Source organism: Sphingobacterium chuzhouense (genome assembly GCF_014692525.1).
Taxonomy (GTDB): domain Bacteria; phylum Bacteroidota; class Bacteroidia; order Sphingobacteriales; family Sphingobacteriaceae; genus Sphingobacterium; species Sphingobacterium chuzhouense.
In genome coordinates this window covers 173,015-230,685 of sequence record NZ_JACNYL010000002.1, presented here as the reverse complement: position 1 = coordinate 230,685, position 57,671 = coordinate 173,015, and the positions used below count along the sequence as shown (strand labels likewise).

45 protein-coding genes and 3 tRNA genes (2 of these 48 running past the window's edge) are annotated in these 57,671 nt (G+C 42.3%); 33 read left to right on the top strand and 15 right to left on the bottom strand.

Annotation, left to right across the window (positions count from 1 at the left end; genetic code table 11):
• From H8B21_RS07350 to H8B21_RS07325, 6 genes are all read left to right on the top strand, one after another.
• A protein-coding gene (locus H8B21_RS07350; RefSeq protein WP_190313157.1) for a SusC/RagA family TonB-linked outer membrane protein crosses the window boundary here: on the top strand, positions 1 to 2,230 show its 3' portion. Its footprint begins 854 nt before the window's first position; the window shows 2,230 of its 3,084 coding nt (coding positions 855-3,084); the start codon falls outside the window, past its left edge; the stop codon is at positions 2,228 to 2,230.
• 9 nt (positions 2,231 to 2,239) lie between these two features.
• Positions 2,240 to 3,961, top strand: coding sequence for a RagB/SusD family nutrient uptake outer membrane protein (locus H8B21_RS07345; protein WP_223814902.1), 1,722 nt, complete (start codon positions 2,240 to 2,242; stop codon positions 3,959 to 3,961).
• 42 nt (positions 3,962 to 4,003) lie between these two features.
• Positions 4,004 to 5,113, top strand: a complete 1,110-nt coding sequence (locus H8B21_RS07340; protein WP_190313156.1) for a hypothetical protein — start codon at positions 4,004 to 4,006, stop codon at positions 5,111 to 5,113.
• 65 nt (positions 5,114 to 5,178) lie between these two features.
• A complete protein-coding gene (locus H8B21_RS07335; RefSeq protein WP_190313155.1) occupies positions 5,179 to 6,771 on the top strand; it encodes a glycoside hydrolase family 32 protein in 1,593 nt (530 codons plus the stop codon).
• A complete protein-coding gene (locus H8B21_RS07330; RefSeq protein WP_190313154.1) occupies positions 6,768 to 8,741 on the top strand; it encodes a glycoside hydrolase family 32 protein in 1,974 nt (657 codons plus the stop codon). Before H8B21_RS07335 ends, H8B21_RS07330 begins: the two co-directional genes overlap by 4 nt.
• A 22-nt stretch (positions 8,742 to 8,763) precedes the next feature.
• Positions 8,764 to 10,287 (top strand): glycoside hydrolase family 32 protein, encoded by a 1,524-nt coding sequence (locus H8B21_RS07325; RefSeq protein ID WP_190313153.1) that lies wholly within the window; start codon positions 8,764 to 8,766, stop codon positions 10,285 to 10,287.
• A 36-nt stretch (positions 10,288 to 10,323) separates the two neighbouring features.
• Here H8B21_RS07325 and H8B21_RS07320 read toward each other — a convergent pair whose 3' ends face one another.
• From H8B21_RS07320 to H8B21_RS07305, 4 genes are all read right to left on the bottom strand, one after another.
• Positions 10,324 to 11,016: a hypothetical protein gene (locus tag H8B21_RS07320; protein WP_190313152.1), complete on the bottom strand. Its 693-nt coding sequence runs from the start codon at positions 11,014 to 11,016 to the stop codon at positions 10,324 to 10,326.
• Positions 11,017 to 11,101: 85 nt separating this feature from the next.
• Positions 11,102 to 11,719 (bottom strand): hypothetical protein, encoded by a 618-nt coding sequence (locus H8B21_RS07315; protein WP_190313151.1) that lies wholly within the window; start codon positions 11,717 to 11,719, stop codon positions 11,102 to 11,104.
• Between the two features lie 197 nt (positions 11,720 to 11,916).
• Positions 11,917 to 12,108: a hypothetical protein gene (locus H8B21_RS07310; protein ID WP_190313150.1), complete on the bottom strand. Its 192-nt coding sequence runs from the start codon at positions 12,106 to 12,108 to the stop codon at positions 11,917 to 11,919.
• Between the two features lie 148 nt (positions 12,109 to 12,256).
• A complete protein-coding gene (locus H8B21_RS07305) occupies positions 12,257 to 13,231 on the bottom strand; it encodes a helix-turn-helix transcriptional regulator (RefSeq protein ID WP_190313149.1) in 975 nt (324 codons plus the stop codon).
• A gap of 167 nt (positions 13,232 to 13,398) precedes the next feature.
• Between H8B21_RS07305 and H8B21_RS07300 the strand changes: the two genes are divergently transcribed.
• On the top strand, positions 13,399 to 14,586 hold the full coding sequence (locus tag H8B21_RS07300) for an ankyrin repeat domain-containing protein (RefSeq protein WP_190313148.1): 1,188 nt from the start codon (positions 13,399 to 13,401) through the stop codon (positions 14,584 to 14,586).
• A gap of 10 nt (positions 14,587 to 14,596) precedes the next feature.
• The gene (locus H8B21_RS07295) at positions 14,597 to 15,943 is read left to right on the top strand and encodes an ankyrin repeat domain-containing protein (RefSeq protein WP_190313147.1); all 1,347 of its coding nucleotides are present in this window, start codon (positions 14,597 to 14,599) and stop codon (positions 15,941 to 15,943) included.
• Between the two features lie 53 nt (positions 15,944 to 15,996).
• On the opposite strand, the gene H8B21_RS07290 is transcribed toward H8B21_RS07295, so the two are convergent.
• The 4 genes from H8B21_RS07290 to H8B21_RS07275 form a co-directional block, all read right to left on the bottom strand.
• Positions 15,997 to 16,070: transfer RNA gene (locus tag H8B21_RS07290), tRNA-His, on the bottom strand.
• 132 nt (positions 16,071 to 16,202) lie between these two features.
• On the bottom strand, positions 16,203 to 16,610 hold the full coding sequence (locus H8B21_RS07285; RefSeq protein ID WP_190313146.1) for a hypothetical protein: 408 nt from the start codon (positions 16,608 to 16,610) through the stop codon (positions 16,203 to 16,205).
• A 51-nt stretch (positions 16,611 to 16,661) separates the two neighbouring features.
• Positions 16,662 to 17,981, bottom strand: a complete 1,320-nt coding sequence (locus H8B21_RS07280; RefSeq protein ID WP_190313145.1) for an ABC transporter permease — start codon at positions 17,979 to 17,981, stop codon at positions 16,662 to 16,664.
• On the bottom strand, positions 17,974 to 18,912 hold the full coding sequence (locus H8B21_RS07275) for an ABC transporter ATP-binding protein (protein ID WP_190313144.1): 939 nt from the start codon (positions 18,910 to 18,912) through the stop codon (positions 17,974 to 17,976). The genes H8B21_RS07280 and H8B21_RS07275 overlap by 8 nt, the downstream gene beginning before the upstream one ends.
• Positions 18,913 to 19,452: 540 nt before the next feature.
• Here H8B21_RS07275 and H8B21_RS07270 point away from each other — a divergent pair.
• Positions 19,453 to 22,314, top strand: coding sequence for a PAS domain S-box protein (locus tag H8B21_RS07270; protein ID WP_190313143.1), 2,862 nt, complete (start codon positions 19,453 to 19,455; stop codon positions 22,312 to 22,314).
• A 45-nt stretch (positions 22,315 to 22,359) separates the two neighbouring features.
• On the opposite strand, the gene H8B21_RS07265 is transcribed toward H8B21_RS07270, so the two are convergent.
• Positions 22,360 to 23,310, bottom strand: a complete 951-nt coding sequence (locus tag H8B21_RS07265; RefSeq protein ID WP_190313142.1) for a CvpA family protein — start codon at positions 23,308 to 23,310, stop codon at positions 22,360 to 22,362.
• A 76-nt stretch (positions 23,311 to 23,386) separates the two neighbouring features.
• Entirely contained in the window at positions 23,387 to 24,493 is a 1,107-nt protein-coding gene (locus H8B21_RS07260; RefSeq protein ID WP_190313141.1) for a TlpA disulfide reductase family protein, read from the bottom strand.
• Positions 24,494 to 24,694: 201 nt separating this feature from the next.
• Here H8B21_RS07260 and H8B21_RS07255 point away from each other — a divergent pair, with 201 nt between their 5' ends.
• Positions 24,695 to 25,510 carry an inorganic diphosphatase gene (locus H8B21_RS07255; protein WP_190313140.1) on the top strand — a complete coding sequence of 272 codons (816 nt, stop codon included), beginning with the start codon at positions 24,695 to 24,697 and terminating at the stop codon, positions 25,508 to 25,510.
• Positions 25,511 to 25,514: 4 nt separating this feature from the next.
• On the opposite strand, the gene H8B21_RS07250 is transcribed toward H8B21_RS07255, so the two are convergent.
• Complete coding sequence (locus tag H8B21_RS07250; protein ID WP_190313139.1) at positions 25,515 to 25,925, bottom strand: cupin domain-containing protein; 411 nt, start codon at positions 25,923 to 25,925, stop codon at positions 25,515 to 25,517.
• 156 nt (positions 25,926 to 26,081) lie between these two features.
• Between H8B21_RS07250 and yihA the strand changes: the two genes are divergently transcribed.
• The 11 genes from yihA (at position 26,082) to H8B21_RS07195 (ending at position 43,188) form a co-directional block, all read left to right on the top strand.
• Positions 26,082 to 26,702, top strand: a complete 621-nt coding sequence (gene yihA / locus H8B21_RS07245; protein ID WP_165292826.1) for a ribosome biogenesis GTP-binding protein YihA/YsxC — start codon at positions 26,082 to 26,084, stop codon at positions 26,700 to 26,702.
• A gap of 2 nt (positions 26,703 to 26,704) precedes the next feature.
• Positions 26,705 to 27,559, top strand: coding sequence for a 4-hydroxybenzoate octaprenyltransferase (locus tag H8B21_RS07240; RefSeq protein WP_190313138.1), 855 nt, complete (start codon positions 26,705 to 26,707; stop codon positions 27,557 to 27,559).
• A gap of 66 nt (positions 27,560 to 27,625) precedes the next feature.
• Positions 27,626 to 28,639: a LacI family DNA-binding transcriptional regulator gene (locus H8B21_RS07235; protein ID WP_190313137.1), complete on the top strand. Its 1,014-nt coding sequence runs from the start codon at positions 27,626 to 27,628 to the stop codon at positions 28,637 to 28,639.
• Between the two features lie 207 nt (positions 28,640 to 28,846).
• Complete coding sequence (locus H8B21_RS07230) at positions 28,847 to 31,429, top strand: alpha-amylase family glycosyl hydrolase (protein ID WP_190313136.1); 2,583 nt, start codon at positions 28,847 to 28,849, stop codon at positions 31,427 to 31,429.
• A 12-nt stretch (positions 31,430 to 31,441) separates the two neighbouring features.
• Positions 31,442 to 34,429: a SusC/RagA family TonB-linked outer membrane protein gene (locus H8B21_RS07225; RefSeq protein WP_190313135.1), complete on the top strand. Its 2,988-nt coding sequence runs from the start codon at positions 31,442 to 31,444 to the stop codon at positions 34,427 to 34,429.
• A 12-nt stretch (positions 34,430 to 34,441) separates the two neighbouring features.
• Positions 34,442 to 36,007: a RagB/SusD family nutrient uptake outer membrane protein gene (locus H8B21_RS07220; protein WP_190313134.1), complete on the top strand. Its 1,566-nt coding sequence runs from the start codon at positions 34,442 to 34,444 to the stop codon at positions 36,005 to 36,007.
• 13 nt (positions 36,008 to 36,020) lie between these two features.
• Positions 36,021 to 37,013, top strand: a complete 993-nt coding sequence (locus tag H8B21_RS07215) for a SusF/SusE family outer membrane protein (protein WP_190313133.1) — start codon at positions 36,021 to 36,023, stop codon at positions 37,011 to 37,013.
• Between the two features lie 7 nt (positions 37,014 to 37,020).
• On the top strand, positions 37,021 to 38,862 hold the full coding sequence (locus H8B21_RS07210; protein WP_223814901.1) for a glycoside hydrolase family 13 protein: 1,842 nt from the start codon (positions 37,021 to 37,023) through the stop codon (positions 38,860 to 38,862).
• Between the two features lie 3 nt (positions 38,863 to 38,865).
• The gene (pgmB, locus tag H8B21_RS07205) at positions 38,866 to 39,540 is read left to right on the top strand and encodes a beta-phosphoglucomutase (protein WP_190313132.1); all 675 of its coding nucleotides are present in this window, start codon (positions 38,866 to 38,868) and stop codon (positions 39,538 to 39,540) included.
• Positions 39,541 to 39,549: 9 nt separating this feature from the next.
• Positions 39,550 to 41,838: a family 65 glycosyl hydrolase domain-containing protein gene (locus tag H8B21_RS07200; RefSeq protein WP_190313131.1), complete on the top strand. Its 2,289-nt coding sequence runs from the start codon at positions 39,550 to 39,552 to the stop codon at positions 41,836 to 41,838.
• A gap of 9 nt (positions 41,839 to 41,847) precedes the next feature.
• Positions 41,848 to 43,188, top strand: coding sequence for an MFS transporter (locus H8B21_RS07195; RefSeq protein WP_190313130.1), 1,341 nt, complete (start codon positions 41,848 to 41,850; stop codon positions 43,186 to 43,188).
• 12 nt (positions 43,189 to 43,200) lie between these two features.
• Here the strand turns inward: H8B21_RS07195 and clpB are convergent, their stop codons facing one another.
• Positions 43,201 to 45,807 carry an ATP-dependent chaperone ClpB gene (gene clpB, locus H8B21_RS07190; protein WP_190313129.1) on the bottom strand — a complete coding sequence of 869 codons (2,607 nt, stop codon included), beginning with the start codon at positions 45,805 to 45,807 and terminating at the stop codon, positions 43,201 to 43,203.
• 277 nt (positions 45,808 to 46,084) lie between these two features.
• Here clpB and H8B21_RS07185 point away from each other — a divergent pair.
• The 4 genes from H8B21_RS07185 to obgE all read left to right on the top strand — a co-directional run bounded on the left by H8B21_RS07185 (position 46,085) and on the right by obgE (position 47,939).
• Positions 46,085 to 46,157: transfer RNA gene (locus H8B21_RS07185), tRNA-Thr, on the top strand.
• 49 nt (positions 46,158 to 46,206) lie between these two features.
• Positions 46,207 to 46,280: transfer RNA gene (locus tag H8B21_RS07180), tRNA-Arg, on the top strand.
• Between the two features lie 60 nt (positions 46,281 to 46,340).
• A complete protein-coding gene (locus H8B21_RS07175; RefSeq protein WP_190313128.1) occupies positions 46,341 to 46,910 on the top strand; it encodes an adenylate kinase in 570 nt (189 codons plus the stop codon).
• Positions 46,911 to 46,940: 30 nt separating this feature from the next.
• Entirely contained in the window at positions 46,941 to 47,939 is a 999-nt protein-coding gene (gene obgE / locus H8B21_RS07170; RefSeq protein ID WP_190313127.1) for a GTPase ObgE, read from the top strand.
• 5 nt (positions 47,940 to 47,944) lie between these two features.
• On the opposite strand, the gene H8B21_RS07165 is transcribed toward obgE, so the two are convergent.
• Together H8B21_RS07165 and panB are read right to left on the bottom strand one after the other, a co-directional pair.
• Positions 47,945 to 48,556, bottom strand: coding sequence for a hypothetical protein (locus H8B21_RS07165; RefSeq protein ID WP_190313126.1), 612 nt, complete (start codon positions 48,554 to 48,556; stop codon positions 47,945 to 47,947).
• 48 nt (positions 48,557 to 48,604) lie between these two features.
• Positions 48,605 to 49,420 carry a 3-methyl-2-oxobutanoate hydroxymethyltransferase gene (gene panB / locus H8B21_RS07160; RefSeq protein ID WP_190313125.1) on the bottom strand — a complete coding sequence of 272 codons (816 nt, stop codon included), beginning with the start codon at positions 49,418 to 49,420 and terminating at the stop codon, positions 48,605 to 48,607.
• Between the two features lie 81 nt (positions 49,421 to 49,501).
• Here panB and H8B21_RS07155 point away from each other — a divergent pair, with 81 nt between their 5' ends.
• Genes H8B21_RS07155 through H8B21_RS07135 form a run of 5 tightly spaced genes read left to right on the top strand, consistent with a single transcriptional unit; the run spans position 49,502 to position 53,102 of the window.
• A complete protein-coding gene (locus tag H8B21_RS07155; RefSeq protein WP_190313124.1) occupies positions 49,502 to 50,245 on the top strand; it encodes an RluA family pseudouridine synthase in 744 nt (247 codons plus the stop codon).
• 2 nt (positions 50,246 to 50,247) lie between these two features.
• On the top strand, positions 50,248 to 50,853 hold the full coding sequence (locus H8B21_RS07150) for a TlpA family protein disulfide reductase (RefSeq protein ID WP_190313123.1): 606 nt from the start codon (positions 50,248 to 50,250) through the stop codon (positions 50,851 to 50,853).
• A gap of 2 nt (positions 50,854 to 50,855) precedes the next feature.
• Positions 50,856 to 51,698: an orotidine-5'-phosphate decarboxylase gene (gene pyrF, locus H8B21_RS07145; RefSeq protein WP_190313122.1), complete on the top strand. Its 843-nt coding sequence runs from the start codon at positions 50,856 to 50,858 to the stop codon at positions 51,696 to 51,698.
• Between the two features lie 32 nt (positions 51,699 to 51,730).
• Complete coding sequence (locus tag H8B21_RS07140; RefSeq protein WP_190313121.1) at positions 51,731 to 52,492, top strand: hypothetical protein; 762 nt, start codon at positions 51,731 to 51,733, stop codon at positions 52,490 to 52,492.
• Positions 52,493 to 52,502: 10 nt separating this feature from the next.
• Positions 52,503 to 53,102, top strand: a complete 600-nt coding sequence (locus H8B21_RS07135; RefSeq protein ID WP_190313120.1) for a hypothetical protein — start codon at positions 52,503 to 52,505, stop codon at positions 53,100 to 53,102.
• Positions 53,103 to 53,518: 416 nt separating this feature from the next.
• Here the strand turns inward: H8B21_RS07135 and H8B21_RS07130 are convergent, their stop codons facing one another.
• Entirely contained in the window at positions 53,519 to 54,619 is a 1,101-nt protein-coding gene (locus tag H8B21_RS07130; RefSeq protein ID WP_190313119.1) for an acyloxyacyl hydrolase, read from the bottom strand.
• A 253-nt stretch (positions 54,620 to 54,872) separates the two neighbouring features.
• On the opposite strand from H8B21_RS07130, the gene H8B21_RS07125 reads away from it, so the two are divergent.
• The 3 genes in view from H8B21_RS07125 to H8B21_RS07115 are tightly spaced (at most 33 nt apart) and all read left to right on the top strand, a layout consistent with a single transcriptional unit that may run on beyond the window.
• Complete coding sequence (locus H8B21_RS07125) at positions 54,873 to 55,856, top strand: formylglycine-generating enzyme family protein (RefSeq protein ID WP_394366357.1); 984 nt, start codon at positions 54,873 to 54,875, stop codon at positions 55,854 to 55,856.
• A gap of 24 nt (positions 55,857 to 55,880) precedes the next feature.
• On the top strand, positions 55,881 to 57,194 hold the full coding sequence (locus H8B21_RS07120) for a Gfo/Idh/MocA family protein (RefSeq protein ID WP_190313118.1): 1,314 nt from the start codon (positions 55,881 to 55,883) through the stop codon (positions 57,192 to 57,194).
• Between the two features lie 33 nt (positions 57,195 to 57,227).
• Positions 57,228 to 57,671, top strand: partial view of an FAD:protein FMN transferase gene (locus H8B21_RS07115; protein ID WP_190313117.1) — the 5' end (the start) only. The gene runs 513 nt beyond the window's last position; the window shows 444 of its 957 coding nt (coding positions 1-444); it begins with the start codon at positions 57,228 to 57,230; its stop codon lies off the right edge, out of view.

The window sequence follows — 57,671 nt, the reverse complement described above, 5'->3', positions numbered from 1 at the left end:
TTGGAACATAGATCCAAACACCACGCAGCCGGTTCTTCATAAAATGTACGTTCCAAATTATCTGGATGCGGCGCAAACCATGAAATCCGCAAATACCGATTGGTTTGATGAGATTTCACAAACAGGTGTAGTGCAGAACTACGATGTACAGCTATCAAACGGAACAGAAAACGGAAGCTATTTATTTTCATTGGGATATTATGATAATAAGGGCGTGATTCGTACCAACGGTTTTGATCGCATTTCGGCGCGTCTGAACTCCGATTATAAGCTCTTTCAAGGGAAAGTGACCATCGGGCAAAACCTGAGCCTTACCAAAACGAGTGAGGTGAGCAATACGCCGATATACAATGCATTTGTAGGTTTACCCATTATTCCGGTCCGTACAGTGGACGGACGAGGATGGGGTGGTCCTGTTGCCGGCATGAACGATAGGCAGAACCCGGTTCGCGAACTTGAAGATAGCAAACAGAACGGTTATCATTTCTCACGCATATTCGGAAACTTTTTTGCTGACGTACAGCTGATGCCTAATTTGACGTTCCGTTCGAATTTTGGTATTGACTATGGTAATTATACGCGTCGTGCCTGGGACAAGCGCTATCAATCCGGTTATCTGGAAAGCGACATCAATAAAGTCATAAATGACCAAAGCCACAGTGTAAAAACGAACTGGTCGAATACATTGAATTATAATTTGGTAAAAGACGATCACCGCTTGGATGTGATGGTCGGTACAGAATATAATATCGACGATTTTAGTTCCTTTATGGCATCCCGGGAGGGCTATATATTAGAAGATGAAGATTACATGTACCTGTCTGCAGGAACGGGGATCAAAGACAATTCCGGATCTGGTTCCAGAAGTGTGTTGTTGTCGTATTTTGCCAAAGCGAATTATTCCTATTTAGATCGTTATCTGGCTTCCGTTACAATGCGTCGCGATGGATCATCCCGTTTTGGCCAAGAAAATAGATTCGGAACATTCCCTGCCTTTTCATTGGGTTGGCGTATCAGTGAAGAATCCTTCCTGAAAGAAAAGGTCACTGCTATGGACGATCTAAAACTACGTTTCGGATGGGGTAGAACAGGTAATCAAGAAATTGATAACCACGCCATTTACAATATCTATTTAAGTGCCTATAATATTACCGCGTATGATATCAATGGCAACAAGTCTGGCGTGCTTCCTTCCGGCTATTTCCTTTCGCAGAATGCAAATCCGAACTTACGTTGGGAAGAAACAGAGATGAGTAACCTCGGTTTGGATTTCACGTTTTTCGGGCAAAAATTGTACGGTAGTGTCGATGCCTATATGAAACGGACGAAAGACATCCTGCTCCTGCCGCCATATTTAGGGGTACTGGGTGAAGGTGGAAACATGTGGGTAAATGGCGCATCTATGGAAAACAAGGGGCTTGAATTTGTGATTGGATACAAAAGCCGCATAGGTGATGACTTGACATTCGATATTACCGGTAATATGGACTTTGTGCGCAATAAAGTTACACACCTACCGCCGGAAGTCGTTAATGAGTACGGTGGTGACGGTCGTGGACAAAATATTTTGGGCAGAGCTTTTGGTTCGCACTTTGGTTATGTTGCCGATGGTATTTTCCGTACGGAGGAAGAATTAGATAATGGTATACAGCAAAATGGGAAAGGTCTGGGACGTATTCGCTACCAGGACTTAAACGGCGACGGGGTGATCAATGATTATGACCGCACGTGGATCGGCGTGCCTATCCCACGTATCAATTACGGTTTGAATGTTGCCATGGACTACAAACAATTCGATTTATCATTCTTCTTGCAAGGAGTGGGCAAAATGGATGTGTATAACGACTTCAAGAAATTCACCCATTTCTGGTCTGTAGCCGAATCCGCTTCTAACAAAGGCGCTGCCTTATTAGGCGCTTGGACACCCGATAATCCCAATTCGGATATTCCAGCTGTTTCATTGACAGACGATAACTGGGAAGCTCGATCATCTACTTATTATATAGAAAATGGCGCATATTTGAAGCTACGCAACGCGCAGTTTGGTTATACTTTTAATCAAAAGATGCTGGAGCGCATAAAATTACAATCGTTGCGTGTATATATAGGTGGTGATAATCTAGGTATCCTCTACAAATCGAAATCGTTTACCGGCCTAGATCCAGAAACACCGGGTTTCGGTTATCCTAACCCAATGGTCTGGACAGCAGGCTTAAATCTTAAATTTTAAACCTTAGCAATGATGAATATTAATAAATTTAAATATAGTAGCAAATTATTTGCTCTCTTGGCATCCGCATTATTGATGGCATCCTGTAACGATATGTTGGAAATAGGACCGAGAGGAGTGCTCAATGAAGACCAGGTATCTTCCCCTGAAGAGGTAGATGGTTTTGTAATAGCCGCCTATTCCCAATTGGGAAATGATGAGATCAACCGGGCTTTCAGTATGTATCAGTACGGCAATGTACGTGCAGACGATGCCTATAAAGGTGGCGGAGGAATCAACGACGGAGACGTATTTCATTTTATGGAAACATTTGTGACATCGCGTCCCGATCAATGGAATTACGACGGTATCTGGTTCAATATTTATGTTGGGATTCGCCGCGCGAATGAAGGATTGCGTATCATGAACAATCTTACCGAACAGGAGTACCCGTTGCTGCTCACCCGTCAAGCGGAACTACGCTTTTTAAGAGGATATTGGTACTTGATGTTGGAGAATCTTTTCAAGAATATCCCTTATATTGACGAAAATGTACCGGCGAGTGATTACGGAACGATATCGAACCGGGAGTTCACACGCGATGAAATTTTGGAAAAGATCGCGGCAGATTTTTCTTTTGCAACCGAACATTTACCCGAAAGGCAGGAACAGATAGGACGTGCCGATAAATATGCCGCTTATGCTTTCTTGGCGAAAACACGACTGTATCAAGCGTATAAACAGGATGAGAACCATGCGGTAGTTTCTATTGATAGGCCCCTATTGGAAGAAGTATTGAAAGCGACGGAACCGGTTTTAAGTTCCCCATATGGACTGGAAGACGATTTTGCCAACAATTTCTTACCCGGCAGCTACGAAAATGGAAAAGAATCGATCATGGCCGTTCAGTTCTCAAGCAACGACGGAGCCGGACGTGGACGTGTAAATTTTGGTGATATGCTTACCGCTCCGCAAGGTTTGGGATGCTGTGATTTTCACAAACCATCGCAAACACTGGTGAATGCCTTCCATACGAATCAAGCTGGAGTACCTTTACTCGATAATTACAATAATGGCAATGTTGATTTTGCCGTGCATACGGTAGATCCACGATTGGATCATACCGTGTCGCGCCCAGGTGTGCCGTGGAAATATGAGCCGGCGCACATGGTAACGAATGAATGGAGTCGTGCTATTCCGATCTATGGTGCTTATAATTCGATGAAAGAAAATGTTTCCCCCGATTGTGATTGCTTTATCAATATCCCGCCCTTTTACAGTAATACAAAAACGAGGATTATGATCCGTTATGCCGACGTGCTGCTATTGCGTGCAGAAGCGTTGATTGAATTGGGGCGGCATACGGAAGCCTTGCCATTGATTAATCAGTTGCGCGAGCGTGCGGCAAGCAGTACCACCCGTTTAAAGATGGACGATGGTACACCGATATCCCGCTATTTGGTAAGACCTTACGTAGACGGTGAAAATATACAGTGGACTTTGGAAAATGCCCGCAAAGCGTTACGTTTCGAACGTCGTTTGGAATTGGCATTGGAAGGAAGCCGCTTCTTTGACTTAATACGCTGGGGTATTGCCGATCAGGAAATGAACAGCTTCTTTGAACATGAACGTAGTACAAGAACGATTTATCAATCCGCACGTTTCACCAAAGGCAGGGATGAGTTTCTTCCGATTCCACAGAATCAAATCTTTTGGAGTATGAATCTATACGAGCAAAATCCAAGGTATTAGTGTAAAGCAATAATGAATATGAAACGAAAAAAATTTCATGATATGAAAACGTTAAAAAACACCGCTGGATTAAGTTTTTTCCTATTGTTTGTGGGGCTACTTACGTCCTGTAAGCAAGATGCGACGGATTCGCTCGATATGAATGCGGATGTGCATCTCCTTTCCTTCCATGTTGACAATGTAGCCGGTACGGTGGATAATGAAAAAGGCACCATTACCGTGATGGTTCCTGCGGGTACAAATTTATCGGCTATTGCACCCACCATCGAATTACCTCCCAATGCCACAGTGAAACCAGCCGCGGGAGAACCTCGGGATTTTAGCTATTCCTCCACGTCTCCCGTTGTATATCGTGTATATAACGGAAATGTGTACACAGACTACCGCGTAACGATAAGGGAAATTAAAGCCGAAATAACCGCCTTCCGTATTGGGGACAGAACAGGTATTATCAACCAAGCTGAAAGCACAATTTTGGTCTATGTACCCGAGGGAACAGATGTGACGCAGCTTCGTCCGATGATAGACTATACAAGCGGAGCAGAAATATTGCCTGCGTTAGGTAGCCCCGTCGATTTCACCACACCAGTAACATATACTTTGTCTTATCTAGGGCAGACATTCAACTACACCGTAACGGTAGTATTGGGTGATGAACCTAAACAACCCCTACTTATCTTCAACGGTGAGAATGTATCTCCACGATGGGGAGATTTGGGAACTACGGTGCAAAATCAAACAAACAATCCAAAAACGGATGGCATCAATCCGTCTCCATTATGTGTTTCTATCTTACGGAACGCGACTACCGGAGAAGGTTGGCACGGAGGAGCCCTGTGGAACGACAATAAAGTAAATATTAATCCCGCAGCGTATAACCGTTTTTCCATTATGGTATTAAAAGATGTTGCAGGAGATGTACAGATCGAAATACAATCGGATGGAGAAGCGAATAAGGATTGGTTGAGAGCACGGTACGCAGAAGATCATCTTGGCGAGTGGCAGGAGTTGATTTTCGAAGTTCCGGCAGAACGCACCGCTATCATCAACAACATCTTGGTGATGCCGCACGAGCACCCTAACGGCCAGCCCGTTCCTTTCCAAACACAACGTATGTATTGGGACGAATTGAAGGCGCTTCCAAAAGAATAACAGGTTGAACAGTGTATGTGGCTGCGCAATATTTTACACAGCCACATACCATTTTATAGGAAATCATGAATACACATACATATATACTCTCGATTCTATTTGTTTTGAACACACTGACCGGGTGTAAGGGAGACGACAACATACCACCAACTGAACCACCGATAGAGGGTGTAGACAGATCAACGACGTGCACCAATGTACAGGACAATGGTATATATCGAACATTTTATCAACCTCTACAGGGCTACGTTGGCGATCCCATGCCTTATTATAATGCAGGCGACAATAAGTTTTACCTGTTTTATCTTTATGAAAATGCCAATCGTCACCCTATTTTCTTGACAAGAACCAATGACTATGGTACCTTCGAAGGTTTTACACAAATACTGCCTGCCGGACCGATAGGCAGCCAAGATGAATGGATAGGTACCGGAAGTTTTATTAAGAAGGAGAATATCTACTATAGTTTTTATACCGGGCATAATGGCAATTTAAGCCCTGCCGAAAAGATCATGATGGCGACATCTCCAGATCTGTTGAATTGGACGAAACAGCCGACAGCCACCTTTCAAGCTACCGCTGAATATGATCAGAACAATTTCCGAGATCCCCATGTTTATTGGGATGAAACCCATAACAATTACGTAATGCTTGTTACAACCCGCAAAGACAGTAAGGGTGCACTGGCACGTTACAAATCTTCTGATTTAAATAACTGGTCCATTATGGAACCTTTGGTTGCGACAACATCAAATAATCCGGGAAAACACGAGATCGAAACAGATTCGGAAATCCTCGAATGTCCAGATATTTTCAAAATGGGCGATAAATGGTATCTGACGTTTTCGAGAATCAACCGTGATGAACATCGCAAAACCTTCTACCGAGTTTCTGATTCACCGGATGGACCGTGGAAGATTTGTCGCGATGCAGCTGGACACCATGAAACATTTGACGGATTGTATTTGTATGCCGGGAAAACCGCCAGTGACGGCACAACACGTTATCTCTCGGGTTGGACTTCTACCGGACAGACCGTAAACGATAATAATGAACTGCATTGGTCGGGAAGCCTTGTTTCGCATAAATTGGTAAAACAGGCAAGCGGCAAACTGTATCCGGTTATTCCGGACGCGGTAGATCAGAAATTCAACGTGAATGTACTTTTTGCACAGATTGCTGCAGAAGGAACGGTTTCGGGAGACGGCAATGCCTACACGATTGCCGCACAAACTTCTGGGAGAAGCTACGCTTTGTTTAACCGAAATATCACACCTATAAAAATTTCGATGAAAATAGATGCGTCGCAATCTAATCATTTTGGTTTTTCTTTTGGCGCATGCGGAGATATGTCGGAAGTCTATAGTGTTTCTTTTGATTTGACATCTACAAATCGTTGGGGAATGCCTTCTTTATTTATGTATCAGGAAAATAAGCAGGGTAGCACAAAGAAAGAACTCAACTTTACGCCGCTTATCGTTCCGACCAATAAGGTGTTTGATGTCAAGATGGTCGTGGAAAACTCCATTTGTGTGGTATATGTAAATAATCAAGTTGCATTTACCAATCGTATATACAAAATGGATCAAAACCCGTGGACTATTTTCTCAGATCAGGGCACGATTAAAGTCTCCAGTATGAAAATAGAAAAATCATGATAAAATATATACCCTTTCTTCTACTGTTGGTTTATTTTTCCGCTTATGGGCAGAATAATGAAGAAACCGTTTATCAGGAAAAATACAGGCCTCAATTCCATTTCAGTCCGGCTAAGGGATGGATTGGTGACCCCGACGGGTTGGTTTATACAGATGGAAAGTTTCATCTATATTGGTGGGGACACGCTGTATCGGAGGACCTCGTGCATTGGCAGGAATTACCTTATCCTATGAAAGGTGGCGATGGTAAATTTTCTTATTTTAGTGGATCGGTGGTCGTTGACCGGAAAAATACCGGTGGTTTCGGTGAGGATAGCATGATTGCTTTCTATACGAAACATTTTCCGGGTGACTCCATACCCGAAACGCAGGCGATTTCCGTGAGCAACGATAACGGGTTAAGTTATCATTATTATGCCCAAAACCCTGTCTTAGATATCAACAAGATTTTTTTTAGGGATCCGCAGATATTTTGGCATGGGCTGGATCAAAAATGGAAAATGGTCGTTTCGCTACCGGATGTGCAGCAAATCCATATCTATGAATCTAACAATTTGAAGCAATGGAACTTTTGTAGCAGTTTTGGTGATCTGGGGGCTAAAAATTCTTTTTGGGAGTGTCCGGATCTTTTTGAACTTCCTGTATTCGGTCATGAGGGCGTACGTAAATGGGTCATGTTGATTGGTCGTGGACCGAATAGAGTACAATATTTTGTTGGCGATTTCGACGGAAAAACGTTTACACCTGATGAGAAAATCATGGATTATCTAAAAAATGGTATAGGCTTGAACGGCGTGGTGTATGACGATTTTGAAGGGGATGTATGGAACAATTGGCAAATAGAGGGTAAAGCTTTTAAAAATCAGGCGGCATCAACCAAAGCCGTAGACTATCTGGGAGAAAGTTACTTGGGTGACTTATCTCAAGGTAATGCCGTTGGTAAAGTGATATCCAAGCCATTCACGATCACGCATAATGCTATCAATTTTTTAGTTGCTGGCGGAAAACGCCCCGATTCACTTTGCATGCATCTGGTAGTGGATGGTGAAATACGACGAACAGTAACAGGCGACCAGAGCAATGTTTTCAAATGGAATGGTTGGGATGTAAGCGATTTGATGGGAAAGAAAGCGCATTTAGCGATAGTCGATGCTATTTCCGACAGTACGCATGGAGCCATAGCGATAGACCATATCTTATTCTCTAATGAGTTGATGAACCATCAATTGGAACATGCCTTGTGGCTAGATTACGGCAACGATTACTATGCTACACGCACGTGGCGGAATTATGATGAACCCCATACGTTTGGAAACACTGTTTTTGCTATCGGTTGGATGGGCAATTGGGATTATTCGCGTTGGGCACCTACTTCGTGGGGCAAAGGCTTTCAGTCCTTACCTCGTGTTATGGCATTGAAGCAACATCCTACAGGATACCGTATAGTTCAGCAACCGATACCCCAATTGAAGCAACTTCGGCGACCGCTCCACAGCATGAACGGAGTCACCATAGGAAAAGATACGAAGATTGAACCGTTTAAACCTACCAAAAACACCTATGAAATCGAAGTGGAATTTAAATCAGATGATGCAGCTGTTTTCGGTTTTAACATGTTGGTAGGCGAAGGAAGGAAATTAGCCTTGCGTTATGATCCGATGACTTCTATACTATGTCTGGATCGTACAAACTGCACTGATTTTGTTTCCGAAAGCCGATTTACCGATGCTTTTGCGAAAAAAATGTATGCACCATCAGTGCTAAATAATGGCACCTTAAAAATGCATATTTTCATAGACCAAGCTTCGGTTGAAATATTTGTCAACGATGGGAGTATTGTGTTCAGTGCTGTCACATTTCCGTCGGAAAATCAATTAGGCATAGAAATATTCTCTGAAAAAGGAACAACTGAAATTGTTTCATTGGAAGCGTGGGAAATAAAATCCATTTGGGAGCAAAACAATAAATAATAGAAAATAAATACTTCATAATATGAAAGAAATAGTAAAACAAGTTGGATTTGGTCTATTCGCACTAGCTGTTATTGCGTGTGGACCACAGCAATCTTCGACAGAACAAAACCAGCAGATCGATAGTTTGGAAGACTATCGCCCGGCTTATCACTTTTCTCCCAAAAATGGCTGGATGAACGACCCCAACGGTCTGGTTTATCTGGATGGAACCTACCATTTGTTTTTTCAACATAATCCAGATAGTAACGTATGGGGACCCATGCACTGGGGGCATGCCACGAGTACGGATTTAGTTCATTGGGAGGAGCAGGAGATTGCACTTTTTCCCGATAGCTTGGGAACAATCTTCTCCGGAAGTGCCGTTATCGACAAAGATAATACGGCAGGTTTTGGTGCAAACGCGTTAGTAGCTATATATACGAATCATAGCCACGAAATTGAAGATCAGAAAACCGGGTTGCACCAAACACAGAGTATAGCGTATAGTCTGGATCAAGGTAAAACATGGACGAAATATGAAGGTAATCCGGTATTGCCAAATCCCGGTATCTGGGATTTCCGCGATCCGAAGGTGATATGGCATAATGAGACACAGCAGTGGATCATGACGCTTGCTACAAAGCAGTCCATTACCTTTTACGCTTCTAAAAATCTGAAATCGTGGGAAAGATTAAGCGAGTTCGGTGAGGGGATAGGTGCACACGGCGGCGTATGGGAATGTCCCGATTTATTGCGCTTCTCTACAGCTGAAGGGGAGAAATGGGTATTGTTGGTTAGTATCAATCCCGGGGGACCGAACACCGGTTCTGCGACACAATATTTTGTTGGAGATTTCGACGGTAAAACTTTCGCAAGCGCGCACAACGATATCCGTTGGATGGATTACGGTCCCGATAACTACGCGGGTGTTACTTTTTCAAATACCGGCGACCGCAAGTTGCTGATTGGCTGGATGAGCAACTGGGAATATGCTAACGATGTTCCGGCATCCACTTGGCGAAGCGGAAATACGATTGTGCGGGAATTGGGTTTGTCGAAAGAGGGCGATAAATGGTTGTTAACTTCTACTCCTGCTTCGGAAATTGATAAAGTAAGCGAGGTGACAACTAAATCTAAGTCAGTGGAATTAACTAATGAAGCAGATTTAAGTGATGCTATCGCTTCATTTGGAAATACATTCGACGCGTCGTTTACGCTGAAGAAAGCTACGGGCTTTCATGTAACGTTGACTAATGAAGAAGGGGAGACATTAGTATTCGGCTATGATGCGGCAAAACAACAGTATTTCATTGATCGTTCGAAAGCGGGTGACGCGAATTTCAGCGATAAATTTATCCATCGTCCGGTTGCCCCACGTTTGGTTCAGGGAGATGATTTGGATATTCGTTTCTTGTTGGATCATAATTCCATTGAATTATTTGCTGATGGGGGAAAAAGCAATATGAGTACCTTATTCTTTACGAAGAAACCGTTTACGAAACTGCAAATAGCAGCAGACGAAGCGAACACGCTGGATGCCTTTCAAGTGAAGGCGATACGGTAGATTGCCCGAAGCTCTATAATAAAAAGTCGAGGTGTTTTATATAAAAGCATCTCGATTTTTCCCCCACACCACATCTAACACCTCCACATCTTTTGTCAATTGCGCTGTTTTTTGCAGGATATCGCTATAGGTGGTGTACAGTATGTTGTATTGTTGGATATAACTGTCCAGAAGTAGATAGACATCTGTCAATACAGCAAGAAATTGCTGGAGATCTTTATCGAGTGAAACGACATCTACGTGCATATCTTCGTGGTGCCTAAAGACCGAATCGAGTACTTCAAAATGTAGCGGATCAATCGGTTTCTCTCCTCTAAAGTAGGTGTCCGTGATGATGGTATATTCCCTGTCACGCGCACCGATAACATCATAAAACTGTACCAGTTTATGGTGTTGTCGGATAACACTGTTGTAAAAGTTTCGTAATTCGACCTGAAAGTTAGCCTCGAGTTCAGTATGCAGGTTTTTACCGGAGAAATCAACCTGTTCTTTATAGAAACCAAGCGTGTCGTTTAATTCCCATCTTTCCTCCTCCAATTTATGGAGGTTTATGAGGGCAAGCTGCGCTTCGCCTTTTTCTTTTTCGAAGAGGAGCTTCATGCGCCAGACTTGGTCGTGTGCTAGCCTATAATTATCCAAAGCGGACGCTTCGAGATTTTGTAGATAACGATCGTCGTGTGTTTGATAGCTGATGGTGCGGAGCGGATGGTCTATGGTAATATTCTTCATTTTTATATATTGGTCATTAAACATAATAAAAAAATACGGTAAACTAAATATCCGACCTGCTCACGTGCAGGTCGGATAAATAAGGTCATACCACTACACAGCGTACGGTGTCGCTGTAATTAGCTGTTGGATTGGTGCCGAGATAGGTTACCCGGAATTCATATTCCTGTAGGTAGTCTAAATTCGAAATGCCCAATTTGGATTTTGTGCTAAGTACCGTTGTCCATTCGTTGAGACTACCTGCCTTGCGGTATTCAAACTGATAGAACCTTGCCGGGCGCCATGGATTGACGCGCAACTGTACCGTGTTCGTTCCAGGATGGGTAACTACAGCACGCAGGTCGTTGGCCCTGGGTGATATTCCTGCGTTAGGAGCGTTGTTTTTTCCTGGTACGAACCCTGCTGCCAACACAATGTTGGCGTCGCCTTTAGCGACAGACTCTACATGTAATGACAGGTCATAGAGCAGTTGTCTGACCAAAACTGCCTGTTGGTTTTTGATGACCACCTGCCGCATGTCTCTAAACGCCGCTTCGGATAAAGAATCCGTGTAATCCGCTAACGCAGTTTCCAATAGTGTTACTTTCTCCGTGGCATCGGGAAACAGATCTGCATTCTCCTTTGATTTTTTTACCACGTTGGAGGCGTATTGAACCAACCTTGATTCCGTACGCGTTTTTGATGTTAGTACTGGCTTTGCCATAATGATTAAATTTAAATTGTTTATAAAAAATTAATTAACGCCTCAAATATAGGGAGAGGTGTTTCTTAAGAGGGGGGCTATTTGGGTCAACTTTTCCGCCAACACCGGATAGTTGTGACCCGATTAGCCCCCTTGTCTTTATTTTTGTCTCAAAAACGGCGTTTCCGATAAATACAAGTATATTTTGTGGTAAGTATTTACTTACCGTTGTGCATTAACGACAGCTCATTGTACATCACCAACGAATCAGATGTATTTACCAATATGATAAAGGTGATGTGTTTTGGTTCATTGGACTGGTACATTGGGTTACGGGTAATGACAGCTGGACGAAAGCACATGTGTATCGGATCATAGTTGATGTAATCCGTATCATTGGTGATGTCCATAGACTTGTTGATGTGTATCGTTACGGCGTTGTTCTATTCATATCGCACAATGGTATAGCGCAATGAGTCAAAAGCGGTGTGCGTTGAGCCATTGATCATGACCTATCAGACAGGACACATGTAAGCAGAAATCTTGTACCGGCGTCGATTAAAACAATCGCTTCAGCCGCATGCTACTCCGATATTGTACGGGGCTTATCATAAAACGTTTGGTAAAAAGACGTTTGAAGTTTTTGGGACAGGCAAAATTTAAAGAAGATGCTATCTTCGCGATGGATTTATCGGAGTTTCGGATGCTTTCTCTTGCTGCTTGTAGCCGAAATTCGATAATCTGTTCTGTCACTGTAAATGGCTTGTCTTTAAAAGCTCTTTTCAATGTACTTTCGCTTACGTATAATGCATGCGCAACGGTCTCCATATTCGTTTGGTCGTCGTAGAAATTTTCCCGGATATACGCCATGGCTTTATGATACAGTTCGATTTCGTGATCTGTCCTATCGAGAGATTCCGGTTCCATTTCTTGAAATACATGCCGGAAGAACCGGATGTTCCAATTTGCTAGTTGATAATACGTACTAAATGGTCGAAATTCCATCTGTTGAAGTCCATCCAATATGCGTTTAAGCTTGGCATGGAGATTCATCGTCCCGATGATCCGATGCGAGACATCTTCTTCAGTATCTGTCGCAAATAGCGGCTTCAGTTGTGCATATTCTGTCGTTAGCTCCTGCAATATACGGCCATCTATCCCTAATAATAGAAACCAGGAGCTGTTGTTACCTAAAGAAATCAAATAATCATCGATTAGCGTTTGGTAGCAGAGTAACATATCGGTAGGTATCCGGTACATATTGTCCAATGTCAGCGAAATTCCCGTTCGCATATTGATAAGAAGCCAGAGATAGTTGTCAGAAGCGGTAATCTGCATAGATAAGTTGGAAGGTAGATGCGTATCTTTAAATTCAAACCAGCAGAAGTCTTTTCCACTGAAATACCGGTAGGATACGTGTGTTTCTAAAGGAGGTGATACAGGTTCCGGAAGAAAAGCTAAATAGCCATCAAAGCGCCTGCTATTATATATAACATGATCATCTGAAAATTGTACGAAACTGGTTTTAAACATGCTTATTATCGGTTTACCCCTAAGATAATAAAAACAGCACAAATTTTTGATTTTAGATGTATATAGTTTGTAGATATATTAAATTGTTTGCTGTGTTAAACAGCATCGGAAAATAAAGTATATTTAGCTTCGTTTTTTATAGCAAGGAATGATTAACATAACGTACTATGAGCGAATTTGACAAAGATGAATTTATTAAAGTACTATTCAGCAGAAATGAGGACGCACTTATTGATTATTTAAAAGCACCACATGGCAAGTTGCCCGAGAGCGAAGTAAACCGGCTCTTTCAAACCATGTTGCAGAACAGATTCTGGGAAGCATTGGCTTATTGTGTGGACAGCAATTTTGTGGAGACAGATTTATTTGAATACGAGTCCATTGGTCGGACACCCTTAGAATATCTCTTAAAGCCTTACCTTTCCAAAGAAGAAGATTGGGAAATATATCTTCCTATATTTAACCGTTTTCTCTCTAATATAGACGATATCAACGAAGAAATCGAAGGGCATAACCTGCTTTCGTATGCCATCGACAATAAATCCTCCATACACATTTTGAAAGCCCTTATCAATGCGGGTATCCGAATGGATTATCAGAATAGGTATGGGTTAACGTATTTGCATCAATTTTGCAAACAATTGCGCATGCCACCGCCAAACGCAGAAGAGATTGTACAACTATTATTAGATGCCGGTGTAGACATCAATGCACAAACGGTAACGCACGAAACTGCTTTATTTACCGCAATAGAAGCGGGGCATCTGCCCACCATTAAGATGCTTTTAGAAGCAGGTGCTGACATAAATCAGGTCAATGCAAACGGATATAGTCTATTCTATATAGCAGTCGCACAACGACAGGACGTTAATTTACTAAAACTGCTATTAGATTATGGTGTACCTGATTTCAGCCAATTGAACAAAGAGAAAGAAAACTTATTGAATGGCTTTTTACGTTATTTCCAAGGAGGAGAATCCGGAATGGAAATATTACGGCTATTGTTGGAAAATGGTGCTGTATTAACGGATACCTCGGATTGGTATCATACCCCTAAATCGGGAATCGATTGGATTGCGGAAAAGCCGTCCGAAGTGCTTGCATTTTTACTCGAACATCAATACATCGACGTAGACTGGAAGGATGACGAGGGCAATACGATTTTGATAAAGGTCTGTGCCCAAGATTCCAATCACGAAGAAATGAAAGCAAAACAAACCTATCGGAAAGTGAAAATGCTGTTAAAACATGGAGCTGACCCAACAATAGAAAATACGCAAGACAAAAAAGCTATTGATTACGCAATGGAAGACCAATTGCAAACAAAAGTGGTAGAGTTATTAATCGGTAAGTAAAACAGGAAATATGTCGCAATCATTTATTGTAGCCTGCGAAGGTGGAAAAAGAAAAATAGCGGAAATACTATTAGAAAAACAACAGGTAGATGTAAAATACACCGATGAACGAGGGCGTACCGCATTGCATTATGCCGCATATCAGGGTTATACGGATATTGTAAAGCAGCTTATCGAGGCCGGTGCAGATATTAATTACGAAGATCATCATGGCGAAACACCCTTATTTTTTGCGGTGATCAATAAACAAAAACAAACGATCCTCCACTTACTGGATAACGGTGCCAATCCGCAGATAAACGATTTTCAAGGAAATAGTCTGTTGCATATCCTCGCCAAAACCGGACAGCAGGATGTTACCGAGAAATTGATAGGGTTGGGGCTGGATATAAATGCTTTGAACAAAGATGGCATCCCGCCGTTGCTGATAGCAACGCGTAATAAATTCCTGCCTATAGTAAAGTTGCTGATGCAGAACGGAGCGGATGTTGATTTTACCGATAAGATGGGAAATAGTGCGTTGAGTATTGCTGTGGAAAACAATGTAATTCCTATTGTGAACCTGTTATTGGACAACGGAGCGTCGATAAACCTATCGAATAATCTGAACGAAAGTCCGTTGCTAATAGCTGTCCGTTTAGGAAACCGTATTGTTGCGGAGAAATTGATTGAACAGGGCGCAGACATTTTTGCGGAAACCAAAGAAGGAATATCCCCCGTATGGTACGCTGTAGGAGCTAATCAAAAAGAGCTGGTACACGTTTTTCTGAAAAAAGGGCTATCTGCAGATTATGCCCGAAGTGTAGACGCTTGGGATGGGAAAGATGGAAGTTATATGGAAAAACTGATTTCCAACACAGGGAGCCGTACATTCATTCTGGGTTTTGAATCGCATTATGCAGGGGAGACGTTGTTACAAACAGCTACAAAATACGGTTATCTGTCGATGGTCAAGTTACTATTGGAAAACGGTGCGCATGTAGATAAACAGGACGCCTCGGGTAATACAGCGCTACACTATGGTGCGGCATACGGTAAAAAAGATATTGTACGCTATCTGCTAACCTACGGCGCGACGACAGATATCACCAATTGCCTGGAACAGAAACCCATCGACTATTCGAATATGAAGGGGCTTAACGAGATAACCGCCTTATTGATTGACTTCGGAGCTAAAACAAATGCTATCGTAGATGGACCTCTGCAAGAAAAGAAGCCAGAACAGCCTGCGAAAGCAGGAACATTGGACATGGAACAAAAGAAAAAGGCATTATTTGATTTGAAAGAACTGTTGGACGCCGGCATTCTCTCCGACGAGGAGTTTCAACAGCAAAAGCAAAAGATTTTGGAGAATTAGTTTCGCGAAGCCGCTAAAAACAAAAAAGCTTCTCTGAAAAGAGAAGCTTTTTGGGTAAGCAATGGGGCTCGAACCCACGACCCCTAGAACCACAATCTAGTGCTCTAACCAACTGAGCTATGCCTACCGTGATTTTGATGAGACAAAAGTAGAACAATTCCCCCTATACTCCAAATATTTTTAAACAAAAAACACCACTATAAGGCGAATAAGTTCATTTATAACGAGATAATTTTTATTAGCCAAACCTAGATAGGTGCTACTTCATATTAATGACCTCATCGACGATATACCGCGTGTTGCCACGCCAAGGTAATACTCCGTGATATTCTTTGTAATGCAGGTCAAAATATTTGCCGCTATTTAGTTCCAATATCTTGAAGATCGAGTCATTTTCCACCGAAAATTCAAACTCATTGCTTGACACGCCGCTACCGGTTTGGGTCCGTAATCCTTCTTGAATCAACTTGCCCTCATATGTTTTAAAAAGGTTTCCCTTTTTTACCGCGAAATTGAGATAACCTGATTTAACACCTTCACCAAATACGAAATAGTATCTATAGTAAACCCAGCCACCTACCGCAAGAAATATGATGATAAGCAGCCAAGCCAGGATTTTTCCAAAAACTCCCGACTTTTTCTTTTCTGTGTTTTGAGATGTCGTCATGATAATTTTATAATTTTTATAACCTCGTTACCCAACGTTTTGTTTTCCAGATTACTGCTTATAATTAAACCATTTTATAAGTTCTTTTAAACTCGCTTTTTTGCCATACATCAAAATTCCCACACGATATATCCGTGCTGCAAACCAAGTCGTGAGTATAAACCCACCAATGAGCAATAACGCAGATAGCACAATCTGCCAGGTAGGTACGCCAAAAGGAATACGAACCAACATGGCGACAGGCGATGTAAACGGAATCATGCTTAACCATGTTGCGATACTTCCATGTGGATCATTGATAAGTACGCCAAATGATAAGACATACGGTATCAGTAACGGCATGGTTATCGGCATCGTAAATTGTCCTGCTTCTGTTTCGCTGTCCACGGCAGAGCCTACTGCGGCGAACAAAGCGCTATACAACAGATATCCTCCAAAAAAGAAAATAAAAAAGCAGATCGTAAGTTCTGTAAAATTCACAGAATCAAGTGCGGCCATCCAATCAAAGTCTGCGTTTGCGGTCGCAGACTGCTCACCAGGCAATTCTGTCATGTTGCGTCCCATAGCTTGTTGAGCGATCTCCTTATCACTGAATAAAGCGGTGGAAAAGACGGTCATCAAGGTCAAAGAAAGAATAATCCAAAGCACAAATTGCGTGATGCCAACTAAGCCGATCCCAATAATCTTTCCCATCATCAACTGGAACGGCTTTACGGAAGATATGACGACCTCTACAATACGGTTTGATTTTTCTTCTATGACACCACGCATCACTTGGGTGCCAAAAAGAACTAATGATAAATAAATTAAGAAGCACAGCCCCATAGCGATACCCATAGCAACTTCCGTATGGCTATCCTTAGCGTCTCCGGTTTCGGTAACCTCCTTTGCCGCAATTTGGATGTTGTCGTTAATGTTGCGAATACTATCGACATTCAACCCCATTTTGCGATACTGTTCGTTACGGATAATTTCCCGAAGTTGCGATCTTATCTCATTTTGTGTGCCTATATTCGGTTTTCCTGAAGATAACAGCTCGATTTTCCTAGCGGTATAAAAGTCAGCAGGTATGATCAATAAATTGGTGTTCTTAGCACCATTTTTTAAGTTTTTAATCTGCTCCTGCAGATCCATGTTTGAAGACGAATACGTAATATTCTTATTATTCTTTAACTGATCGGCTATCGAGCCCTCTTCATCAATAAGATGTACAATGGCATGGGTATCCTCATAACTTTGTTTAGTAAGAAAGAATATAGCCACATACATACCGATAAACAGCATGGGAACAAGAAAAGTCACAAGCAAAAAAGACTTTTTCTTTACGCGGCTAAAGTATTCCCGGTTGATGATTAATAATATCTTATGCATGATGGATATATTTGCTATTAGTCGATTCTTTAACTTGGTCAATAAAAATATCGTGCATAGATGGAATAACTTCCTTCACTTGGTGTATCTCAACTTGAGAAATCAAATATACTAATATGTCGTTCAACGAATTGTTGTCCTGTAAACGAATAGTGACTTCATGGGTGTCAATCGTTGTTTTCTCTTCCACCACTTCAAATAACGATGTCCCTATAAAGCGTGGAACGATGCCATCTTGTTCTTTAAATTCAATAACATACATTTGGTTTTGGTAAGAACGCTTTATTTCCCTAACTGGGCCGTCCAATACTTTTTTCGATTTATTAATCAGTGCGATGTAATCACAAAGTTCTTCCACCGATTCCATACGATGCGTAGAATATATAATAGTAGCACCTTTTTTATTCAGTTCCAGGATCTCCTCCTGTATCACCTGTGCATTAACGGGGTCAAACCCGGAAAAGGGTTCGTCCAGGATAATAAGATCTGGTTCGTGTACGACTGTAGCGACGAATTGCACCTTTTGTTGCATGCCTTTACTAAGATCCTCCACTTTCTTGTCCCACCAGCTTTCGATCTGTAATTTTTCAAACCAGTGTCGAATGCGCTGATTGGCATCCCCTTTAGACAATCCTTTAAGCTGCGCCAGATAGAGCATCTGCTCGCCGATCTTCATTTTTTTATATAACCCGCGTTCTTCCGGCAGATAACCAATGCGCTCTATATGTTTGGGATGAAGAAGCTCCCCATCGAAATAAATTTCCCCACTATCTGGAGCAGTAATCTGATTGATAATACGAATAAGGGATGTTTTTCCGGCGCCATTCGGACCTAAAAGACCGAAAATACTACCTTTTGGTACGTGCAAGGACACATCATCCAAAGCGCGATGGTTACTATATTGTTTAACGATATGACGGATGTCTAGCATATAACGGGTATTTTGCTGCTAATATACTTATGATTCTAGAGATTAGCTGCTTTTCTTTTCCAGTTCTTTTATTAGCCTGTTTTGTGTATCAATGATTGCACGAGATCAATGGATACCAATCCAAAATGGGCATCCTTATTATTCGAGTAACCATCGTTATAAGAACGTCATAACGGCACCGGAATAAAATAACGCAAACAGACAAATCTTCTTGTCTGCTCCCGACTTCCTAAATGAAAATACCTCAAACGTATGGTATAATCAGACCGGATGGCTATGTTAAATTCGCACTTTAAAGATAGCACTTTTTTGATTATCGACAAATACACAAGGTAGCAATATAGGAGTCGGTTTTCGCAATTCTAGTGATTAAGACGCCGATTCCCCAAACGACGGAGATTCCCATCAGCACTTTAGTTTTATCTTTTCATAGTCTTAAAATCACAAAAAATGAACGATATGAGCTATTGCACGTTCATATTCTATATATCGCTATTCCGGCTATCATAATTGCCACGTATGCTGTTAATTGCGATTTTTATGAAAAAGAAGAAACATACAGGAACTGCGACTTCCGTTCAAAATACGGAGCTTCGTGACATCATATTACTGCAGGAACTGAGCAACAGTCTTGTTGAAGATGGTCGTGTAGAACAGCTTTACGAGCAAATCCTTCGCACTAGTTTAACAATTATGGAAGCTGATGCCGCCAGTATGCAACTTTACGATGCCGAGAAACAGGTGTTGGAGTTACTGACTTGGGATGGAGCCGACTCTGACTCCACTAAATTCCGTACCTGGATCGAAGCAGGGCGGGCGAGGGTATGCAAGATAGCGTTGGCGGATAAAAAACGTATCCTCGTAACGGATGTACAACAAGCTGCGTTTCTGGAAAGAACTGAAGACCTCGACTATTACAGCTTGTCCGGGATTCAAGCAGTGCAAGCTACGCCGCTTATCGCTCGAAATGGCAAGGTAGTTGGTATAATCTCCAGCCATTGGAAACATAGCTACACACCAACAGATCGACAATTAGCGTTATTGGACGTAATTACTCGCCAGGCCGCTGACTTACTGGAGCGCGATCTGTCTGTCACCTTTCGGGATACCGAAGATCGTAAGCGAGCAGATGCGGGCCTGAGCGGTAGTGTGGCTCGACTGGCGGCTGCTTTCGAAAGCGTACCTGTCGGCGTTGCCGTTATCAGCATTTCAGGTGAGATCATTTTTGGTAATGCCGAATATCGCCGTTTCGTTCCGGTCGGTCGCATTCCGTCCCTTAGCAGAGCAAACCTTATGCACTGGCAGGCTTGGGATGTAAACGGACGACCGCTTGAATCACAGGACTTTCCGGTTGCACGCGCATTACGGGGCGAGACTGTTGTGCCAGGTCAGGAGATGCTTTACATAGATGACGCCGGGAGAGAGATCTGGACCAGCATAGCCTCTGTACCGACTCTTGATCAAGACGGCCGGGTAACGGGAGCTGTTTCCGTAATCAGCGACATTAATGCCTTAAAGCGGAACACAGAAGCACTCCGTGAAAGCGAAGAACGTTTCCGCACACTGACTCAAACTTCACCGCTCGGTGTAGGTGTTAGTTCAACGGAAGGCAAGATCATTTATTCCAACCGTGCTTTGGAAGCTATCCTCGGCTATGAGCCCGGTGAATTGCTTGAGCAACCATCTACTTCCGTTTATTATGACGTCATCGAGCGACTAGCCTGGCTTAAGGCAATGAAGAAGACCGGTATGGGGTCGAGCTGCGAGATAAGGTTCAAACGGAAAGACAATAGCCCCGTATGGGTAGCAATCAATGTCGCGCCGATCGAGTACAGTGGTAGGGAGGCGATCATCGGAATAGTACAGGATATTGATGAGCATAAGCAGACAGAAATCGCTCTTCGGAAAGCCGAATTGCGATATCGTAATCGTTTGGAACAAGACGTGCGTGACCGAACCACGGAATTGCAGCAAAGCCGGGATCAATTACAGTCCATCTTGGATACCACGCTGGTGCAAATGTCGATTCTGGAAGCTGTACGGGGAGTAAATGGTGAAATTACAGATCTGAAAATTCTCTCCGTTAACCAGGAACTAGAAAAAGCAACAGGGCGTACCGATTTGGTTGGTAAACTATATACCGCCGAATATCCAGGAATCCGTAAGACAGGATTATTCGATATGATTGTTAAAGCGATTGAAACAAATGAACCACAGACTACAGAATATTTCTATGACTACGAAGGTTTTCAGAAATGGTTTAGTTGTACGTTTGTTAAACTTAATGATGGCGTAGTGGCCTCCAACATGGATATTACAGCCAACAAAATGGCTGAAGAAGAACGGCTTAAGAATTACCTCCTGTTACAACAATCGGAAGACTTAGCTGCTCTAGGTAGCTGGGATTACGACATGCTCAAGAAGAACTTCACTTGGTCGGATGGGATGTATCGGTTATTTGATTTGGAAAAGGGGAAAGAAATCAAGCCGGAGATATACTTGGAATACGCTACAAGGAATGGTCGGGAGGCAGCAAAAAGGTTGGTACGGCATATCCGAAACGGTGATGGCGATTTTGAAGAACTGTTAGAAATCAGTGTTTCGGGAAAGACAAAAATACTACATCTTAAGGGGACTGTTGTTGTAAACAATGAAGGCAGAACCGAACGAGTATTGGGGGTAGACATGGATATTTCGACAGCTCGCATGGCCGAAGAAAAGATTCGGAAAATGGAAGCGGAGCAGAAGTTGGAAATTTTTCGAGTTTCTTTAAGCACCCTGGAAGAAGAGCGGCACCGTATCGCCGAAAGCCTTCATAATGGCATCGGCCAAATCCTTTACGGAATTAAAATTAACATGGAGAGCTTAAGATACGGTATGGATGAAAGTGATTTCAACGCAAATAAAGCCTATACTGATAAGTTGCTAAAGGATACGATCATTGAAACTAGACGAATCTCTCACGAGCTGATGCCTACCACACTGGAAAGGTTTGGGCTTCAAAGTGCGATCGACGGCGTTTGTAAGCAGTTGTCTGATGGCACAGAATTCGAGTGTAAAATTATCGGATCGCGTCAACGTATGGAAAAGTACTTGGAACTGGCCATCTATCGCACTGCCCAAGAACTCATGACAAATGTTGTTAAGCATGCAAACGCGACGAAATGTTATGTCGTTATCCACATTACACGGGAAGAGATTAACATACAAGTCAGCGATAACGGTCAGGGCATTACAGTTAATAGTTTGCATAAACCGGGTATAGGCTTAGCATCTATTCGCAGCAAGATTAAGTTGTTGAATGGCGAGATAGATATAAATTCAGCGCCCGCCAAAGGAACAAATGTTCAAGTCGCTATTCCCCGGCCTGATAATAAAAACCCCTACAAAGAATCCACATGAGTAGGTAATTTCCCTATTCCGCTGGGGAACGGATTTTCGTTTCGGTCAGTTGCGGAAATTTTGTGTGACCATTAAGCCGTATATACCGCCATCTAGAATACCGATTCCTACACGACCGAATGTTTTTCGAAGGATGTTGGCGCGATGTCCTGGTGAATTCATTAACCCGTCATGAGCCAAAAGTAGATTTTGTGCAATTGCCAAGTTCTCGCCCGCTACGACAAACCTAATGTTCGCCGTGCGGATGCGATCAAACGGTGTCTGTCCTTCCGGAGAAATGTGCGAAAAATAACTTCTCGCAAACATATCTTCCGAGTGCTGGCGCGCTACCGGTGTCAGTTCTTCATCTAACGTAAGCGCTGGTAGGTTCGCCTTCGCCCGCTCTTCATTTATAAGATCGAGCATCTGGCTCTCCAAATCTGGTCTCGATTTGGGATTCTCCACTACAAAGGGAAGGCTTATGCTTTCAGATGATCCGGGATCAATAGTCATTTTATTAATGGATCGGTTTACATCTTCGAGTGCGGGAGCGAATGGCTGCTCAATTCGCGTGAATCCGTTGGTAAGTTGTTCTGCGATTTTACTTTCTCGTGTTTGCAACGTCAGGGATTCCGAAAAAGGTAATAGGAGCAAAAGGGTTGCGATAATAGCAGCATAAAGGAATCCTGTGACAATACCCGGTAAAAACCCAAAAATGTTGTTCAATCGATGTCTCTGTATTTTTAACGGAATAGCGTTCAAGGTTTTTGCCGCTAACAGAGACAGGATAGAGCCAGTAATAAGCAATGTAAATAGGAATGATAAAGGGATTGTCCAAATGCCATCTGTAATATTCGCCTCAAAAAAACGGGCTACATGTCTATATAATGCAAAAGTAACCAGTAAACTTCCTAGCCAGGAGACTAGTCCCGCCATTCCGGCAAAGAACCCCCTCGTTACGCCGGTCCATACCGAGATGAAGAAAACCAGCAAAAGTATGATATCAATTATGTTCATATCGTTCCAATAGGACAATTGGGACGATTAAATGTTTTGGTAGTCCAAAATTGGATGTCGTCTTGTATTAGGTATATTATAAATTTTTCTCTAAAAACTGTTTTAAGGCAGGTCCTCGTAAATTCTTCCCGACGATCTTACCATCGGGATCGATCATGAAGGATGCGGGAATTGCAGTGATATTATACAAACGACCAGCTTCACTGTCCCACATTTTAAGATCGGAGACTTGCATCCATCCCAATTTGTCGTCTTTGATTGCTTTTAACCATGCTTCGCGGTCTCTATCCAAAGACACACCGAAAACCGTAAACCCCTTATCTTTAAATTGATGGTATTGCTCGACAATATTTGGGTTCTCATGGCGACATGGTGTGCACCATGCTGCCCAAAAGTCCAGCAGAACATATTGCCCTCTAAGGTCAGAAAGCTTGACCTCTTTGCCCTCTGGTGTCGTCGAACCGAAATCCGGCGCTACCTGTCCGATGCTCAATGGTTTTATCTCTTCCATGTGGGTGGCGAACGACTGGACAGTTTGGTTGTTGGGAAACTGACGCTGTGCTTTTTCTGCATATTCCACCAGCACTTCTTCATGTCCGATTGGATCTACAGAGTATAAGACCAACATGCCGAAGAAACCGGCTAAATTATCTTCATTGTCGCGCGAAAACTGCAAAACTTGTTCTGATAACTCGCTTGTGTAAAGGTTATCTTTTGCTATGAGATCATTTTGAACGGCAGCGTGTTCTTCACCGTTGCTAAGACGTTGTTCAAACTCGCGCTGTAAATTCATCTGATGTTCCTGGAATTTGTCGCGCATTTGATTAAGTTCTTTCATCTTTGCCGAGGTTTCGGAACCCTGTATTGTATATTGATCGGGTGCATTTAAATCGGTATTAAACTCCACCTTTTCCCCATTTTCCACTACCAGCATGTAGGATTCCTGTTCTACATGCAGTTCATATACGGTTGGCTCAGAAGCTATACCTTCCATATAAAAATTACCATTTTCATCTAAAATAATAGAGTCAACAAATGTTTCTCCCTCATATAACATCACAGACTCGAGCTGGCCTGAATTATCGATGCGTCCCGTCAGTATAAAACTATTCTCTTTTACGGTATTGCACGCGTTGAGAAAAATCAATGCCAATATGTTGGTTAAAAATATTCCTGTTTTCATTATCGATAAAACTTTATAGATGATCTATTGCCTATATCACAGACTCAAAGTTAAAAAAAATGATATGATATACAACTGGATAACCGCGTGAACCCATTGTCTTAAAGCACAAAATCGAATGCTGCTGGAGGTACAGGCACAGTTTATATCAGAACTTTTTAGGCACCATAACTGTTGAAGATAGAAATAACAAGTATAAGTATGAACGTTATGGACACTATTTCGGTAATTGTAGAAACACCTGCAGGAAGCTGTCAAAAATATACCTACGATTCTGTAAACGGACAGATGAAACTGAAGAAAATCTTACCGTTAGGTATGACGTTTCCTTTTGATTTTGGTTTTTTACCCGGAACTAAAGGAGGAGACGATGATCCACTCGATGTCATAGTCATATCTGAATTTAGTACCTTTCCGGGGTGTTCGGTTGAGTGCCGCATCATTGGTGCGTTTATCGTTCATCAATCGGAATCCAATAATGGCAATAAGATGATTCGTAATGATCGTTTTATTGCCGTACCCGTAGCTTCTGTTTTATATGAAAAAGTTGATACCCTTAAGGATCTGCCGAAAAAAGCCGGGACACAACTGGAAGCATTCTTTAAAAACTACATTGAACAGGAAGGTAAACAGCTTAAAATCGAAAAGCGGATTTCCGCAGAACAAGCTTGTAAGCTTATCCACCGATGTGAAGACAAGTTAGATAAAATACTGCTTTTTGAGATTTTCCTACCGCTGAAAAATAATAGGGCCAAAGCATTTCCAAAACACTATTTTGATGATTTACGAAATTTGCTTGTCAAAAAATTTGGAGGAGTCACGGTATATCGACGATCGCCTGTCACCGGTGTTTGGGATAATCCGGAAACAGGGCATGAGCAAGACGAGTTGATCATATATGAAGTCATGTCTTCAACCGGAGACGAGGTTTTTTGGAGACAGCTTAAAGTAGATTTAGCGAATCAGTTTAGCCAGGACGAACTTCTCATTCGGAGCTCCCGCATTGATATCTTGTAACCACTTACATTACCAACGTAAGCAAAAAAAAGCTTTCTGTTGATGCTTTTACGCTATGCATCAAATTCTCTTGCAACGCAATCATTTGTCCTTTTTCAATTTGTACATACTGATCCTCTGTACCGAATTCGATTTTTCCTTCTAATACCTGTACACTTATCGTACCGTTTGCTTTATGTGGTTTTAGTTCCGCATTTTCATGTAGTCCGATTAGCACAATGGTCATAGCCTCCGATTTAAAAATCGTAATAGAATTCCGTTCGCTATCAGCCCAGGTCGGCTCATTCTTTATTTGGTCAATGAAGGCAAACAAGTCCATTTCTACAAGAGGGGCATTTAAAATACGTTCACCCTCTGGACGTTGCGGAGTCGCGTCATTTGATTTTTCTTTTTCGTTTAAATTCTTATTCTCCATCTCTAAAGATTTATACACTATAATATGCTAACGGCTCACGTATCGATAATGTTTTGTATTCGTGTAATTATCTCGGCAATCGCCGTTACATCCTAGGGCAATCCGCAGCTTTTGAACGAATATCAGACAAACGGGAAAAAACATTACCTTTGTTGTATGCTTGTAAAAACCGCTGAATTTGTCATGAGCAATACCGAGGTACGGAAGCTTCCGGAACCATCGTTGCCAGAATATGCCTTTATCGGCCGCTCAAATGTGGGTAAATCATCGTTGATTAATGCCATGGTCAACAAAAAAGATTTAGCAAAAACATCGCAAAAACCAGGTAAGACACAACTTATCAATCATTTCATAATTAACAAAGAATGGTACCTCGTCGACCTTCCCGGTTATGGCTTTGCCCAGACATCCAAGAAGAACCGTGCAGAATGGGAACGTTTTATTCGAAGATATCTGACGAAACGTGAGAATTTACAATGTATTTTTGTGCTTATTGACAGTCGGCACGAGCCACAAAAAATCGATTTAGAATTTTGTTGTTGGCTAGGAGAGCAGGGGCTGCCTTTTTTGCTTGTATTTACAAAAGCAGACAAGCAATCCAGTTTGAAGTCCGACCAAAATATCGCTCAATTCAAAAAGTCACTCCTAACCTGGTTTGAAGAGGTTCCCCCGGTTTTTTTGACGTCCGCCGAGAAGAAGCAAGGTATGGAGGAGATTTTAGCGACGATAGACGACATCAATAAGAATTTCGTTTCGCCTATTGTTGAGCAGGAATAACCATGAAGAAGTACATGTCTCTCGTGCTGTTTGCACACAGCATCTTTGCATTGCCCTTTGCCATTATCGGTTTCTTTTTAGCTATACAAACTACAGCGCATGGCTTTGATTGGAAAAAGCTATTGCTGATGCTGGTGTGCATGGTAACCGCCCGGAACGCAGCGATGGCATTTAATCGTTTTTTAGACCGTGATATTGACGCCATAAATCCCCGTACGGCCATGCGCGATATTCCGGCGGGAAAAATTTCCGCAAATAGTGCGTTGACATTTACCATTGTCAATTGCTTGATTTTTATAGCAGCAACTTATTTCATCAATACACTGTGTTTCTATTTATCGCCCGTTGCTTTGTTTGTCGTATTGTTTTACAGCTATACAAAGCGATTCACACCTCTATGCCATATTGTATTGGGCGTTGGGCTCGGCTTGTCGCCTATAGGAGCGTATTTGGTCGTAACCAACCAATTCGATATCGTACCGATATTCTACGGTATCGCCGTAATGTGCTGGTCTGGCGGATTTGATATTATCTATGCCTTGCAAGATGAGGAATTCGATAAAGCAAATGGCCTGAACTCTATTCCTGCATATTTCGGAACAAAAAGAGCATTGCACATTTCAGAACTACTGCATGTTCTCTCTTTCGTATTTGTACTACTTCCGGCGTTCTATATGCCCGTGGGGTGGTTTTATTATTTTGGGGTTGCATTTTATGGATTTCTATTGGTATATCAACATCGTATCGTTAGCCCGACTGATCTAAGCCGTGTAAATAGAGCGTTTATGACGACCAATGGCGTAGCTTCAGTGATATTTGCAACTTTCTATTTGTTAGATATTCTTTTTCTAAGGTAGGCGACACTACACCATCTCGAAGAAGGAACTACGAATTATTATTATCTTTGAAATAATAATATAGATATGTCACAGATAACGATAGTCGATTTAGCAGAGACGTTAGGGCTGTCCAAATCCACGGTATCCCGAGCATTTCGGGATAGTAGCGATATTAGCCCGAAAACAAAGGAGCGTATTTTGGCGAAAGCGGAAGAACTCGGTTTTTCTCCAAACTTGTATGCGAGTAGCTTACGGGGGAACCGCAGCCAAACGATTGCGATCATTATCCCCGAATTTGGAAACAAGTTTTTCAGTCAGGCGATAAAAGGCATTGAACTGGTTGCCCGTTCAAAAAAATACCATACCTTAATATACGTAACGGATAATAATGTACAGAATGAAGCATCTATTGTACGTTCGTTGGGAAATGGCCGTGTAGATGGCGTATTGATTTCTGCCTCTGGAGAGGGAAAAGACCATAGTCATTTGCAAACGTTGATTGACCATGATATCCCCATTGTATTCTTTGATAGGAGTTATGATGACTTTCATGGACATTTCGTAACCGGTAATGACTTTGAATCCAGTAGACTCGCCACGCAGCATCTTATTGATAACGGATGTAAAAACATAGCCTATCTCGTTATTAACCAAAAAGTGTCCATTGGCAAGATTCGAATGGATGGTTATAGAAAAGCATTGGAAGATAATGGTATACCATTTCGGGAAGAGCTGATACTGGACACAGAAAACGATGAAACGAAAAACAGGGCGGCCATTAGAAATCTCATTAAACAACATAAACCTGACGGGATTTTTGCTTCCGTGGAAAGACTGGCGATATCTACCATTCGTGTTGCTGGGGAAGAAGGGGTACAGATTCCGGAAGACCTGAAACTGATATGCTTTTCCTGTTTAGACATCGCCGATCTATTGAATCCCTCACTCAGTGTCGTGAAGCAGCCTGCCTTTGCCATGGGAAAAGAAGCTGCTAATTTTCTTTTCAGAACATTAGATAAACCAGTCGAGCTCCACCAACAACAGACCACGTTGCTGCAATCCAGCCTTATTTTTCAAAATTCCAGCCGGAAAATTTGAGTTTTTCTCAAAAAAAATCATTTTTTACTTTGTATTATTCCCGAAACATTTTACCTTTGAAATGTTTCGGGAACATTCCCGAAATGCTGACAATTATAGAGGGATCACAAGAGTAAGCTATTTATAATACCCTTTGTTCTTCCATAATTACATAAAATGGAGTTTTTTCGGGAACATTCCCGGCGTTTTGTTGCTAACCGTTTTGAGATGAAAACGAACAAGAATTTGGGGTATCTATTTATCATGATACTTTGGCTCGTAGCCTGTAAGAAAGATGTGAAACCGGATGTGGATTCCATAGTGGAACCTGCTGCACCGGGATTGGTATCTTTATCCAACGATTTTCTTTTATGGGACGAAACCACCACACTTACCTTTGATTTGGCTAAAGGAAACAAAGAGCTTGCTAACCAGTCTGGAGATTTATTTCTCCATGCCGGCTTACTATTGACAAGCAGCACATCGGAAAAAGATTGGAAAGAAGTTGCTACAGCGTGGAATAAGAATCTGGATAGCTATAAGTTGAAGAGGGAAGCGGATGGTCGATATAGTATCGCGATTCATCCGGCAAGCTTTTTTAAACGTACACAGGCAACTGACGTTACGCACATTGCTTTTTTGGTTCGGAATGCGGATGGAAGCAAAGTGTTACGCAATGCAGATGGATCGGATATGTATTGGTCGGTTTCATCGAAGCAAAAACCAGACGTAACCTTTAAAGCGCCTGCGGTGCAACCGACTTTTGTTCTGCAATCAGAAAAGCAAGCATTTGCGAAGGGGGAAGAACTGCCGATCCGCTTACAGGCTTCGCAATCGGGAACAATCACACTCTCCCTCAACGGACAGCAAGTCGCAACCGGTCAAGGGAATGAACTTCAACATAAATTACAGCTGAATGGTGTAGGCCTGCAGCATATACAAGCACGTATTGAAGCTAATGGACAGCATACTACTAGAGGGCTTACGGTGTTTGTGGACGGTGATGTGGAAGTGGCCGATTTACCTGCGGGGATAAATAAAAATGGCGTTACCATCGATCGCGATAAGAATGAAATATCCTTTGCGCTGACTGCTCCGAATAAATCTTCTGCATTCTTAATAGGCAATTTCAACAATTTTCAAGCTACGCAAGATTATGCGATGAAACGGACACCAGACGGTAATACTTGGTGGATCACATTAAAACAGCTGGATTTTCAAAAGAATTATACATACCAGTACTTAATAGACGGACAGCTAAAGATAGCTGATCCGTATGCGAGATTAGTGCTGGATCCAAATCATGATGGGGAAGTAGCACAGAACCCACAATTGCCAAGTTATCCTCAAGGCGCAACACAGGGCATAGTTTCGGTATTATCGTTAAACAACACAGCATATGCTTGGCAAACCACGACATTTAATCGTCCCGACGCGTTCGATTTAGTCATCTATGAATTGCATGTACGGGATTTCTTGGATCAACGCAACTATAAAACACTACGGGATTCTATTTCTTACCTGAAACGATTGGGCGTGAATGCTGTCGAGCTGATGCCAGTACAGGAATTTGAGGCAAACTCCAGTTGGGGTTATAATCCATCGTTTCATTTTGCATTGGATAAATATTACGGTACCACAAATGAATTGAAAGCGTTTATCGATGCATGTCACCAAGAGGGGATTGCCGTGATATTGGATATGGTGTTGAACCATGCGTTCGGACAGTCACCTATGGTGCGTTTATACCAACAATCCGGTATGCTAACGAATAATCCTTGGTTTAATATTACGCCTACCCATCCATTTAACGTAGGCTACGACTTTAATCACGAAAGTCTGCTTACGCAGCAATTTACCAAAGATGTTATCGCGTTCTGGATGGAAGAGTTTAAGGTAGATGGTTTCCGTTTTGACCTCTCCAAAGGTTTTACACAGAAAAATTCGGGTACGGACGAAAGTGACGGCGCAGTACAGCAATGGTCAGCTTATGATGCGAGCCGTATTGCGATCTGGAAAAACTACAATAGTTTTATCCGCGAACGGGATCAGAACTTCTATGTCATTTTGGAGCATTTCGCGGAAGATCGGGAAGAACGGGAATTAGCAGGCGAGGGTATCTTTTTATGGAACAACCTAAACCACGCATTCAATGAAGCTAGCATGGGGTGGAATGATAATTCCGATCTAAAACGTCTTTTCGCCGATGCACATGGTTTCGAAAAACCGTATTTCGTGTCGTATATGGAATCGCATGATGAAGAACGCTTGATGTACAAAAACTTACAATATGGTAATACAAATGGCAATTATTCCACCAAAGAACTAACGACGGCATTGGAACGTATGAAACAAGCTGCGGCATTTCTCCTTTGTGCGCCTGGTCCCAAGATGATATGGCAATTCGGAGAACTAGGGTATGATATTTCGATTGATGAAAACGGCAGAACCGGAGAAAAACCGTTGAAATGGGATTATTTGAAAGATGCGAAACGCTATAGCCTCTTTGCTCATTATGCTAAGCTGATCGATTGGAAACGTCAGAACGCTATTTTCAGAAATGGAACAGTAAGCCACCATGTAAATGGACCCGTGAAATATTATGTGTTGAAAGAAGCTGGACAGGAGGTGCTTGTTATCGGAAACTTCGATGTGGTGGCTCGTGATTTCGCCGTTCCGACAAGCTTACAAAAAAACTGGTACGATAACCTGGCAGGGATAACACGCGATTGGCGTTCGACGAGTTCGATTACATTGGCAGCAGGACAATATTACATATTAAGTATAAATAAACTGAACAATAAACAATAACAAACTAATCACATGATGAACAAATTCACATTACGCAGCGTAATGACCATGAGTTTTCTGATGTTGCTTAGTACACTTACTTTCGCGCAGACAGCACGGCTACAAGGTCGGGTTGTTGATAGTGAGGGGGCAGGTGTACCGGGGGCGACTGTACAAATTCTTGGTCAACAGATTTCTACATCCTCAGGAGCAAACGGGGAGTATAGTCTTGGTAATATCTCAGCCGGCTCACATAGGGTTGTGGTCAATATGATGGGATATGAAACCGCCGAACAAAATGTTACCTTAACAGCGGGTGACAACACATTAAACTTTACACTGGAAACGACTTCCAGTAGCCTTGATGAAGTGGTGGTCATCGGTTATGGTACGGCAAGGAAAAAACAGATCACGGGTTCGGTATCTAGTGTAGCACCGGAAGAATTTAATAAAGGGGTCGTGATTTCGCCCGACCAGCTTTTGGCTGGTAAGGTTGCCGGATTGACGGTCAATCGGTCGGGGGGAGATCCTACATCAGGTTCCAACATCCAACTTCGGGGGCCATCTTCATTAACAGCAAGTTCGTCGCCGTTATATGTAATTGACGGGATTGTCGGAGCAAGTATTGAATTGGTTGCGCCTGACGATATCGTGTCGATGGACGTGATGAAGGACGCGTCATCCACCGCAATATACGGTTCTCGCGCAGCAAACGGGGTTATCTTCGTGACCACCAAACGAGGCAAAGCAGGAGCTCCGGTGTTAACATACAGCGGATGGGCAGCAAGCGAATCTGTAGCCAATCGGGTAAATGTATTGAATGCCACCGAACATAGCCAGTTTTTACAAGACCACGGTCTGTCCGTAGCAGCAAGTGAAACCGGTCATGATACGGATTGGCAAAAAGAAATTACACGATCAGGTTTCTCACATAACCATAACCTATCCTTAACTGGTGGAAGCGAAGGTACACGTTATAATGCTTCGGTAAACTATTTTAACAATCAAGGTATTGTAAAACGTAACGGTGTAGAGCGCATCATAGCACGTGCTGGAGTCGATCAAAATGCGTTCGATGACAGACTTAAACTTGCGTTTAACCTGTCGAATAGTATTAACAATTCGGATCATGTTGATTACAATATTTTCAATGGTGCTGCACGCTATTTACCGACGTCACCGATCATGTCCGATGATCCGTCGTATGAACAATACGGTGGTTATTTTCAAGTACCCGGCCGGACAAATTACTTTAACCCCGTGGCGATACTAAATCAGCGGGATGAGTCCAGAAGCAACAATGTGCTGATGGGTAACTTCAAGGCGGATTTGACAATAGTAGATGGCTTGATTTGGTCGAACGTGCTTTCCTACCAACGTACGCACTACGACAAAAAATATTATATGCACCGTACGGACTTCGACTCGAAAGCATTAGGTAGAGGATATGCTGACCGTACGAATCTAAAACATATTGACAAGATTTTGGAATCTTACCTCAACTACTCTTTAACCAAAGACAAACATACGTTTGATGCCATGGCAGGATATTCCTATCAACGCACCAAAAACGATGATGGCATATGGGCGTCTTCCGTAGGGTTTCTTTCGGATGATTTGGGATCAAACAATCTCAACCTAGGTATGCTTCCAGAAGGATATAATCCGTTTACGGATTCGCCGATCTTAAAGGAATCTGTTTTGATTTCGTTCTTCGGCCGGGTGGGGTACAATTTTGACGACAAGTATTTGGTAAGTGCTTCCTTAAGACAGGATGGATCCTCAAAATTCGGTATTAACAATCGCTGGGCAACATTCCCTTCTGTTTCAGCAGCGTGGCGATTGAGTAGTGAATCCTTTATGGAAGATCAAAACCTATTCTCGGATTTGAAACTGAGAGCAGGATATGGTGTTTCCGGTAACCAGAATATTGACCCTTATCGATCTATTGTGGTGTTTGGACCGCAAAGCGGACAGTTTCTCTATAATGGTACCTGGATGTCGGCTTATGGTGTGAACCAAAATGAAAATCCAGACTTAAAATGGGAAACAACCTCGATGTTTAACGTGGGTTTGGATTTTGAATTGCTCAGAGGCCGGTTCAGCGGTACAGTCGAATATTACGACAAACGCACAAGAGATTTGTTATATGAATATGATGTGCCATCGCCACCTTATCAACATAATCGTTTATTAGCGAATGGTGCCAGCATGAATAACAAAGGAGTGGAAGTCGTGCTGAACGCCAATGTGTACAGCAACGCGGATTTCTCCTATAGTACAACGGTAAACTTTGCGAGAAATGTTAACGAAGTGGGTTCATTGGAATCTAATATCGAGAATATCGGTGTGTCACAGCGTTATGAAGGGAGCATTGGCTTAGAGGGATGGACCGGACAAACGGCATCTATTGTACTTCCTGGACAACCCATCGGTACATTTTACGTAGCAAAATATATCGGTTACGATGAAAACGCAGGACGTACCATCTATCAAAAGCCATCCGGTGAACTGGTAACACAAGATCAAATTTCAGCACCCGACGACTATCAGATCATGGGACATGCGTTACCAAAATTCACTTATGGCTGGAATAATAATTTCAGATATAAAAGCTGGGACTTGAATTTCTTCTTGCGCGGTATGTACGGGAACCAGATATTTAACGCTACCAGAGCAGATTTATCCCGCTTGCAACAGGCTAATGTAACCAATATTTCCAAGGACGCCGTGGCAGAAGGAATTTTTGAGACTCCGCTTATTGCATCCAGTCGTTTTATTGAGGACGCGTCATTCCTACGTTTGGATAACGCAACATTAGGTTATCGGTTCAATACGAGCAACAACCGCTATTTCAAACAAGCACGTTTATATGTAACCGGTCAAAATTTATTTGTATTGACCAATTACAGTGGCGTAGATCCTGAAGTTAACCTTGGTGGACTAGACCCGGGGATTGATAACCGGAACTATTACCCCAGGACAAGATCGTTTGTTGTGGGGGTGAACTTAACATTTTAACACTAAATGGCTATGAAAATGAAATTCAATAAACTATATATGTTGCTGTTTGCCGGAGCGTTATGTACAGGCACATCCTGTACAAAACTAGATGTAGACATGCACTCGGCTTATTCAGAAGATACGTTTCCGAAAACTCCGGAACAATTTGTGGCACTCACAGGGCCTGTTTATACGGCTGCACGTGACTACTTCCGGGATTATTTTGATTTGCAAACTGCCGGATCGGATGAAGTGGTTATCCCGACACGTGGTGGGGACTGGTTTGATGGCGGAAAGTGGCGAGATATGCACATGCATACTTGGTCACCATCGCATGAAGTGGTACGAAACGCTTGGAATTGGGGATATAATGCGATAGGAACTTGTAATCGTGTTCTTGGGGTACTGGAAAATGCACCGGAATCGGATACCAAAGGGCAAACAATTGCCGAAATCAAAACGATGCGCGCCTGGTATTATTATTTAATGATGGATGCCTATGGAAATATTCCATTGCAAACCACTTTCGACACAGGCGGTGAACTTCCATCAACGACGCCAAGAGCGCAGGTTTTTGATTTTATCGTAAAGGAACTGGAAGATAATCTTTCGCTTTTGAGCGAAGAGAAGTCGGAGCTTACCTACGGAAGGCCGACGAAATGGTTTGCCCATACGCTATTGGCAAAAATATATTTAAATGCGCAGATATATACGGGTACGCCAAACTGGAATAAAGTGGTGGAACATACCAATATCGTGCTTACCGAGGGAACTGCGTATTCCTTGCAAAGTGATATGTTGGCACAATTTCGTCCGGATAATGGGGCACAGGATTCGGAACCTATTTTCTCCATTCCTTTTCACGCGGCACGCGCGACAGGCAATGAATTGTTCAATAAAGTATTGCACTATTCACATCGCGAAACGTTCAGTTTGAATACAAACCCTTGGAATGGTTGGAGTGCACAGCCCGATTATTTCGATCTGTTCGATGATGATGATATCCGCAAACAACAATGGTTATATGGACAGCAATATACCGCGACTGGTGCGCCGTTAGTATATGGTGGTATGAATGTCGTAATCGATCCTTACGGTTATAACTTGCTGCCAGGTTCCGATTTTGATATTGGCGGTGCAGATGACGGTGGTCGTTTGGCGGGAGCACGTTGTGTGAAATACTTTCCGGATAAAGATCACATCGGTACAAATGCAAACAACGATGTGGTGGTGTACCGCTTAGCCGATGTATTACTGATGAAGGCCGAAGCTATATTACGTGGAGCAACAAATGGTAATACGGCAGAAGCATTGGAGGCAGCCAATCAGGTTCGTGGAAGGGCATTTCCATTAAACCCCGAAAAGCACTTCACAGCAGCAACGTTAACGTTGGATGCTATTTATAAAGAGCGTGCACTGGAATTCACGTTTGAAGTAACACGACGCACCGATATGATTCGCTTTGGCAAATGGGAAAACCCCATGTTGTTCAAGCCTGCTAATGCGGGAGAAACCTATAAACGCATCTTCCCGATTCCGGCAACCGTGTTGGCCAATAATGGAAACTTGACACCAAATCCTGGTTACACAAATTAAACGATAGAGAAAAATGAAGACCCATAAAATATATATTTCCCTGATGACAGTGATGTTGCTGACGATGGGATGGTTTACGTCTTGTAACAAGGTTGAACACGAAATAGACGATGCTATCGTGTCGATCAATGAGGCGACAGCAAACAGTGTCCAATTAGGACAGACATTAAAAGTAGGCTTTATAACCAATAGAGTGAGTTCTTTCGAATTTAGTGTCGTAAAAGATGGCAATGCGTTAATGACAGAGCAAATTACATTGGAAGGCAATGAAAAAATTATATCCCGTGAGTTTGATATTCCAAACGACGAATCTTGGATGGGCGACGCGCTACTACAGGTGAGTTATGATGCCGGTGGACAACGGATAGAGAAAACCCAAGCGTTAACCATTTTGGAAAGCAATCCGGAAATGTTCCTTGTTGGCGGATCGACAGGTGCAGGTTGGGAGCCTACATTAGCCACACCGATGTTCTTATATAATGGTGCAAATAGCAAGGATCAATTCGAGATCTTCGAATACATTACGGTGGCTGGAGACGGATTCAAGTTCTTGCCAACGAACACCGGTTGGGATAATGCTTTTGGTGCAGGTACGACAACGGGTACGTTATTGCAAACTGGAGATGCCGGAAACATCACGGTCACAGAAGACGCGTTCTATCGTGTACGTATGGATGCAGAAGCATTAACCTACGATCTATTAAAAGTGACTTGGGGTATTGTAGGCGATGCGACACCTGGTGGTTGGGATAACAGTACCAACATGACGTTTGAGGGTGGAAAAGGGACGTATATCTGGAAAATTACAGCAAACCTATCCGAGGGAAGCATGAAGTTTAGATACAACAACGAATGGAGTGTAGGTGGTTTCCCATCCAATCTGGGAGGCAGTTCATCGAATCTGGAATGGGACGGTGGTAACATAGCAATCGAATCTGCCGGAACTTATGATATTGAACTTAACTTGAGTCCATCGGGCTATACGGCGAAGATTGAAAAACAGTAATATAAAAATGAACAACATCAAGATAGCGATCACTCTATTATGCTCGATGTTATGGGTTGCCTTTACACAAGGGCAATCCATACAAAGGGCAGAACCACTACACTGGTGGGTAGGGATGCACAACCCAGAACTGCAAATCGTATTATACGGTTCTGATATTGGTAATTGTGAAGTGAAATTGCCAAAGACAGGTATGCAGCTAAAAAAGGTGCACCAGGTAGAAAATCCGAACTATCTCTTCTTGGACGTGGAAATTCAGACTAATGCACAAGCCGGAACGTATCCGATAGAGTTATACAAAAACGGAAAGAAAGTATTAACGCGCGACTATGTGTTGAAGAATCGTGACAAAAATCTGGTTAAAGCACAAGGTGTACATGCGTCAGATCTTATTTATTTGATCATGCCCGATCGGTTTGCCAACGGCGATCCTAGTAACGATTCCGTAAAAGGCATGCGCGAAACCGCGGTAAATCGCGATTCCATGTATTACAGACACGGTGGTGATCTTCAAGGTATTATCAATAACTTGGATTACCTCGAGAATTTAGGTGTAACGGCTCTTTGGATGACTCCGGTCTTGACCAACGATATGCCACAAGCTTCATACCACGGTTATGCCAACACCGAGAACTACGAAATAGATCCTCGTTTTGGAACAGTCGATACCTACCGTGAACTCGGAAAAGAACTTCATAAACGCAATATGAAACTAGTTCATGATGTAGTGCCGAACCATGTGGGGCTACATCACTGGACAGTGATTGACCGTCCGTCTTCCGATTGGCTACATGAATGGGATACCTTCACACAGACCACTTATAAAGACCAGACGATGTTTGATCCGTATGGCACGCAGGCAGACAAAGATCTGATGGAAAAAGGATGGTTTGTGGAGACCATGCCGGATCTGAACCACCAAAATGAAAAAATGCAGAAGTACATCACCCAGAGTCATATCTGGTGGATTGAAGAAGCGGGTGTAGACGGTTTTCGTATCGATACATATCCCTACAATGATCTGGCTTTCATGGGGAAATGGACAGATGCCATTCGTGCGGAATTTCCCGATTTCTCCTTCTTTGGGGAAACATGGGTACACTCGGTTCCTAACCAAGCGTATTTCTTAGGCGGTCAAAAAGTAGGGCAGGATGTGGATACGAAATTGGAAGGTGTAACGGATTTTCAGTTAAACTATGCTATCGGAGATGCACTTAATCTGGAAAAAGATGGTGCTAACAAATTATATAGCACCGTAAGTGGCGACTACCTGTATCCAAACCCTTTGGCAAATGTGATCTTCCTCGATAACCATGATAAGGACCGTTTCTTTTCAACAGTGGGTGAAGACATCGAAAAGTATAAAAGTGCTTTTAGCTGGTTGTTAACCTACCGCGGTATTCCGCAGATGTACTATGGAGCAGAGATCTTAATGAAGAACTTCAGCAGACCGGATGGTTTGGTGCGGGAAGATTTTAAGGGTGGTTTCCCCGGAGATGAAGTCAATAAGTTTACAGCCAAAGGACGCACAGAAGCTGAAAACGATATGTTTAATCACGTGCGTACCTTGGCGCAATACAGAAAGCAGACTACGGCTTTGCAAGATGGCAAGTTGTTACACTATGCGCCGCAAAATGATGTATATGTGTATTTCCGCTATAACGATAAGGAAAAGGTGATGGTGATCATGAATTGTAGCGAAGAAGAGCAGACGGTTGTATTAGCACGTTTTGACGAAGGTATCGGACAGTCAAAACAGATGAAGAATATTTTAACAAGTGAATCTTTGGATTTGCCGGAAAATGTGGTGGTGAAAGGGAAACAAACATTGGTATTTGAATTAAAGTAATAAATGAACGCAAGAAAGATAATAGACGACGCAACGGCTGTCATATTTGATTTAGATGGGGTGCTGGTGGATACTGCTGTATTTCATTACCAAGCCTGGAAGCGGTTAGCCAAACAGTTTGATTTTGACTTCACGGAAGCGGAAAATGAGCAATTAAAGGGTGTCAGCCGTGTGGACTCGCTGAATCTTATCTTAAAATGGGCAAACAAGGAAGTGCCTGCCGAAGAAAAAGAACAGCTGGCAGCATTGAAAAACACTTGGTATCTGGAATTAGTAGAAAATATGCAGGATGGGGACGTACTCCCCGGCACGATAGACCTATTGACCTATTTGAAAGCGAAGGATAAAAAGATAGCTTTAGGTTCGGCGAGTAAAAATGCGGTTCGAATTTTAGAGAAAACCGGTATTCTGCACTATTTCGATGCAATTATAGACGGGAATGCCGTCCGTAATTCGAAACCTGATCCTGAAGTCTTTTTAAAAGCAGCAGCAGAGGTTGGTGTAGCACCCGCTGCATCTGTAGTGCTGGAAGATGCCCAGGCTGGAATTGAAGCCGCAAGGGCAGCCAATATGCAGGTGATAGCCGTAGACAGATCCCATGTGTTGACGAACTACGATGCGCGTGTCGATGACCTGGCAGAGATATTAACAACTCAGCAACTTCACGACTTTACGTAAAAACATAACATGAAAAATTACATTATACCCGATCCCTGGAATATCATTGAAGACCAATTTAGAGCAGAGCACAACGAGTTTTCGGAAAGCATTTTTTCCATTGGCAATGGACGGATGGGACAGCGCGCGAATTTTGAGGAAACATATTCCGGAAAAACGATGCAGGGCTCGTATCTGGCAGGTGTCTATTATCCCGATAAAACGAGAGTAGGCTGGTGGAAGAACGGCTATCCCGAATATTTTGCCAAAGTCATCAATGCGGTGCAATGGATTGGACTGGACATTCAAATAGACGGTACAACGTTGGATTTGGCTCAATGTGAAATCATAAGCTTCGAGCGCCGTTTGGATATGAAAGCCGGCGTACTTTACCGTTCGTTTAAAGCAAAGATGCCAAACGGAACGGAGGTGGAAGTAACGGCTAAACGGATGTATCATCTGTTTCAATCGGATACCGCATCACTGCAATATACGCTACGCGTCTTAAACTCGGATGCCGACGTGGCTGTACGTTCCTATTTAGATGGCGACGTCGTGAATCGGGACAGCAACTACGATGAGCGTTTTTGGGTGCCGATTGCGGAAGACATTCAAGATAACCTTGTATTAGTAACGGAGACCAAAAAAACACAGTTTCGCGTAGAAGCGCGTTTGCGCAATATATTTTATCTAGGAGGAGTAGCACAGCCATCAGGCGCAAAGAGAAAAGAACAATTTTATGTGGGAGAGGAGTTGCATGCCCGTTTGAAAGTCGGTGAATCTATTCGCATGGAGAAATACGTCGCGATGGCCAGTTCTCTTAATCATCCGTTGGATAAACTGACAGAGGCGGCACAAAGTAGTCTGGAAAAAATCGCCTCCAAAAGCTATGATGAACTGATACAACTACAAACAGCGGCGTGGGCACGTATCTGGGAAGAAAGTGACATACAGATTGAAGGAGATGTTGCTGCACAACAAGCGATCCGGTTTAATATTTTCCAGCTAAACCAAACGTATACAGGCGAAGACGCCCGATTGAATATTGGACCTAAAGGCTTTACGGGCGAAAAATATGGCGGTGTGACGTATTGGGATACCGAAGCCTATTGCTTACCTTTTTATCTCGCTACGCAAGAGCCGGGGATAGCCCGTAATTTGCTGCTTTACCGTTATCAGCATTTGGAAAAAGCTATTGAAAATGCGGGCAAATTGGGATTTAGTGATGGAGCGGCTTTATATCCGATGGTCACCATCAACGGGGAAGAATGCCACAACGAATGGGAAATTACGTTTGAAGAAATCCATCGGAACGGTGCTATTGCCTTTGCTATTTACAACTACGTCCGTTATACAGACGACACCGAATATCTCGCTACGCACGGTTTGGAAGTGTTGATCGGAATCAGCCGTTTTTGGGCACAACGCGTCAATTGGAGCGAGCAGAAACAGCAATATGTGATGCTGGGTGTAACCGGACCGAATGAGTATGAGAATAATGTAAACAACAACTGGTATACGAACAAAATTGCTGTATGGTGTTTGCGTTATACATTAGAAGTCATTGCGCAGGAGCAAACACAAGACGAAGATCGTTTATACGAGTTGTTGTCTAGATTGGATTTTAAAACGGAAGAAAGTACGTTATGGCAGCATATTGTGGATCATATATATCTGCCCGAAGACAATGATCGGGGCATATTTCTGCAACAAGATGGTTTCTTGGATAAGGAATTGATTCCTGTTGCGGAGCTACCAGCGGAAGTACGACCTTTAAATCAACACTGGAGTTGGGATCGGATACTACGTTCTTGTTATATCAAACAGGCAGATGTGTTGCAAGGCATCTATTTCTTTGAGGATGAATTTGATATGGACACCATTCGTCGTAACTATGATTTCTACGAACCGTTAACTGTTCATGAAAGCTCCCTTTCTCCTTGTGTACATGCCATTATCGCTGCCAAATTGGGGAAGGAGGATCAGGCGTATGAGTTCTATCTCCGTACCGCTCGGCTTGATTTAGATGATTATAACAACGATACCGAAGACGGGCTGCATATCACGTCGATGGCGGGTACCTGGTTAGCGATTGTAGAAGGATTCGCGGGTATGCGCGTACGCGATGGGCAATTACATTTCCAAACTTTTATCCCTAAAAATTGGAAAAGCTATGCTTTTCACGTGCAGTATAGAGGAACAAAGTTGTATATTAATGTAAGCCAGGATGATTTTGAAGTCAAAAACCTGTCTGATACCAAAATTAGTATTATATTTAACGGTGAACAGCTTTTGATAGAACCTGAATGGAAATCTTAAAACCTTTTCATGAACAATACACGCGTTAAACCTACTTTGACTGTTGCTCAGATTATCAATATGAGTATGGGCTTTTTGGGTATCCAAATGGGATTTGCTTTGCAAAACGGTAATGCTTCCCGGATTCTACAAACGTTTGGTGCCGATGTGGAGCATCTGTCCTTGTTTTGGCTAGCAGCTCCGATTACCGGGATGATTGTGCAGCCGATCATCGGCCACTATAGTGATCGTACCTGGACAAAGATGGGGCGTCGACGGCCTTTCTTTTTGGTGGGAGCCATATTGACAGCAATCGCGCTCGTCTTTATGCCTAATATCGCGCTGTTCACAGCGATACTCCCGCCGTTATTGATTGGCGCCGGCATGCTGATGTTGATGGACGCGTCTATTAATGTAACCATGGAGCCGTTCCGTGCGCTGATAGGGGATAACCTTCCCAGTTCCCAGCGAAGCTTAGGTTTTTCGGTTCAGACAGTCTTGATAGGGGTGGGGGCTGTAATTGGTTCGTGGTTACCTTATGTGTTTGCAGAATATTTACATATCCCTGCGGATGGAGGCGATGGTATTGTTCCTCAGAATGTAATTTATTCGTTTTACTTTGGAGCATTCGTATTGATTGCTACCATTCTGTGGACTGTTTTCACTACGAAAGAATATTCGCCGCAAGAACTGCAGTCTTTTGTCGGGGAGGAAGAAGTTGAATCGGAAGTTCAATCTTCATCCAGCCATAATTTAGGAGCGATCTTTCAAGATTTCAAACGGATGCCGCTAACCATGAAAAAACTCGGATGGGTACAGTTTTTCTCCTGGTTTGCACTTTTCATGATGTGGGTATACATGACACCCGCTATTGCGGAACATGTATTTTATAAGATGGATGGAGAGCGCAATCGTCTGTATGCGGAAGCTGGCAATTGGGTGGGTGTACTTTTTGGTGTATACAATGGTATATCGGCCATATACGCTATTTTCTTGCCCCGGCTTGCGAATCGTTTTGGACGAACAAAAGTACATGCGTTCGGATTGATAATCGGTGGTATATCCTTGATCTCCATACTCTTTATTTCCTCGCCGAATATCTTGTTATTAACAATGCTGGGGGTGGGTATAGCTTGGGGAAGCATTCTTTCCATGCCTTACGCCATTCTGAGTGATAGCCTGCCAGCTCGTAAGATGGGTGTATATATGGGGATCTTTAATTTCTTTATCACCTTTCCGCAAATTATATGTGGCTTTTTCGGAGGTATGATTATTAAATATGTTTTCGGTAGCCAACCGATATATGGGATTATGCTAGGAGGGATATTTATGCTGTTGGGTGCTATTTCCGTATGGCGGATTAAAGAATAAAAAAGACGGGGATTATTGATCCCCGTCTTTTTTATTCATAAATACAAATTTACCATCGAATACATCCAGTTGGATAACGGAATCCCTCGAAACCTTACCCGAAAGAATCTCTTTCGAGAGTTCATTGAGCACCCGCTTTTGTATAACCCGTTTCAACGGTCTTGCACCGTATACCGGATCGTAGCCCAATTGACCTAACCAATCGAGTGCATCTTCACTGGCAGACAGGAAAATGTTCTGTTCGGCAAGCTGCTTCTGTATCCGTTGAAATTGCATACGCACAATATCGCCAATCTCATCCCGACTCAACGGCGTAAACATGATCACCTCATCAATACGGTTCAGAAACTCTGGCCTGATAGACTTCTGTAACAGTTCAAACACGTCATCCTTGGTTTTCGCAATCACCTCATCGCGGTTGCTGTCATCCAATTTGGAAAAATTCTCCTGAATAATATGCGATCCAGTATTGGACGTCATGATGATGATCGTATTCTTAAAGTTGACCACACGTCCTTTGTTGTCCGTTAAGTGTCCGTCATCCAATACTTGCAATAAGATATTGAATACATCCGGGTGGGCTTTCTCGATTTCATCCAAAAGGACGACTGAATAAGGTCTACGGCGTACGGCTTCCGTTAACTGCCCGCCTTCTTCGTAACCGATGTATCCGGGAGGCGCACCGATCAATCTGGATACCGCATGTCGTTCTTGATATTCCGACATATCGATCCGCACCATAGCTTGTTCATCATCAAACAGGAATTCGGCCAATGCCTTAGCAAGTTCTGTTTTACCTACCCCAGTTGTACCAAGGAAGATGAACGAACCGATAGGTCGTTTCGCATCGCTCAGTCCGGCTCTGGAACGGCGGATGGCATCGGCAATCGCTTCAATTGCTTCTTCCTGACCGGCAACACGTTTGTGCAATTCTTCTTCCAGATTAAGTAATTTCTCACGTTCAGATTGCACCATTTTGCTCACCGGAATACCTGTCCAACGAGATACCACGTCCGCGATATCCTCGGAGGTAACTTCCTCTTTTAGCATACGGCTATCCTGTTGCTTTTCCGCAAGTTCGGCTTTTAGATTTTCTACTTTATCCTGTGCCTCCTTGATTTTTCCATATCGCAATTCAGCCACCTTTCCATAGTCGCCCGCACGTTCTGCTTGTTCTGCTTCCAGTTTGTAATCTTCGATATTTTGGATTTCCTGGTTGACTTTGTCGACCAAGCCTTTCTCCGATTGCCAAGCTGCTTTTAACGAATCCCGTTCGTTGGAAAGATTAGCGATAGTTTCAGAAAGTTCTTTCACTTTTTTCTCGTCGTTCTCGCGCTTAATCGCCTCCCGTTCAATTTCCAGTTGCATGATGCGTCTTTCCAATTCATCAACTGCCTCCGGCACGGAATCCATCTCCAATCGTAGTTTAGAGGCCGCTTCATCTATTAAGTCAATTGCTTTATCCGGCAAGAATCTATCGGTGATATAGCGTTGTGATAACTCTACTGCAGCGATAATAGATTCGTCAAGGATACGCACCTTATGATGTGTTTCATATCTTTCCTTTAAACCACGAAGGATAGAAATAGCATCCTGCGTGTCTGGTTCATCGACCATAACCTTTTGGAATCGGCGCTCTAACGCTTTATCTTTTTCAAAGTATTTTTGATATTCATTTAAAGTTGTGGCGCCGATTGCACGAAGCTCGCCACGTGCTAAAGCCGGTTTTAGGATGTTTGCTGCATCCATAGCACCTTCACCACCACCGGCACCTACCAAGGTGTGGATTTCATCGATAAAGAGGATAATCTCACCGGCACTGTCCGATACCTCTTTTACCACAGCTTTCAAACGCTCTTCGAATTCACCTTTGTATTTCGCACCGGCGATAAGTGCGCCCATATCTAGGGAATATACGGTTTTGGACTTTAGGTTCTCCGGTGCATCGCCTTTGATGATCCGATGCGCGATACCTTCGGCAATCGCTGTTTTACCGACACCAGGTTCACCGACCAGAATCGGGTTGTTCTTCGTACGACGTGATAGAATCTGCATCACACGGCGAATCTCTTCATCACGGCCAATAACCGGATCCAACTTTCCGGACTCAGCAAACTCATTGAGATTACGCGCGTATTTTCCGAGCGCATTGTAGGTTGCCTCTGCATTTTGATCGGTAACACGATTATTTCCTCGAAGCTCTTTAATAGCTAGTTTGAGATCCTTCTCATTGACGCCTTGACCTTTTAACAAAGAAGCCGTCTTATCACTTGACGAAAGAAGCCCCAAGAGAATGTGCTCAATGGAAACGAATTCGTCATTAAACTCTTTTAAATAACTTTGTGCCTTCTGCAACACCGAAGCAGATGTGTTACTGAGGTATACATTGCTTCCGCTTACTTTAGGTAAGGAAGCTATTTGTTTGTCGACCTCCGTCTCTAAATAGTTGGTATTTACATTTAGCTTCTTTAATAAATGTCCAATAACGTGTTCATCCACAGTTAGAAGTGCCTTCAATATATGCGCAGGTTCAATCGCTTGTTGCTGATTACCCACGGCAATTTCGGAAGCTTTTTGTATGGCTTCCTGTGCTTTGATTGTATAGTTGTTAAAGTTCATTATAGTAATATCTTTTTAATCTATGTAAATGCGTTAATTGATGTCGTTTTATTGATAAACAATTTAAGTGCCTTTTTGATTTTGGCTACTTGTTCGGAAAATTTGTCGCTTAAAAATACATTTAGATGACAAAATGACTTATTTACTACTATCTAAGCTATACTTTTGAATGCAGCGGTCGATCTTTATCTCGATATAGCGAGTTTTTTCAAAAAGTATTTGCATAATCAAAATAGAACTGTGATATTTGCATCACTGAATCGGAAACGGTTCAAAAGCCTCCTTAGCTCAGCTGGTAGAGCAACTGACTTGTAATCAGTAGGTCATTGGTTCGATCCCGATAGGAGGCTCAAAAAGACCGAAACAAAACAGACTGTATGTCAAAATGTGATGGTTACCGCGCTCATAGCTTAACTGGATAGAGCACCTGACTACGGATCAGGAGGTTAGGGGTTCGACTCCCTTTGAGCGCACAAGTAAAGCCTAATTCTGTATGGGGATTAGGCTTTTTTTTGAACATAAAATAACAACTTATGCTAAACCTCGTCTTATTTGGTCCTCCCGGTGCAGGGAAAGGTACCCAATCAGAAAAACTCATTGAAAAATACCAATTAGTTCATATCTCCACAGGCGATATTTTTCGTGCTCATATCAAAGATCAAACAGCGTTGGGTCAGCAGGTGAGTCAAATCATTGCCGATGGTAATCTTGTTCCTGACTCCATCACTATTGCCATGCTGGAAGAGGAGATCAATAAAAATCCACAAGCCAAAGGATTTATTTTTGATGGGTTTCCCCGTACAGTGGCACAGGCTGAGGCTTTGGACAAATTTATGGAATCGATTAATGAGCGCATCACAGGTGTGCTGGCATTAGACGTAACCGAAGAAGAGTTGAAGCAGCGTATTGCGAAACGTCAAGAAATCTCTGGTCGTGCAGATGATGCTGCTGATAAGTTGACCAAACGTATCGAAGAATATTTTAATAAAACCATACACGTATTGCCGTATTATGAAGCACAGGGCAAATTGTCCAAAGTGAACGGTATTGGTGATATTGATACGATTTTCCAATCATTGACGGAAATTATTGATAAATATTAGTTCTCCAAAGTAAAAGTAATATAGCAGAATATGGCTCAGGGCTCAAATTTCGTGGATTATGTGAAGGTGTGTTGTCGCTCGGGTCATGGAGGAGCCGGCTCGGCCCACCTGCATCGGGATAAATTTACCGCCAAAGGTGGGCCAGATGGAGGTGATGGTGGCCGTGGTGGCCATATCATCCTAAAAGGTTCTTCACAGCACTGGACATTACTCCATTTAAAATATCGTAAGCATATTATTGCGGAAAATGGTGGGCCAGGATTAAGCGCGTTGCGTACAGGGGCAAACGGAAAAGATGAAATATTGGAAGTCCCTCTAGGAACGGTTGCTAAGGACGCCGAAACTGGTGAGATTCTGTTTGATATTACAGAAGATGGAGAAATTAAGATATTGACCCCTGGCGGGAAAGGTGGATTAGGCAATTGGCACTTTAAATCTGCTACACAGCAAACGCCGCGCTTTGCACAATCAGGTATGCCAGGAAAAGAGCAATGGATTATACTGGAATTGAAAGTATTGGCAGACGTTGGATTGGTCGGTTTCCCAAACGCCGGAAAATCGACGCTGTTATCTGTCGTGTCTGCCGCAAAACCCGAAATTGCAGATTACCCATTTACCACGCTTGTACCAAACCTCGGAATTGTCGGCTATCGTGACAACAGGTCATTTGTAATGGCAGATATTCCGGGAATTATCGAAGGCGCTTCACAGGGAAAGGGGTTGGGACACCGGTTCTTACGCCATATCGAGCGTAATGCTGTCCTATTATTTATGGTTCCGACGGATACCGACCGCAGCATTGCAGAAGAATACGAGATTTTATTAAATGAGTTGACTGCCTATAACCCGGAGCTCATGGATAAGCCACGTCTATTAGCCATTACAAAATCGGATATGCTCGATGATGAGCTTGAAACGGAGATGGCGGAAACATTACCAAAAGGAATCCCTTCGATATTCATTTCTTCCGTATCGGGAAAAAACATCCAACAGTTAAAAGATATGATCTGGCGGGCGATTAATGGTTGATAGCTTTAGATGATAGGGAATAATTTACTTTCTACCTCGATTTTAAAATTTTCATTGAGGTAAGTAAAAAAGAGCTTATTCACACTGTTGTCGTTTTGCTCGATTAAATAAGGAATAACAGCAGCGCCTTGCTTCAAACGGAGTTTGTAGTAACCAAATAGCGTATCCCGGTTTTTCTGAACCGATTTTATTTCGGATACGCTCACGACATCTCGCATTAAATTAAAAGACAAAGGTTGGTCTTTTATATAATCAACTAAGACTTCATATGTTTCTGGGTTAAAGTAAATGCGCTGATCCTTAGTAGACTTAATATGGTTTGTGTAAACAAAAAATTGACCTATAAGGTAAAGGCTTAACGGTATAAGTATCCAAAGGATCTTTATTTTCATTCCTAAAACTAGCGCAATCAAAAGGAGCAAAAAGCCTATTCCCACCGTACGCAACGTACTTTTCGTCACACGTCTGATAAGTTGAGGTGAAGTATCTATCAAGACGAAATGTTGACGCTGACTGGCTTTGACAATTGATGTAGTGCCTGCACTTGTCAACATAAATCTCCTGGCAATAAGATATACCAAAAGTCCGACTAAAGCGATAACAATGAATATTTTCATTTTTTAATTGATAGGGTTCATAAGGTTGTTTTGACCACTGATCACCAATTAATATTGTTCGGATTCATTGGGATAGTTCCCGGATTTCACGTCTTCAGCATATTTTGTCGCCGCTTCCACGATGCTGCTGTACATTTCCATGTAACGTCTTAAAAACTTCGGTTTAAAATCTTTGGTGAACCCAAGCATATCATTAACCACCAATACCTGTCCATCACATCCGTTTCCCGCACCGATACCAATAGTAGGGATCGAAAGCGATTCGCTGACTTCTGTAGCAAGTTTTGCCGGTATTTTTTCCAGAACAATAGCGAAGCAACCTACTTCTTGCAGTGCCAACGCGTCCGATTTCAGTTTTTCTGCTTCGGCTTCCTCTTGTGCGCGAACACCGAATGTACCGAATTTATTAATAGATTGCGGTGTAAGACCTAAATGTCCGCAGACAGGAATACCCGCATCGATAATTTTCTTGATATTATCCAAAATCTCGATACCACCTTCCAGTTTCAACGCGTGAACACCCGATTCCTTCATCATCCGAACAGCCGATTTGAAAGCATCTTCGGGTGTACCTTGATATTCACCGAAAGGAAGGTCAACCAATACCAACGCCCGCTTTGCACCTCTCGCCACTGCACTGGCGTGGTATATCATGTTATCCAATGTAATAGGCAACGTGGTTTCATATCCTGCGAATACATTTGCTGCCGAATCTCCTACCAATAAAACATCTATACCGGCTTCGTCCAATGCGCGTGCAGTAGAGTAATCATACGCCGTGAGCATACTAACTTTTTCACCATTTGCTTTCATCGCCAAAATGGTGTTCGTGGTTACTCGTTTGATTATTTTGTTTACTGACATTGCTTGTAGTTTGAAGAGACAAAGCTAATAAAAAGTTATAGAAGTCGAGGATGTTAAAGGTATTTCTGTATTTTTGCATTTATGCAAAAAAGCGACAATCGTTTATTTAAATTTCCGAAATTTCAAGATCTGATCATTTTTGAAGATGATGACCTCATCGTCATTAATAAGCCGCCGTTTGTAGCGTCTTTAGACAATAGGAGCGGAGATGAGGTCAATATCTTACGTCTTGCCAAAAAATATCACCAAGATGCTCAGGTGTGTCACCGCTTGGACAAAGATACCTCTGGTCTGCTCTTGTTGGCGAAAAACCCAGAGACATATCGTTTAGTTTCTATCGAATTCGAACGTAGACGCGTAGATAAAATATATCATGCGATTATCAGCGGTACGCATACATTTACAAATCTATTGGTGAATTTGCCTATTTTGAATCAGGGAAATAAAAATGTTTCCATCGATCGTGCCAATGGAAAACCCGCCGAAACTGTTTTTAATTCCATACAGTACTTTAGACATTTTACACTTGTTGAATGTAAACCGATTACTGGACGTATGCACCAGATCCGTATCCATTTGGCTACTCAGCGGGCGGCTATTGTGGGCGATGAGATGTATCGTGGTAAACCGGTTTATTTGTCCCAGATTAAAAAAAGAGGTTTTACGATGACGAAGGGAGAAGAGGAGCAACCGATTATGAAACGATTTGCTTTGCACGCGCATCAAATCCGCTTTTCCATTGAGGGAAAGGAATACAATTTTGAAGCACCATATCCGAAAGATTTTGCTACCTTGTTAAAATTACTGGAGAAGTTTGATTCGTAATAATGGATAAAAAGAAAGTTTGGAAAATAGTTAGTAACGTCATATTCGTGGGATTAATTATTTTATTAATTCTACCTGTGGGACGCACTTGGATACAACAAGGATTGATGAAGATCGGCTTATTTAAGCCTAAATTGGAAAGACCGAAAGAAATGCCTGCCCAGACTTCGGAAGTTGAGGGGTCGTCGGGAAGCAATTATGCCGGGATTGCCTTTTCCGATGATAACGGAGAAGTAGTAAATATACCGGATTTAAAAGGAAAGGTTGTTTTCTTGAATTTTTGGGCTACTTGGTGCCCACCTTGCAAAGCGGAAATGCCCTCTATCCAGGTGTTGAAAGATAAATTTAAAAACAATGATCAAGTGGCTTTCCTCATCGTCGAAATCGAAGGTGCAAAGGAAAAAGCACGCGATTTTATGCAACAAGGCAATATGGATTTACCTATTTATTATCCGGAAAGCCAAATTCCAAGCGAATGGCTAGGGGGAGCTATTCCAACGACGGTCATTTTGGATAAAACAGGAAAGATTGCTGCACAACATGAAGGTATGGCGGATTATTCCCGTGCCGAGGTGTCCGACTTTATTACAGAATTAATCCATCAATAAGCATGACCAGAGCAGCGTTAGTTCACCAAATAAAAACAAAAAAAAGCTTTTTGTGTGTAGGATTGGATACAGATATAGCCAAGATACCTGCACACCTGCTGGACGATGAAGATCCGATATTTTCTTTTAATAAAGCAATTATCGAAGCAACGGAGGATCTCTGTGTAGCCTATAAACCTAATATCGCCTTTTATGAATGTTACGGTGCAAAGGGATGGCAATCGTTACAAAAAACATGGAAAATCTTGCCCAAAAACTGTCTGAGCATTGCCGATGCTAAACGAGGTGATATTGGTAATACTTCTACCAGGTATGCAAAGGCATTTTTTGATCAAGAAGTATCGGGTTTAGGGTTTGACGCGATTACGATAGCACCGTATATGGGACATGATTCTGTAATTCCGTTTTTAGAAATTCCCGATAAATGGTCTATTGTTTTAGCACTGACATCGAATCCGGGAAGTAAGGATTTTCAGAACTTCGCCAACCCCAACGGCACAGAACTGTTTGAATACGTATTGGAAAAAGTAAAAGAATGGGGCACACCGGAAAATACGATGTTTGTAGTGGGAGCAACCCGTGGAGAGGGATTCTTGAAAGTGCGGCAACATGTTCCGGATCATTTTCTTCTGGTACCGGGTGTTGGTGCGCAAGGCGGCTCTCTACAGGAAGTTTGTCAATATGGTATGAATAAAGAATGTGGTTTGTTGGTAAACAGCACTCGCGGTATTATATATGCATCTGATGGAAAGGACTTTGCGGAACGTGCACGAGAGGAAGCTTTAAAACTACAAAAGGAGATGCAGGTAGAATTAGAACGAGCAGAAATAATTTTGGCACAATAATTACTTGTTGCTAGAGCATAAGAACAGCACTTATGTACATACGATTTGTATACTTTATCATCTTATCGCTCGCATTGTTTTTCGCTTCCTGTAGCTCAATGTATATGCCCAATGTGCCTGCAACACCAATGTTTCAAGGGAAAGGAGAGGTGCATGCGGCTGCCCATGTTAATATTAAAGGGAATTTAAGTGGAAATGTAGGTGTCGCTGTAGGTAACCATATAGCCATTATAGCAAATGGATCCTACGTTGATCAAGGTGGTAACAACAATAAAAATGAGCTATTTAAGCAACATCTGATAGAGGGTGGTCTTGGTTATTTTACCCGAATCGGTAAGAAAAAAAGACAGGTACTCGAAATATATGCGGGTTACGGTATCGGGTCTTCAACAGAAGTTGACCGTCGGGCTTCTACAACAGGCATGATGCCCGTGGAAACAAGAGTGATGGATTTTGATAAAATTTTTGTTCAAGTAAATTACTCCTCCACACGGAGACAGAAACTAAATCTATTTGGCAAACCACGCGAGTTAAATTATGGTACGGCTATCCGTGCCAGTAGGGTGGCTATGCAAGATTTTACAATTAACGATTTAGCCAGTCCAACAGAAGAAGCATTATTTATCGAACCTCTTTTTTATACACGCATGGAGTTGAATAGAGGTTTTCAGATACAGTATACAAATGGCTTTAACTTTAATGTGGTGGACAACACTTATTTAAAAGCAGGAAATGCTGTATTTACTTTAGGATTGACATATAATTTTGGTGGAAAAAGGAATAAGGGAAAATAATAAATTAGATATGAAAAGAAGAAATATCAATATTCTATGCGTGATGTTCATAGGATTATTATTGAGTGGTTGTGCTATTAATAAACAACAGATAGATGCACTTGCCAAATTCAATTACACAGTGGAATCGATGCAAGATATTCGTTTAGCAGGTAGAGACATGGATAGTTATACCGGAAAGGACGGAGTGAATTTAAGCTCCCTGCCAGGGATAGCCATGGCTATGTTACGTCAAGATTTGCCTCTAGAAGCGCAAATAAATATGAAAGTTACTAATCCCACGACGACGACAACAAAAATCAATTCCTTTAAATATTTAATTGAAATTCAAGGAAAGCCGCTTTTTGAAGGGACAGTGAACGAAAATCTTCATTTGGCAACCGGCGAGAGTACCGTCGTGCCCTTAACCTTTAAGGCGAACATCTTTGGTACCGCAAAAGAAAAAGGAGTAGAAAATGTGTTAAATGAGCTTTTCACTAGAAAAGGAGAAGGTTTTCTCGTCCTAAAAATAAAACCTTCTATTAAAATCGGGAATAGCAATATCTACTATCCGGGCTATATTACTGTCGATAGAAATCTGGCGAAAAGTATCGGAAAATTAGTTATGTAATTTTTTTTCTGTTCTTTTTTCCCACAAAAAAGAACCAAAAAGTTCGTCGCTTCGAATCTTTGAGGAGAGGGGACGTGCTAAGGATGAGTTCCTATATGCCTCAAAAATTCGGATGCGACCTTTTTAATGTTAAGAAAGGGATAGTACAGTACGTAATATCTCCGCAATTATTAATTGATGGTGACTTTGCGAACCAAAACGACATAGCACTGTTCCGCGGCCAGCTTTACGAAGACTATTCCGTTAAAAACAGAATACTGTCTGAGCGCCAGCGAGTTTATTCTGTTTAGGAATAGGCAATTAAAGGTAGCGGAACCTTGCAAGTCTTGATTATGGATTCGTGTTTATTTTAGCATCCATGAGCTCACTTCGTTCGGTTTTTGTCTCCTTTTTTATCAAGAAAAAAGGAGAAGAAGTTAATCCCTATTAAACGTATACCCAACTGTCCATTCGATAAAATCAGCCTTCCCTTTATGGGCTTTGATAGAAATACCAGCGTTAAAGTCTTTATATATGTAATACCGTGCGCCTGCCCTTAAGAAAACACGGTTTATTTCCCCGTTGAAATATCGTTTATGGATATAATACCCCACATTTCCATTCAATACAAGATTGCGGTTTAATACGTGTACTAAATAAAAAGACGGCCCGCCCGATAATTTAGCACTTAATTTGCCGCTATCTTCACCTGCAATTTCATCGTAGTTGCCCGAAGCAGAATAGAATAAATCGAGACCACCGCCCATTCTCCATTTATGTGATACGTGCTTGCTGGCGTAAGCGCTTAATGTAGTCTTTAAAAAACGTTCATCCTTATCTTTGTCCAACTGCTTCCAGCCTGCACCATAATTGATGTGGTACTGTATTTTGTTGTTATAGGGTTCGATATTGCTCCTGTCGGGAAGAACGGTCTGTCCATGGGGTTGGTACGTTATCGACGCTGTTAACGGTACCAGATTAACGCCTTTGTTGGGTAATCGAAGAGCTCCATTGGAAAAGTGATGGTAGGCCAGGCCAAGCCCTACACGCCAGTTCGGATTGATTTTATATTGACTTCGTATACCAAAATCAATAAAAACATTATTTTTTGCACCAATGACAACATTCAACGGATTGGATTCCGGATCGTAGGGTCTAAAGTTACCCGAGATACCGAGCCCTATGCGATAATCGAAACCCCAACGCTTGTTCCTTAAATTTCCGAATGGGGATTGTACAAATCCATATATGGCATAAGGACTTCCTATAATATCGGTGTTAAATGTACTACTATAAAATCCTACTCCGTATATAGGATTGTTGTATAGTGTAAAATATTGGTCGTCTGATTTTTGTATTTTCCAGCCGATTTTTAAATTAAGGCCATTATAATAAGCACTTTCAAAAGTAGTGCGTCGTATATCCTTTGCTGCCAATATTCCACCATTTTCGATCTCCAACTCTATAATGAGCGGGTTCTTTACAGGTTGTTCAAATGAAATAGAATCTATTTGTGCACAAAGATGTAAAGTAGTCATTATTAAAACCGAAGTAAAAAATACTTTTTTCAATAGCGTCTTCTAAAAAGTAATAAAATTTTGCTGCCAAAGATATTATTTTTTTTTGGTGTTATAACGCACGCGTTATTCCTGAATTAGAGATATTTTAGAACTATTAGGAGAGCCTGCACAAGCTGTATTTTTTTGTAACTTGATTGTTGGAAAAAGGACTTAGTGTATTTTTTACAATATTATTCCTATATTTAGTTCCGATTTATAAAAATCTAGATTAATGACAATGCAAATTGTAAAGAACGGTGTGTTTATTTTTACGTTCATGGTGGCTAACCTCCTTTCAAAAGCACAGGAAAAGCACGAACGTTACATACAGAAAATAGAAGGAACAAGCTTGGAGTTTTCCATGGAGGCAATTCCTGGTGGTACATTTCTTATGGGGAGTGATAAATCCGCTAAAGAGGATGAAAAACCTGTACATCAAGTGGAACTTGATCCGTTTTGGATGGGAACTTATGAAGTCACCTGGGATCTATATGAACCTTTTGTATACAAAGACTTAGAGCAAACTATTGCGCTAGATGGTAAAATTTCATCTGAAGTAGATGCTGTTACGCGTCCTACAAAACCTTATTTGGACATGACTTTCGGCATGGGTAAGGAAGGGCATCCAGCATTAGCGATGACGCATTATAATGCTATCCAGTTTTGTAAATGGCTTTATACACGTACAGGTGTATTCTATCGCTTACCCACGGAAGCAGAGTGGGAATATGCTTGTCGTGCGGAATCCACATCGGAATATTTTTTTGGTGATGATGCTGCACAGTTAGACGAATATGCTTGGTTTACAGAAAATAGCGACAAAAAAACTGCTCCAGTCGGGAAGAAAAAACCTAATGCCTGGGGATTATATGACATGATAGGAAATGTAGCTGAATGGACATTCGACCAATATATAGCTGATTATTACAAGCAGTTTGAGGGTAAAACAGCTAAAAATCCGGTTGCTGTACCGACAGAGCTTTATCCGCATAGTGTTAGAGGCGGTTCCTTCGACAGCGAGGCTGACGAACTTCGATCAGCAGCTCGAATGGCATCGGATCCTATATGGAAGCAGTTAGATCCACAGATTCCAAAATCTAATTGGTGGTTTCCTGAAGCACCATTTGTTGGGCTACGTCTTGTTCGCCCAGTAAATCCCCCTTCACAAGAAGAGATTAAGGCTTATTACAATCAAGAGCCGATAAAAGACTTTTAATAATAAATTATAATACCTAAACTAATGCAACATTTTAAAAGGAGAGATTTTATTAAAGCAGGGTCGGCTCTATCAGGAGCGGCCGTATTGTCGTCCATGCCGGTATCCGATGTGTTTGCTGCTGGAAGCGATGTTATCAAGATTGCATTGATCGGTTGTGGTGGACGTGGTACTGGTGCTACCTTTGACGCTTTTGCTTCTGGGCAAAACATTAAACTGGTCGCTATGGCAGACGCCTTTCAAGATAATTTGGAAAAGACCTATCAAACCATAAAGGAAAAGTTTGGTGATAAAGTGGACGTGCCAGATAGTCGTAAGTATGTTGGTTTTGATGGCTATAAGGCAGCCATCAAGGATGCCGACGTGGTATTGCTGACTACACCTCCGGGATTTCGCCCCATACACTTTGAAGAGGCAGTAAAGGCTGGTAAGCATGTCTTTATGGAGAAACCCGTTGCCGTAGATATCCCGGGCATAAGAAAGGTGCTTGCGGCAGCCGAAGAAGCCAAAAGGAAAAAATTAAATGTAGTCGTCGGTTTACAGCGGCGCTATCAGACAAATTATCGAGAAGCCATCAAACGTATACAGGATGGCGCCATCGGTGATGTTGTTTCCGGACAGGTTTACTGGAATAGTGGAGGGGTATGGGTTCGTCCACGCAAACCAGAACAAACTGAGATGGAATACCAAATGCGAAATTGGTTTTATTTTAATTGGCTTTGTGGCGACCATATTGTCGAACAACATGTACATAACATTGATATCGCCAATTGGGTAAAAGGAAGGTATCCTGTTTCTATTCAAGGTACAGGAAGTAGGGCTCATCGTACAGGTAAGGATTATGGCGAAATTTATGACAACTTTGCCATCGAGCTTACCTACGATGATGGTTCGGTGGTATACAGCCAGTGTAGACATTTTGAAGGTGTGTCCAATCGCGTAGACGAAACTTTTCAGGCGACAAACGGTCGTGCTTATCTTTCAGCGGGTAACCAAGCGGTGTTATGGGATGCAAAGGGAAACGAAATATACCGTCATGATCCTAAAGGGAATCCAAATGCTTACCGACAGGAACATAAAGAGCTTTTTGCGGCGATAGCAAAAAACGAATACGCTTTTGACGATACGCAGCATGGGGCGTATAGTACACTCACCGGTATCATTGGTCGTATAGCTTGTTATACAGGCAAGGTAATCAAATGGGATGAAGCTATGACTTCAACGGTCGATTTATCTCCTAACGTTTACGCCTGGGATGCATTGCCTAAAATCGTTCCGAATGAAGATGGAGAATACCCTTATGCTATTCCTGGAAAAAACACGGAACTTTATATTTAAAACGTGTTGAGGAATGTGTTTATATTGTGTTTAATGACCTTAGGTTGTTTTGCTCATGGCCAGCAACCTAAATTTATTATTGATGGGCAGGCGCAGGGTACGTCTTACAGGATTCAATACTATGCACCAAATTCTATCGTTTCTAAAATAGAGATAGATAGTGTGCTGAACGTTATTGACCGGTCAATGTCGCTGTATGACAAACAATCGCTCATATCGAATTTTAATGAGGCGGATAAAAGTATAGTGTTGGATGACCATATGGTAAATGTAGTGAGGCGTTCGATTGATTTAAACCGTATATCAAATGGGATTTTTGACATCACCGTGATGCCTCTTGTAGGATTGTGGGGATTTGGCCCCGATCGTATCAATGCATTTCCTCAACCGGAGACAATCGACAGCATATTGCAGTTTGTAGGTATGGATAAACTTGTCTTAGATGGTAATATACTAATTAAGAAAGATAAAAGAGTA

Bases quoted from the DNA above. Each gene is read 5' to 3' on its own strand.
- H8B21_RS07345 (WP_223814902.1), top strand. From the start codon at position 2,240: ATGATGAATATTAATAAATTTAAATATAGTAGCAAATTATTTGCTCTC.
- H8B21_RS07340 (WP_190313156.1), top strand. From the start codon at position 4,004: ATGAAAACGTTAAAAAACACCGCTGGATTAAGTTTTTTCCTATTGTTT.
- H8B21_RS07335 (WP_190313155.1), top strand. From the start codon at position 5,179: ATGAATACACATACATATATACTCTCGATTCTATTTGTTTTGAACACA.
- H8B21_RS07330 (WP_190313154.1), top strand. From the start codon at position 6,768: ATGATAAAATATATACCCTTTCTTCTACTGTTGGTTTATTTTTCCGCT.
- H8B21_RS07325 (WP_190313153.1), top strand. From the start codon at position 8,764: ATGAAAGAAATAGTAAAACAAGTTGGATTTGGTCTATTCGCACTAGCT.
- H8B21_RS07320 (WP_190313152.1), bottom strand. From the start codon at position 11,016: ATGAAGAATATTACCATAGACCATCCGCTCCGCACCATCAGCTATCAA.
- H8B21_RS07315 (WP_190313151.1), bottom strand. From the start codon at position 11,719: ATGGCAAAGCCAGTACTAACATCAAAAACGCGTACGGAATCAAGGTTG.
- H8B21_RS07310 (WP_190313150.1), bottom strand. From the start codon at position 12,108: ATGGACATCACCAATGATACGGATTACATCAACTATGATCCGATACAC.
- H8B21_RS07305 (WP_190313149.1), bottom strand. From the start codon at position 13,231: ATGTTTAAAACCAGTTTCGTACAATTTTCAGATGATCATGTTATATAT.
- H8B21_RS07300 (WP_190313148.1), top strand. From the start codon at position 13,399: ATGAGCGAATTTGACAAAGATGAATTTATTAAAGTACTATTCAGCAGA.
- H8B21_RS07295 (WP_190313147.1), top strand. From the start codon at position 14,597: ATGTCGCAATCATTTATTGTAGCCTGCGAAGGTGGAAAAAGAAAAATA.
- H8B21_RS07285 (WP_190313146.1), bottom strand. From the start codon at position 16,610: ATGACGACATCTCAAAACACAGAAAAGAAAAAGTCGGGAGTTTTTGGA.
- H8B21_RS07280 (WP_190313145.1), bottom strand. From the start codon at position 17,981: ATGCATAAGATATTATTAATCATCAACCGGGAATACTTTAGCCGCGTA.
- H8B21_RS07275 (WP_190313144.1), bottom strand. From the start codon at position 18,912: ATGCTAGACATCCGTCATATCGTTAAACAATATAGTAACCATCGCGCT.
- H8B21_RS07270 (WP_190313143.1), top strand. From the start codon at position 19,453: ATGAAAAAGAAGAAACATACAGGAACTGCGACTTCCGTTCAAAATACG.
- H8B21_RS07265 (WP_190313142.1), bottom strand. From the start codon at position 23,310: ATGAACATAATTGATATCATACTTTTGCTGGTTTTCTTCATCTCGGTA.
- H8B21_RS07260 (WP_190313141.1), bottom strand. From the start codon at position 24,493: ATGAAAACAGGAATATTTTTAACCAACATATTGGCATTGATTTTTCTC.
- H8B21_RS07255 (WP_190313140.1), top strand. From the start codon at position 24,695: ATGAACGTTATGGACACTATTTCGGTAATTGTAGAAACACCTGCAGGA.
- H8B21_RS07250 (WP_190313139.1), bottom strand. From the start codon at position 25,925: ATGGAGAATAAGAATTTAAACGAAAAAGAAAAATCAAATGACGCGACT.
- yihA (WP_165292826.1), top strand. From the start codon at position 26,082: ATGCTTGTAAAAACCGCTGAATTTGTCATGAGCAATACCGAGGTACGG.
- H8B21_RS07240 (WP_190313138.1), top strand. From the start codon at position 26,705: ATGAAGAAGTACATGTCTCTCGTGCTGTTTGCACACAGCATCTTTGCA.
- H8B21_RS07235 (WP_190313137.1), top strand. From the start codon at position 27,626: ATGTCACAGATAACGATAGTCGATTTAGCAGAGACGTTAGGGCTGTCC.
- H8B21_RS07230 (WP_190313136.1), top strand. From the start codon at position 28,847: ATGAAAACGAACAAGAATTTGGGGTATCTATTTATCATGATACTTTGG.
- H8B21_RS07225 (WP_190313135.1), top strand. From the start codon at position 31,442: ATGATGAACAAATTCACATTACGCAGCGTAATGACCATGAGTTTTCTG.
- H8B21_RS07220 (WP_190313134.1), top strand. From the start codon at position 34,442: ATGAAAATGAAATTCAATAAACTATATATGTTGCTGTTTGCCGGAGCG.
- H8B21_RS07215 (WP_190313133.1), top strand. From the start codon at position 36,021: ATGAAGACCCATAAAATATATATTTCCCTGATGACAGTGATGTTGCTG.
- H8B21_RS07210 (WP_223814901.1), top strand. From the start codon at position 37,021: ATGAACAACATCAAGATAGCGATCACTCTATTATGCTCGATGTTATGG.
- pgmB (WP_190313132.1), top strand. From the start codon at position 38,866: ATGAACGCAAGAAAGATAATAGACGACGCAACGGCTGTCATATTTGAT.
- H8B21_RS07200 (WP_190313131.1), top strand. From the start codon at position 39,550: ATGAAAAATTACATTATACCCGATCCCTGGAATATCATTGAAGACCAA.
- H8B21_RS07195 (WP_190313130.1), top strand. From the start codon at position 41,848: ATGAACAATACACGCGTTAAACCTACTTTGACTGTTGCTCAGATTATC.
- clpB (WP_190313129.1), bottom strand. From the start codon at position 45,807: ATGAACTTTAACAACTATACAATCAAAGCACAGGAAGCCATACAAAAA.
- H8B21_RS07175 (WP_190313128.1), top strand. From the start codon at position 46,341: ATGCTAAACCTCGTCTTATTTGGTCCTCCCGGTGCAGGGAAAGGTACC.
- obgE (WP_190313127.1), top strand. From the start codon at position 46,941: ATGGCTCAGGGCTCAAATTTCGTGGATTATGTGAAGGTGTGTTGTCGC.
- H8B21_RS07165 (WP_190313126.1), bottom strand. From the start codon at position 48,556: ATGAAAATATTCATTGTTATCGCTTTAGTCGGACTTTTGGTATATCTT.
- panB (WP_190313125.1), bottom strand. From the start codon at position 49,420: ATGTCAGTAAACAAAATAATCAAACGAGTAACCACGAACACCATTTTG.
- H8B21_RS07155 (WP_190313124.1), top strand. From the start codon at position 49,502: ATGCAAAAAAGCGACAATCGTTTATTTAAATTTCCGAAATTTCAAGAT.
- H8B21_RS07150 (WP_190313123.1), top strand. From the start codon at position 50,248: ATGGATAAAAAGAAAGTTTGGAAAATAGTTAGTAACGTCATATTCGTG.
- pyrF (WP_190313122.1), top strand. From the start codon at position 50,856: ATGACCAGAGCAGCGTTAGTTCACCAAATAAAAACAAAAAAAAGCTTT.
- H8B21_RS07140 (WP_190313121.1), top strand. From the start codon at position 51,731: ATGTACATACGATTTGTATACTTTATCATCTTATCGCTCGCATTGTTT.
- H8B21_RS07135 (WP_190313120.1), top strand. From the start codon at position 52,503: ATGAAAAGAAGAAATATCAATATTCTATGCGTGATGTTCATAGGATTA.
- H8B21_RS07130 (WP_190313119.1), bottom strand. From the start codon at position 54,619: ATGACTACTTTACATCTTTGTGCACAAATAGATTCTATTTCATTTGAA.
- H8B21_RS07125 (WP_394366357.1), top strand. From the start codon at position 54,873: ATGACAATGCAAATTGTAAAGAACGGTGTGTTTATTTTTACGTTCATG.
- H8B21_RS07120 (WP_190313118.1), top strand. From the start codon at position 55,881: ATGCAACATTTTAAAAGGAGAGATTTTATTAAAGCAGGGTCGGCTCTA.